The sequence below is a fragment of the Janthinobacterium sp. SUN120 genome, assembly GCF_030397735.1.
In the GTDB taxonomy this organism is placed as follows: domain Bacteria; phylum Pseudomonadota; class Gammaproteobacteria; order Burkholderiales; family Burkholderiaceae_D; genus Janthinobacterium; species Janthinobacterium kumbetense.
In genome coordinates this window covers 173015-230442 of the sequence record NZ_JAPUBW010000008.1, presented here as the reverse complement: position 1 = coordinate 230442, position 57428 = coordinate 173015, and the positions used below count along the sequence as shown (strand labels likewise).

The following is a 57428-nucleotide window of genomic DNA, read 5'->3' as shown; positions in this document are numbered from 1 at the left end:
AGGCCCTCGCCCTGGTAATTGCCCTCCACCTGGATGCGGTGCAGATTGCGCTGCTTTTTCAGGAATTCCATCGGTTCGGGCACGCGGTAGACGACGATGTCGGCGCCCGAATACGCTTCCAGGTTCATGCGCCCCATGTCGCGCCCCGGCACCTCGAGCCGCACGCGCGCTTCATCAAGACTGCCGTAACTGGCATCCGACAGCAGGAAGAAGGGTTCGCCCTTGAAGGTGGCGTAGTTGCTCGGTTCGCGTTCCTGCGCCGAGGCGCCGCCAATGAGGACCAACGCCAGCAGGCTGGCAAATAACAGCTTCATGAGAAGCTTCATGACAGGAACGCCAGCCGGAACACACCGGCGAAATTCGGATTGTTGACCACAGGTTGCCACCGCGTGTCCTTCCAGCTCGTAAGTTCTTTGATATCGACGGTCCGCAGACCATTGTCGTCGGGGGTGACGGTGCCGGTGTGGTAGGCGATGCGCGCCCCCATCCAGACCATCAGGTGCTGTTCGTCGCCCTGGTCGAAAAACAGCAGGTCGCCGGGCAGCGCCTGGCTGATTTCGCGGGCGATGAAACGGCTGTTGCGCTGAACCAGCGCCAGCGCCGTGACGAAGTGGCCGACCGTGCCATCCGTCTGCACCCAGTGGTTGCGCAGGGCCGCCTGGGCCGCGCTCAATTCCAGCTCGGGCGGCAGGCGCCGGTCGCTGGCGATGCCGTTCGCGCGCAGCCATTTCGCATCATGCACGGTGAGCGCCTCATTGACGGCAAAGCGCACGAGGCCCGCGCAATCGCGGTGCGTCCAGCGCGGCGACGGCCCCCGTTCGATCTGCACATTGACAATGCGCAACATCCAGGCCTGGAAGGCGCGGCTCTGGGCTTGCGACAGCTGCACTTGCGGTTCGGTAGCCGCGCGCAGGGCCCACGCCCGGGGCATTGCCACGGTGGCGGCGCAAGCCGCGAACCAGCGCAAGGCAGCGCGGCGCGCGTGCCGCACCGTCATCGCGCAGTCTCCTGCCATTCCAGCGCTTCCCATGCGGTGCCGCTGGCTGGCTGCCGCTTGAGCACCATGCGCAGCGGCGGATATTTTTTCAAGGCGTTCAGGCGCGGCACCAGGTGTTCGTTGGCGGCCGCGCGCAGGACCGGTTCGTTATTCGCCGGCAGAGTATCGAAGGCTTCCAGCTGGATCAGCCGGGCCAGCGACGCGGGCGCGATCAGGCCGATGGTGTGCGCGCCATCGGGCAGCAGGTCGCTGGCGGCCGGCGCCTGCTTGCGGCGCACGGCCAGCACCTGGTCCACCAGCTTGCCGTCGGCCGAGAAGACAACCGTATTGCCGGCCACGGCCAGCGCCGGCGTGGACTGGCCCAGTGCCGTGGCGACGCTGCGCTCCCAGCGTACGAACTCACCTTTACTATCCTTGCCGGTCGTCCTGCGCACGGGGTCCTTGCCGCCGATGGCCGCCTCGAACAGGCTGCCATATGCAGCGTCATCCCCGGCCTGCGCGCTGCGCGTGGCGACAAACACCGGCGTATGCAGGCGCGAAGTGCCGTACCAGCAGGCGGCGGCCGGCCCTTGCAAGTGCCCGGCCAGCGGCACCACCGGCTCGGAAGTCTTGCTCCCCAGGCGCTTGAGCACGGGCTGCAGCGCGGCCCAGTCCACCGGCACGCTGAAGCAGGCGCTGGGACTGTGCGGCAGCACGGGCCACAGGGCGCTGCTGTCATAGCCGCCGTTTTTCAGCTTGTCCGCATTGAGCAGCACCTTGGACTGCCAGGCGCCCTGTTGAAAATCGAAGCGCAGCGCTTCGAGCGCGCCGAAGAAGGGCTGGTAGCCGAACGACAGGAAGTCTGCCTTGACGGCGATGCTGTGGCCCTCGGGCGCGGCGCCGTCGAGATGGAATTGCGCATGAAAGACGTTCTGTTTGGCAGCCTCCGGCGCCAGCAGGCTGGCCACGGTTTTCTCGGCCGTGCCATCGCCGCTCTTGCCGTCGCTGCCGCCATACAGCATGCCGGGATGGGACAGGATGACCAGGCGCTGGCCGTGCGCGGCAAACAGCAAGGTGCGCTGGTAGGCGTAATTGAGCGCATACACGGGCACCTGGCCGCCATCGACGCGCAAACTGCCGGCCACGCGCATCTGCGTATCCTTCAAGGCGATCTTGCCCGCTTCCTCGAGCAGGCGCGTCAGCTGGTTGCGCGATACGGCAATGGCAAAATGCTTGAGCGAGCCGTCGGCGTCGCGCCACAGGGCCACTTCCGCAGGCTGGTCCAGCACCATGCGCAGCAGCTGGTCGCCCCATCCCAGTTCATGTTCGTAGGCGATGCGGCGCAAACTGCCCTTGAGCCCCAGCCGGTCTTCGCTCTGCTCGTAATAGAACAGGAAATCCTCGCGCAGCACGTCGCGCGCCAGCGGCACCGTCAGCAAGTCGCGCGGCAAGGTCGACAGGCTTTTCGTGCGGACCAGCGCGTCGGGCCTGGACAAGTCCAGCTTCAAGCCGTTGACCGGTCCCATCGCGCCCCAGCCGAAGACCCGGTAACCGACCAGCGCGGCCGCCACCACGGCCACGCCAGCCAGCGCCCCGAGCAGAACTTTCTTATTGAGTACTTTTTTCGCCAGCACCGTATATCCCTTTTTACCTGCCGTAGCATTGACAAGTTAGTAATTATTGACAAATGGTAACATGGCATTTGTGGCCGCAGCGCACAGCTGACGCGACAGCGTAAAATAGCGGTTTCGCCGTTTCAATCGCCTCCCATGACCATCCTGCTCTCCACCCTGAACGCCCGCTACACCCACGCCTCGCTGGGATTGCGCTATTTGCTGGCCAATATGGGGCCGCTGCAAGCGCAGACGCGGCTGCAGGAATTCGTCATCGGCACGAAAACCACGGAACTGGTCGAGCGCATCCTGCAAAACAAGCCCCGCATCATCGGTTTTGGCGTGTATATATGGAACGTCGAGGAAACGACGAAGCTGGTGGCCATGCTCAAGCGCGTGGCGCCTGAAGTCATCATCGTGCTGGGCGGGCCGGAAGTGTCGCATGAGGCGGGCGAGCAAGAGATCGTCAAGCTGGCCGACTACCTGATCACGGGCTGGGGCGACGTCACCTTCCCCAAGCTGTGCGGCGAGATCCTCCACGGGCCGAAGCCGCTGATGAAGATCCACGCGGGCGTGCAAGCCCCGCTGGCGGAACTGCAGCTGCCCTACTCCTTGTATACGGACGACGATATCCGCCACCGCACGATCTACGTGGAAGCGTCGCGCGGCTGCCCGTTCAAGTGCGAATTCTGCCTGTCGGCGCTGGACAAGACGGCCTGGCCCTTCGCACTGGAGAACTTCCTGGCCGAGATGGAGTCCCTGCATGCGCGCGGCGCGCGCCTGTTCAAGTTCGTCGACCGTACCTTCAACCTGAACATCAAGACCAGCCTGAAGATCATGCAATTCTTTCTGGACAAGATCGAGGCGAATCCGGACGATCCGATCTACGCCCACTTCGAGCTGGTGCCCGACCACTTGCCCGACGCCTTGAAAGAAGGCATCAGCAAGTTCCCGCCCGGCGCGCTGCAATTTGAAATTGGCATCCAGAGTTTCAATCCGGACGTGCAATCGCTGGTCAGCCGCAAGCAGGACAATCAAAAGGCGGCCGACAACATCCGCTGGCTGTGCGAAGAATCGAACGCCCACTTGCACGTGGACTTGATCGCCGGCTTGCCGGGCGAGGATGAAGCGAGCTTCGCGGCCGGCTTCAACAAGCTGGTGGCCTTGAAACCGCATGAAATCCAGTTCGGCATATTAAAACGGCTGCGCGGCACGCCCATCATCCGCCATACGGAAAACTATGGCATGGTGTTCGACCCGCACCCGCCGTACACCATCCTGGCGAACAAGCAGCTCGATTTCATGAGCATGCAGCGCCTCGTGCGCTTCGCCCGCTACTGGGACCTGGTGGCCAACTCGGGCCGCTTCGCCAATACGGTGCAATGGATGCTGGGCGATGCGCCGTTTGAAAACTTCATGGACTTTTCGAACTGGCTTTACGCCCATACGGACGCCACCCACCGCATCGCCATGGAGCGCCTGGCCAAGCTGGTGGCGCAATGGCTGCAGACGCGCGGCATGAGCGCGCTTGAAGCCAATGCCCTCGTGGCCAGCGACTATGCGGGCGGCGCGCAGACGGCTGCGCACGCCAAGCCAGCCGAAGTGAGTACTAGCAATGCCAAGGTGCGCCCGGACGTCGCCCTGCCGCAGCGGCAGGCGCGCCACCTGGCGTCCTGAGGGGCCGGCGATTGAACAGCGGTGGCGGTCTGCGCCATTCTCCCTTAAACTGGCACGATGCCGACTGTACAATCGCCGAAACTGACCCTCTCCCAGACCAGCTCCCAACAGGGAGCCCTTGTCACTGCCAGCGGCACCTGGCAGGTGCACGCGCTGGCGCATGACAATGCGATCAAAGCCATCGATGCCCAGCTCAAGCCCTTGCAGGGCGATGCGAAGGCGCAATGGGACCTGTCGGCCATCGACAGCATGGACCATATCGGCGCCCAGCTGTTCTGGAATGCCTGGGGCAAGCGGCGTCCCGCGCAACTGACCCTGGCGCCGTCGCAGGAAGAGTTTTTCCGGCGCATCGAGGAAACGGGGCCGCTGGAAACGCCGCCCTCGCGCGCCAACCGCCTCACGCCCGTGATGAAGCTGGGCATGGCTATTTTGCTGTTTTTCCAACATTTAAAGGGTTTTATCGCCCTCGTGGGCCAGGTCACGCAGGATATCGGCCGCTTCGCGCGCCATCCCATGCGCGGGCCGTGGCGCGAAATTTCCGCCAATATCTTCCATGCGGGCTTCCAGGCGCTGGGCATCACGGCCCTCGTCGGCTTCCTGATCGGTGTCGTGCTGTCCTATCTGTCCGCGCAGCAACTGCGCGCCTTTGGCGGCGACATTTACCTGGTCAACCTGCTGGGCATGAGCGTCATCCGCGAACTGGGGCCATTGTTGGCCGCCATCCTCGTTGCCGGCCGCTCCGGTTCGTCCATCACGGCCCAGCTGGGCGTCATGCGCGTCACGGAAGAGCTCGACGCCATGCTGGTGATGGGCATTTCGCACGGTTTCCGCCTGATCATGCCGAAAGTGCTGGCCCTGGCCATTTCCATGCCTCTGCTCGTCATCTGGACGGATACGGCCGCGCTGATCGGCGGCATGGTGGCGGCCAAGGTGGAACTGAATCTGTCGGCGCGCTACTTCATCCAGAAGCTGCCGGATGCCGTGCCGCTGGCCAACTACATGATCGGCCTGGGCAAGGGCGTGATTTTCGGCATGCTGATCGCGCTCGTCTCGTGCCATTTCGGCCTGCGCATCAAGGCCAACACGGAAAGCCTGGGGCGCGGCACCACCACCGCCGTCGTCACGGCCATCACCGTGGTGATCCTGGCCGACGCCGTGTTCGCCATCGTCTTCAATGGAGTGGGCTACTGATGGCGGACGACACCAATATCGCCTGTGGCACGGGCAAGGAAGGCCAGTTCAACCTGCATGGCGACGCGCCCGTGGTGGACATCACCAATCTGTGGACCAAGTTCGGCCGCACCGTCGTGCACCAGGACTTGAACCTGGAAATCGAACGGGGCGAGATCCTTTCCATCGTGGGCGGCTCCGGCACAGGCAAGACGGTGCTGCTGCGCCAGATGCTGGGCCTGGAACATCCGGCGCGCGGATGCGTCAAAGTCTTTGGCGAAGATATCAACCAGGCAAGTTCCGACCAGTTGCAGCAATTGCGCAACCACTGGGGCATGCTGTTCCAGCAAGGCGCCCTGTATTCGGCCCTGACTGTGTTCGACAACGTGGCCCAGCCGATGCGCGAATTGCGCGTGCTGCCCGAGGCGCTGGTGCACGACGCGGTACTATTGAAGATGAATATGGTGGGCCTGGGCCCGGAACATGCGCTGAAAATGCCGTCGGACTTGTCGGGCGGCATGATCAAGCGCGTGGCCCTGGCCCGCGCCCTGGCGCTGGAACCGAAGCTGCTGTTCCTCGACGAGCCGACGGCCGGCCTGGACCCGGACCTGTCGGAAAGTTTCGTGTCCCTGATCCAGTCGCTGCACCGCGAACTGGGCTTGACGGTGGTGATGGTCACGCATGACCTCGACACTTTGTTCGCCCTGTCCACGCGCATCGCCGTGCTGGCGGAAAAACACGTGATCGCCATCGGCCCCACGCGCGAGGTGATCGAAGTCGACCACCCGTTCATCAAGCAATTTTTCCTCGGCGACCGCGGCAAGCGCGCGCTGGCCGTCCTCGACGAGAAACAGGCGGCCGGCAAGGCGGCGCAGCCGGGCGACGACGCCGGCACAGACAAGAAAGCGGAGAAGTAATGGAAAACAGATCACATGCCCTGATGACGGGATTTTTTACACTCACCCTGCTGGTGGCCGCCATCCTGTTCGGCGTCTGGTTCAACCGCGACCGCGTGGAACGGGTGCCGTACCTGCTCGCCACCACCCTGTCCGTGCCGGGCCTCAATCCGCAGGCGACCGTGCGCTACCGGGGCCTGGAAGTGGGCAAGGTGGACGCCATCGACTTCGACACGCAAAAAGCGGGGCAAATCCTCGTGCACATCAGCGTGGCGCCGGACACCCCCGTCACGAATACCACCTTTGCCACCCTGGGCTACCAGGGCGTGACGGGTATCGCCTACATCCAGCTCGACGACGAGCACGTGGGCTCGACACTGCTGGGCACCAGCAAGGACAAGCCCTCGCTGATCCCCCTGCGCGCGGGCTTGCTCGACCAGCTGGAAAAGCGCGGCAAGCGCATCCTCGACCAGGCCGAACAGATCACCAACAAGGTGAATAACCTGCTCAGCCCCGACAACCAGGCGGCCATGCTGGGCGCCTTCAACGAAGTGGGCAAGGCGGCCAAGGCCTTCGGCGCCATTCCGCAGCAGCTGGAGCCGACCCTGACGCAATTGCCGCAACTGACGGAACAAACGCGCCAAACCTTGACGGCCGTCAGTACGGCCAGCAAGAACGTGTCGGACTTGACAGCCACGTGGAAAAAGCTGGGCAACGATATCCAGGCGCCCGGCGGCGTGCTCGAGAAGGTCAATGGCACGGTCGACCGGGTCGGCAATTCCGTGGAAACGGTGGCCAATGGCGTATCGCTGGAAGTCTTGCCGCAGGTAATCGAGCTGAGCGGCGAGGCGCGTTCCTCGATGCGCGCCTTGAAAACCACCATGAGCACGCTCAATGAACAGCCGCAGAGCATCTTGTTCGGCGCCCCAGACATTCCGCCCGGCCCGGGCGAGCCCGGTTTTTCGGCGCCGGGCAAATAAGGAGATTGCACGATGAACTTCCCCCGCTTTTCCCCTGTCAGCGTGCTGACCCTGGCCACGGCATTGTTGCTCGGCGGCTGCGCCAGCCGCGGCCCCGTCCCCACTTTCTATGACTTCGGCCCGCCGGCGCCGCAGGCGGCGGCAGTACAACCGGCCGCGCCAGCCGTGCCCGTGCTGGTGATCGCCGACGCCAACGGCCCATCCTGGCTGGACAGCCAGCGCATGTATTACCGATTGCTGTACGCCGACGCGCAGCAATCGCGGCCGTACGCCTACAACCGCTGGAACACGCCGCCGCTGCAACTATTAAGCCAGCGCCTGAAGACGCGCGTGGCGCAAAGCGGCGTGAAAGTGCTGTCGACCACGGACGCGGCCGCCGGCATGCCCCTGCTGCGCATCGACGTCGATGATTTTTCGCAAAACTTCGATACGCAGACGCAGAGCAGCGGCCACGTGTCGCTGCGCGCCTCGCTGTTCCGCGGCCACCGCCTGATCGACCAGAAAACCTTCAGCCGCAGCGGCCCGGCAAGCAGCCCCGACGCGCAAGGGGGCGCGCAGGCGCTGGCGGCGGCCTCGGACGCCATCGCCGCCGACCTGCTGACCTGGCTGGGCACGCTGACCATCCCGAAAGAATGACGGCGCCAGCTTCCCCCGCCAGTCCGGCGGCACCACTGCCGCCCGCCCGCTCCTCGCCCGTGTCGCGCGCGACCCTGCTCGCCTACGTCTTCCTGATCGTGTACGCCAGCTGGTTTCCATTCACGGGCTGGCACAGCAATGGCTTGTCGCCGCTGACGTTCCTGGAAAACACGCGCATGCCCCGTTACTGGACGGGCTTTGACGTGGGCATCAACGTCGTCGGCTACATCCCGCTGGGCGCCTTGATCGTGTATTCGCTGTTTCCAAGGATCACGGGTTTCTTTGCCGTCATCGTCGCCAGCCTGTGCGGCGTGCTGATTTCCGGCAGCATGGAAGCCGTGCAAACCTATCTGCCCAGCCGCGTTTCGTCGAACCTGGACTTTTATACGAACTCGGCCGGCTGCTTCATCGGTTCCCTCATCGGCGCCTTGACGGCGCGCAAGCTGCTCGACCATAGCCATTTGTACCGGTTGCGCCAGCGCTGGTTTGCCCAGCACGCCAGCCAGGGCCTGGTGCTGGTGGCCCTGTGGCCGCTGGCGCAAATCTATCCGCAAGGCTATCTGTTCGGCCTGGGCCAACTGCTGCCCATCCTGTCGGACTGGCTGTCGCGCCTGGCGGGCATGGAGATCGACCTGGCCACGTATCTGCGGCCCGACGTGATCTTAACTGTCGAGCAATATTGGCTTTCAGAAACCATTATCACGGCCTGCGGCATGACGGGCGCCGTGCTCACCTTGCTATGCCTGCTGCGCCGCGCCGCGCCCCGCGCCGTGCTGATGCTGATCCTCATCGCCGCCGCCCTGACCGTGCGCTCGATGGCCAGCGCGCTGCTGTTTTCGCCGGAAAACGCCTTCGTCTGGATCACGCCGGGCGCCCAGGGCGGTTTCCTGATCGGCCTGATCATGCTGGGCGGCCTGGCGTTCGCGCCCCACGTGGCGCAACGCCGCATCGCGGCCGCCACCTTGCTGTTGAGCCTGGTAATGGTGAATACGACGCCGATCAACCCGTATTTCATGTCGACCTTGCAAGGTTGGGTGCAAGGCAAGTTCCTCAACTTCAATGGCGCGGCGCAATTCCTCGCCTTGCTGTGGCCCTTCATGGCCCTGTGGTTCCTGTGCCTGCCCTCGCACCGCCTGAACCGGCAGGAAGACGCGCAGCGCCAGCGTCGCGAAGACCACCCATAAGCGTTATCATGGCGCATTGATGAATCAGCAGGAGAATAGTATGAGCGACGCACCGTATTTTGAACGCCACGTTTTTTTCTGCATGAATAAACGTGAAGACGGCCGCAACAGCTGCGGCGACCATGGCGCGGAAGCGGCGCAAAAGCATTGCAAGCGCCGCATCAAGGAGCTCGACATGAATGGCGCAGGCAAGATCCGCATCAACCAGGCCGGCTGCATGGACCGCTGCGAAGAAGGCCCGCTGCTGGTGATCTACCCGGAAGCGACCTGGTACACCTATGTCGACACCAGCGATATCGATGAAATCATCGATACGCACCTGGTGGGCGGCAAAATTGTCGAACGCCTCAAGATTTAATGCCAATTTAAGAGATACCCACCAGTATGAGCATCATGAACAGAAACTCGGAAAAATTTACCCTCGCCGGCCATGCAGGCAGCATGGAAGGCTTGCTCGATTTCCCGGCAGACACTCCGCGCGGCATCGCCCTCGTTGCCCACCCGCACCCGCTGTACGGCGGCACGATGGATAACAAGGTCACGCAAACCCTGGCGCGCGCGTTTGTCGCGCTCGGTTACGTGGTGGCGCGCATCAACTTCCGCGGCGTCGGCGCGTCCGAAGGCGTGCACGACCATGGCGTGGGCGAGACGGACGACATGCAATTGCTGTATGAACACATGCGCAGCCTGTATCCGGGCTTGCCCGTGGCCTTGTCCGGTTTCTCGTTCGGCACCTTCGTGCAATCGAAACTGCAGGAACGCCTGGCCGCCGCCGGCACGCCCGCCGAGCGCCTGGCGCTGATCGGCAGCGCGGCCGGCAAGTGGGCCATGGCGGACATTCCCGCCGACACCATCCTGATCCACGGCGAACTGGACGACACGATTCCCCTGTCCGCCGTCTTCGACTGGGCCCGTCCACAAGACATTCCCGTGATCGTGATCCCCGGCGCCGACCATTTTTTCCACCGCAAGCTCAATCACATCAAGAACCTCGTGATTGCCCTGTGGCATGGTGACAAACCCGCAATAGCAGCAGATGATCATTGAAGTGTGGGCTTACTAGCGCCTCCACGGCTATAATTGATCCGTTTTTTCCACGCGGCCATGCAGGTAGCAACAGCATGGCCCTCAGCCTTCATCTTTTTCTCGCAGACCAGCCCCATGAAAAAACTTTTAGCGGCACTGGCCTCCAGTGTATTGTTCTTTTCCGCCGCCTACGCCCAGAGCGTTCCAGCCCCGACCATCGCCGCCAAGTCCTGGCTGTTGCTTGACGCCACCAGCGGCCAGATCATTGCTTCGCAAGATCCGGACGCGCGCATCGAGCCGGCTTCGTTGACCAAGATCATGACGGCTTACCTGACGTTTGCCGCCATCCGCGAAAAGAAACTGGCGCTGGACCAAAAAGTGAATGTGTCCGTGCGTGCCTGGAAAGTCGATTCGAGCAGCTCGAAGATGTTCATCGACCCGGCCACGCCCGTGTCGATCGACGACTTGCTGCATGGCCTGATGATTCAATCGGGTAACGATGCCGCCGTGGCCCTGGCTGAAGCCGTGGCCGGCGATGAAGGCACCTTCGTCGTGCTGATGAACCGCGAAGCGCAACGCATGGGTCTGAAAAACACGCGTTTTGCCAATCCGCATGGCTTGCCTAGCCCAGATAACTATTCCACAGCACAAGACCTGTCCGTGCTGGCCAAGCGCGTGATCGCCGACTACCCGGAATTCTACAAAATCGATTCCGTGAAAAGCTTTACGTACAACAAGATCACCCAGCCTAACCGCAACCGCCTGCTGTGGCTGGACCCAACCGTGGACGGCATGAAGACGGGCCATACGGAAGCGGCCGGCTATTGCATGATCGCCTCGGCCCGCCGTCCAGGCGGCACGGGCGAGCGCCGCCTGATCTCCGTGGTGCTGGGCACCACGTCGGACCAGGCCCGCACGCAGGAAAGCCAGAAGCTGCTGAACTGGGGCTTCCAGAACTTCGATACGGTCAAGCTGTACTCGAAAGGCCAGGCCGTGGCCACGCCGGAAGTGTGGAAGGGCTCGAAAGGCACCGTGAAAATCGGTTTCGCCCGCGATGTGCTCGTCACCGTACCAAAAGGCACGGCTGCCAAGATGAAACCTGTGCTGGAACGCAAGGACCCGCTGGTCGCGCCACTGGCTGAAAACGCGCCTGTCGGCAAACTGAAAATGATGGTCGACGACAAGGTCCTGCTGGAACTGCCGGTCGTTGCACTGGAAACCATCAACCAGGCCACGATCTTCGGCCGCGCCTGGGATTCGATGCGCCTGTGGTTGAAATAAGCAGTTAGCGTTCCCCATAAAAAATGCCCGCAGATGCTGCGGGCATTTTTTTCGTCTTGCGTTACGTCAATTACTTCGCCGGCAAATCCTTCAAGTGCGGCTGGCGCGCCACGGGCGGGAAGGTGCCGTGGCGGCCTGCCGCAAACGTCGCTTCCGTCTGCGATGGCTCCACCGGCACGGACACCTTGCGCACCTTGGCCACCTGCGCCGCCGTCACGGGCGTGCCGCGGTTGCCCCAGCTGGTCTGGATGAAGGTCACCACCTGGGCGGTCTGCTCATCGTTGAAGATGTCGGCATACGGCGCCATCGTCAGCGCCGACGGCGCCGTGCGCGTGGCGGGCACGGCGCCGCCCGACAGCACGATGTTGATGGCAGACGTAGGATCGTTCGTCTGCAGCACGGCATTGCCGGCCAGCGCAGGGAAAGCCTTGTCGTAGCCCTTGCCGTCGGAACGGTGGCAACCGGCGCAACGGTCCAGGTACAACTGCGCACCCGTGGAATTGACGATGCCGCTGAACAATTGTTTGCCCAGCTTGTCGTCCGCCACGAAGGCGGGCGTGGCCGGGTTCGATGGCGGCAGGGATTTCAGGTATTTCGCCATCGCCGCCAGGTCGCCATCCGTCATGTGCTGCATGGAATGGGCCACCACGTCGTTCATGGCGCCGAACGAGGCCGTATGGCTGTTGCGGCCCGTTTTGAGGAATTCGGCGATCTCCGCCGCGCTCCAGCGCGCCAAACCGCCGCCGTGTTCATTGCGCAGCGAGGGCACGGACCAGCCGTCGATCACGCCGCCGCCTGCCAGGAAGGTGGTATTGCCCTCATCCGTCAGCGATTTTTCCTGCATGCCCACGCCGCGCGCCGTATGGCAGGCGCCGCAGTGGCCCAGGCCCTGCACCAGGTAGGCGCCGCGCAGCAATTGCGCGTCGCCCGTGACCGGCGTTTTATACGGCTGCGGCGTGGGAGCGAAGGCCCAGCGCCAGATGGTCAAGGGGAAACGCATCGACAATGGCCACGGGATGTCGGCCGCCTTGTTCGGCGTCGGGTCCGCCTTCACGCCATGCATGAAGTAGGCGTACAACGCCTGCATGTCCGCCTCGCTCAGGCGCGAGTACGACGGATACGGCATGGCCGGATACACGGTATAGCCGTGCTTGGTCACGCCAGTGCGCATCAGCTTGTCGAAATCGGCAAAGCTCCAGTCGCCGATGCCGGCCTTCTTGTCCGGCGTGATGTTGGTGGAATACACCTTGCCGATCGGCGTTTCCATGCCCAGGCCGCCCGCGAACGGATGGCCTTTCGTGCCGGCCGTATGACAGGCGATGCAGTCGCCCGCGCGGGCCAGGTATTCGCCCTGGCGTATCAGCTGGGCGTTCGGAGTGGTGGCAGCGGCCGTGGTGGCGGACCAGACGGTGCCGGAGGCGAGCGCCAGCAGCAGCGCGCCCACGGTATGGGTGAATGTGTTGTTCATCTTCTTGTTCTTTATCAAGCGACCAGGGGACGGGGATCTTTCAGGTATTGCTCGCGGATGGCCTTGGCCGACCAGTAGGTCAGCGCGCAAGCGAGACCCGTCGGGTTGTAGCCGATGCCGACCGGGAACACGCTGGAACCGACGGCAAACACGTTGTGCACGTCCCAGCTCTGCAGGTAGCGGTTGACAACGCTGGTCTTGCGGTCCGCGCCCATGGCCGTGCCGCCCGCCCAGTGGGTGGTCTGGTAGTTGCGCAAGTCGAGGTGGTCGCCCACGTTCTTGACGGACACCTTGATAGCTTCCGGATTCATGGCCTCGGCCACCTTCATCATCTTGTCCGTGACGAAACGGCTCATCTTGATGTCGTTTTCCTTCCAGTCGAAGGTAAAGCGCAGCAATTGCTGGCCATACTTGTCCGTATAGGTGGGGTCGAGGTCGACATAGCAGTCGCGATACGTCATGTTGGCGCCGTGGCAGTCGAAGGAGACCGTGTTCAGGTAGCTCTTCTTGACGGCCTTTTTCCAGGCCGAACCCCAGGCGGGCGTGCCGTCCGGCGTGGCGATGCCGGAAATTGGCTTGGAGCCGGCCGGGTTGCACCAGGCGGGCGAGCCGCCGACAAAGCCCAGCGGGCCATGGTCGAAGTTGTCGCCATTCCAGTCGTCGAGCGCGACGCCGGTGCCGCCGGCGCCGATGAAGGGGTTCGTGTTCGTGTCTTCCTTGAAGAAGGTCTGGATGGTGGACATCATCTGGTAGGCGATGTTGCGTCCCACCACGCCTTCATTGCTGACGGGGTCATACGGCTTGCCGATGCCCGACAACAGGAACAGGTGCGCATTGTTGTAGGCAAAGGCGCTGGCGATGACCAGGTCGGCCGGCTGCTCGACGGCCTTGCCATCCGCATTGATGTAGGTCACGCCCGTCGCGCGTTTTTTGCTGCCATCGAGGTTGATGCGCACGACGTTGCAGTTGGCGCGCAATTCGAAGTTGGCCACCATGCGCAGGGCCGGCATGATGTTGACGTTGGGCGAAGCCTTGGAATAGTTGTAGCAGGCGTAGCCGGAGCAGAAGCCGCAGAAGTTGCACGGTCCCATCTGGCAGCCGTACGGGTTCGTGTACGGGCCGGACGCGTTCGACGAAGCGTTGACGAACGGGTGGTAGCCGACGGCCTTGGCCGCACGGCGGAACAGTTCGGCCGTGTACGGCACTTTTTGCGGCGCCAGCGCGTAATTGTCGGAGCGGTCGCCCTCGAACACATTGCCGTCGCCGACGACGATGCCGTTGACCTTATACGCCTGGCCCGAGGTGCCGAAGACTTTTTCCACAAAATCGAAGTGCGGCTCCAGCTCGGCGTAGGTCACGCCAAAGTCCTGGATCGTCATGCCTTCGGGGATGAATTTCTTGCCGTAGCGGCGTTCGTAATGGCTGCGGATTTGCAGCTCTTCCGGCAAGACGCGCCAGTGCATGCCCGACCAGTGCAAGCCCGCGCCGCCCACGCCTGTACCGGGCTTGAAGGCGCCGATCTGGCGGTAGGGCACGGCCACGCCCGTGATGCTGTGGCGGAAGGTGAACGTGCTTTTCGACATGTCCTGGAACAGCTTGCTGCGCTGGATGTAGGTCAGCTCGTCGAGGGTCTTCGGATAGGCGCCGTCGGGATAGGTGTCGCGGTACTCGCCGCGTTCCAGCGCGACCACGTTCAGGCCCGCTTCCGTCAATTCCTTGGCCATGATGGCGCCGGTCCAGCCGAAGCCGACAATCACGGCATCGACAGGCTTCATTTTTACATCTGGTTTGATATCACTCATGATGGTTTTTCTTTTTCTTTGATCTGCTACAAAAAGTCTTATGCGATAGAAACAGGGGGCAGCGGGTATTTCTTGCCATACTGCTCGACCCAATCCATGTAGTCGGCGCGCGCGCCGGGGAAACCGACCATCTTCCAGGCCAGCATGTCCTTGTTGCCGCCGTGCACGGGATCGCAAAAGTAACCTTCGCGCGTGTTTTGCAGCAACTGGTTGAAAAAAACTTTGGACGGCACTTCGCCGATGTCCAACGTCCCCTTTTGCAATTGCGTGATGACGGCGTCGCGCTCGGCCCCGTTCAGCTGCACGAAAGGCTTGCCCGACTGTTTATGGACGGCTGCGTTGACGCCGGCCAGAGCGCTCTTGTACAGCTCACGCGGCGCCATGTGGAACTGGTAGCCGAACTGTTCGATCGACGGCACGAACGGCCCTTGCATGTACCACAGCGCGCCATACGCGTAGGGCGTGTTCATCTGCGCATCGATGAATTCATGCGCGCCCGATTCCAGCGCACCCGGCCCTTCGCCGTCGGCGGGGATCAGGCGGTCGACCAGCGCCGTCAGGGTGGCCCATTCGGTGGCGTCGAAAAAGCGCGGTTTGTAGGCAGGCTGGTCCTTGGAGACGGCCATGGCCAGGCCGCCGCCGGCGCCGGCCAGCAAGGCCACGGCAGGCGCGGCGCCGACGGCCTTGCGCAGGAAGTTACGCCGATGGGGCGATATCCCGATGATTTTCATAGGTTTTCCTCAGGCGGCACGAGCCGCCACAGTGATGGATGTGGGAGTCAGAAAGAAAATGCGGACACGCGCCGCGGAGAGTGCAGATTTCACGTAGAGATGACTGGAGTATCGCGGCGCGGCGTACCCACCTGTCGGTTAATTGATCAGGATGATTGACAAGCAGTTGCTTTGCATTTACGGTGCGCATCGTACCATAATTAAAAGAAACATTCAGAGACAGGTTAGACGTGATCAAAAAAGAGGCAGTGGCGCGTGGCCGCCCGCGCAAGGCGGGTGTGGAAGATGCGGTATTGGAAGCGATCGTCATGCTGGTGCGCCTGCATGGGCTCGACGCGGTGACGATACAGATGGTGGCCGACGCTGCCGGCGTGGGGCGCCAGACGATCTACCGGCGCTGGCCGCGCCGCGAAGACATGCTGCTCGACGCGCTCGTCAAGCGCACGGCGGAAAAGCTGCAGCGCGCGCTCGACATGCCGGACGGCCAGGAAATCGAGGCGATCTGCGCGCGCATCTTCGACAACCTGAACGCCGACGGCCGCTTCACCTGCGATTTATTGGTGCTGATCCACAACGATGCGGCGGCGCAGCTGCGCTTTCGCGAGCAGATCGTCGCGCCGTGGATCAGCCTGGTGGTACAGCGCCTGCTCAACATCGGCGTGCGCGCCGACCTCGACCTGCGCCTGTTCGCCTTCATGCTGCAATCGGCGCTCGTGTACCAGATGCAGCTGGGCGGCCAGCTCGATGCGGCCTTGCAGGAGCGGTGTTGCCGCTTTATCCGCAGCATGCTCTAGATTAGCTGGCTATAATCGTGGCGAGTCCCCTCACGCCACCATCAGAAAGCCAGCCCATGAGCCATGTATTTCCCGCCAGCCTGCAAGCGCCGCGCAGCCGTTTGAGCAGCAACGGTCCCGAACTGTCGCGCATCGTCGCCGGCATGTGGCGCATCGGCGAGTGGAATATGTCTGCGCAGCAACGCCTGGCCTTCATCGAGCAATGCCTGGCGCTGGGCGTATCGAGCTTCGACCATGCCGACATCTATGGCGATTACAGCGCCGAAGGCCTGTTCGGCGAAGCGCTGGCCCTGCAGCCGGGCTTGCGCGACAAGATGGAGCTGGTCAGCAAATGCGGCATCAAGCTGCTGTCGCCGCACCGTCCCGGCCATGCCATCCAACATTACGACACGAGCGCGGCGCACATCACCAGTTCCGTGGAACACACCTTGCGCCAGTTGCAGACGGACCGCCTGGACTTGCTGCTGATCCACCGCCCCGACCCGCTGATGGATTTCGACGAAATCGCCGACGCCTTCACGCAATTGAAAGCGGCGGGCAAGGTCTTGCACTTTGGCGTGTCGAATTTCAGCCGCCACCAGTTCGAGTGCCTGCACCGGCGCTTCCCGCTGGTGACGAACCAGGTGGAATTTTCGCCGCTGCACGTGACGCCGCTGTTCGATGAAACCTTCGACGGCTTGCAGGACGTGGGCGTGGCGCCGATGATCTGGTCGCCGCTGGCGGGCGGACGGCTGTTCCAGGGCGGCGATGCGAATGTGGAGAACTTGCGCAATGTCATCAAGCAGATCGCGGATGAACTGCAGCGTCCGTTTGCCAGCGTGGTATTCGCCTGGATCATGCAACTGCCATGCCGCCCCCTGCCGCTGACGGGCACGGGCCGCATCGAAGCCGTCGGCGTGGCCGTGGAAGGCACGCAATTTGCGCTCAGCCGCAGCGACTGGTTCGCCATCCTGCGCGCCGCGCGCGGGCACGAGGTGGCTTAGTCTATCTCGTCCGGGTCATTAAAGACTTGCGGCAACGCAATACCCCGCCAGCCCAGGTGCCACGCCAGGTTGAGCGCCAGGGTGGCGCCGATGTAGACGGCGAAGAACAGCGCGAAGAAGCTGGTCTTCAGCCACACCAGCAGGGCGACGGCGACGATCAGCACCAGCAGCGCGGCCAGGCTTTTCTTTTGCTTGGAGCTGGGGAAGCGCAAGGTCGACACCATCAGGCTGCCCACGCCCACCAGCAATAGCATCAGCAAATAGCTGTGCAACATGGAATCGATGGGCGCCGGCCAGGCCACCACGACGGCCGCCACGCAGGCGGCCCCGGCCGTGATCGGCATGCCGACGAAATACAGGGGGTCCGTCCGTCCCACGTTCACATTGAAGCGCGCCAGGCGCATGGCGCCGCAGGCGACAAAGAAGAAGCTGGCCATGCCGCCAAAGCGCAGCAGCAGCGGATCGTGCACGCCCATCTGCACGAAGCCGTAGCAGTACAGCAATACGGCCGGGGCGCAGCCGAAATTCATCACGTCGGCGATGGAATCGAGCTGCACGCCGAACTGCGAGCTGGTGTTCGTCAGGCGCGCCACGTAGCCGTCGAGCGCGTCGAACACCCCGGCCAGCACCAGCAGCGCGGCCGCCAGCCGGTAATCGGCGGGGTTGCCGACACCGGCGTTATCGACGGAGATGACGATGCTGGCAAAACCGCAGGCTATCGAAAGCAAAGTCACCATGCTGGGCAAGACGTATTTGGCGCGCTGCAGGCGCGACTTGGGCAATGTGTTCAAATTTGTGGGCAATCAAAGTAGCGGAAATGAGGCAACGCAGCGGCAAACGCTGCACTATGCTCATTCTACCCTGCGCAGCTGCGGCACCGTCTGCGCACGAGCACGCGACATATCTTGTCATTGATGCTCTACGGCGCATAAAAATGCCTTAGAATCGTTTCACAGGGCAGCACGCCGGCCTCCACCGCTGCCCGCCTACCTATACAGGAGTCAACTTGATTGTCTCGTCACTGCGTTGGAAGTACTGGATACCCGCCCTGCTGAGTGCAGCCCTGCTGAGCGCCTGCGGCGGCGGCGATAACGGCGGCAAGACGTCGCTGAACACCTCGACCCAGGCCGGGCAGCTGACACAGGAGCCGGGCGCTCCCGTCCTCAGCAACAATATCGCCACCGATGGTTTCAACTGGATCAATTACCGGCGCGGCCAGATCGGCCTGGCGCCGCTGGTGCGCAATAGCCAGATCGACAACGCGGCACTCGGCCACTCCAATTATCTGAACAGCAATAATGTGGTGGTGCACAATCAAGTCAAAGGCAAGCCCGGCTTTACCGGCGAAACACTGTATGACCGCCTGACCGCGTCCGGCTATGGCGTCACTTCCGTCTGGGGCGAAGTCATCGCGGGGGTGTCGACCAATTCCGGTTTCTACATGGCGGAAAACCTGATCACGGCCGTGTATCACCGCTTCCTCATCTTTGAACCGGTCTTCAAGGAAGGCGGCGCCGGCGCGGCCGTCAACAACAGCGGCTATGCGTATTTCACCACCGATCTGGCGGGCAACAGCCGCTACGGTCCCGGCTTGCCGGCCGGCCAGATCGTCAGCTACCCGTTCGACGGACAGACCAAGGTCGCCACCAGTTTCGCCAGCAATGAAGAGGAACCCGATCCCGTGCCCAACCAGGACGTGGTCGGCTACCCGATCAGCGTCCATGCGAATTTCGACGCCACCCTCAGCGTGACGACATTCACCGTGCGCCAGCGTGGCGCCGGCGCGGACCTGACGGTACGCCTGCTCAGCAAGGAAACCGATGCCGTCAATACATCGCGCTCGGTGGCCGCCATCATCCCGCTGGCCCCCCTGCTGGCGGCCACCACCTATGACGTGAGTTTCATCGGCAAAGTCAATGGTGCGAGCGTCACGCGCAGCTGGTCATTCACGACGCGTTAGTCTGGCAGCGTCTGCCAAGCGGACGCAGTAGCGAGGGCAACTGGATGTAAAATAGTGGATATTGCATGAATGCAATTGACAAGTTTTGGGGCCCTCTGCACACCAGGCATGATGAAACCACACGCCACTTGCGATGATGATGCCGCCCTCGCGGCATCCGACATGGTCCGGATTCTCGATGTCGAGAACGGACTGGGCCGCATCATGGGCGACCGCATCCTGTACCTGAAAATCCTGCGCCGCTTCCTGCATGACCACGGCACCACGCCGTGCCAGATCCGCGCCGAATTCGACACGGGCAACTATGCCTCCGCGCGCCTGAAGGCGCATACGCTGAAGGGCGCCGCCGGCATGATCGGCGCGCACCACGTGCACGGCCTGGCGGAAACGCTGGAATCGGCACTGCGCGCGCAGGCGCCCGACCTGGCCCGGCAGATGCTGCAGCTGGAACTGGCGCAAGATCAATTGCTGGGCGCGGTCAGCAGCATGCTGGGCACGCCGGAGGCCACCCATACGGCGGCGCAGGACGTGGCGCCCGATCCGGCCGCGCCCGCCATCCAGCTGCTGCTGGCGCGCCTGGCCAGCCACCTGCGCGAAGGCGACGGCGCAGCCATCGACATCCTGGAAAACTCGGCCAGCCTGCTGGCGGCCAGCCTGGGCGTGCACGTCTACCAGGAAGTAGCGGCTGCCGCGCATGAGTTCGACTACGACGGCGCACTGGCGGCGCTGCTGCGGCGCCGCTAGCCGCCCCCCTCAAGGATGGTATTGCGCCTCTTCCGCGTAAGCCATGCCACAGCTCTTGCCGCAAAAGCGGCGCACGGCGTCGAGCGGCTTGTCGCAGTACCAGCACGCGCCTTTCGGCGGCAAGGTGGCGATCAATTCCGGCATGGCGGGCAATCGTCGCGCCACGACCTCATCCCCGCATTCCACGACATCCGGCTGTTTGCTGTCCATGGCGCTTCCTTTCCTAGCGGCACTTCAAGGCCGCTCAGCAAGATTACGTCAGCACAGTTTGAAGCCCATGACATTTCTCAACGGCGGCCACGCTTGCCCCATCGGCGCCATGAAATTTCCAAACGACAACGTTGTCACTTCACACTACAATCGGTGTTCCGTCCACTTGCGCGCCCGCCATGAAACACATCCCCCTGCTGCTCTCCTGCTTGCTGCTCAGCGCCTGCGCCACGCAGGCGCCCACCGCCTACACCCTCAATTCGGGCGCCGAACGCACGCCGGAACAATTGGCGGTGGTGTTCGAACACGCCGACCTGACCCTGCGCATCGACCCGGCCAGCCGCAGCATCGCCGGCGACGCGCGCCTGACCTTCCTGGCGACGCAGCCGATCTCGCGCTTCGCGCTGGACCTGGACCGCAGCCTGCCCGTCGATGCCATCGAAATCGACGGCAAGGCGCTGCGGCCGCAAGACTACGCCAACCCGGACGGGCGCCTGAGCATGACCTTGCCGGCCACCCTCGCGGCCGGCGCGCGCACCACCATCCGCGTCGTCTACCACGGCGTGCCGCACGTTGCCGTGAAAGCACCGTGGGATGGCGGCATGGTGTGGTCGAGCACGGCCGATGGCGCGCCGTGGATCGCCAGCGCCGTGCAAGGCGAAGGCTGCGACCTGTTCTGGCCCTGCATCGACCACCCGATGGGCAAGGCCCAGCTGATCGACCAGCACATCCAGGTGCCGGCGCCGCTGGTGGCGGCCAGCAACGGCGTCGCGCTTGGCATGGATGAGGCCGACGGCTGGCGCACCTGGCACTGGCGCGCCAAGCACCCGAGCACCTATGGCATCGCCCTCAACGTGGCGCCCTACCGCAGCCTGCAGGGCGAGTATGCCAGCCGCTACGGCAACCGCATCCCCCTGCAATTCTGGTATCTGCCGGAAAGCGAAGCCAAGGCGGGCGCCCTGTTCGCGGAATTGCCGCCCATGCTAGATTTTTTTGAAAGCGTCATCGGCCCCTACCCGTTTGGCGATGAAAAGGTCGGCATCGCCGAAACGCCGCACAAGGGCATGGAACACCAGACCATCAATGCCTATGGCAACAAATTCGCCAAGACCAGCTATGGCTACGACGAGCTGCTGCAGCATGAATTTGCGCACGAATGGTTCGGCAACCAGCTCACCAACAGCAACTGGGACGACATGTGGCTGCACGAAGGTTTCGGCACGTACATGCAACCTCTGTACATGCAATATCTGCGGGGGGAGCAGGAATATTTTGCTGCGTTACAGCAAATGCGTGCCGGCATCGCCAACAAGGCACCCATGGTGTCGGGCAAGCCGAAAAGCGAGGAAGAAGTCTACGACGAGAAAAAAGGAGGGCCCGGCGGCGACATCTATGCCAAAGGCGCGCTGGTGCTGCACACCTTGCGCGGCCTGATCGGCGACGACGCCTTCTTCCGCGCCGTGCGCCTGCTCGTCTACGGCACGGAACAGCCGCAGCCGGGCCAGTTCCAGCCCCGCTATGGCAGCACGCAGGAATTCATGGCCATCGTCAATAAAGTCACGGGCAGCAATTACGACTGGTTCTTCCAGACCTATCTGTACCAGGCCGCGCTGCCGGAGCTGTCCGCCGTGCGGGACGGCGACACCCTACGCCTGCTGTGGAAGACGCCTGCCGACCTCGCCTTCCTGATGCCGGTGGAAGTGCGTATCGGCAAGGAAATCCATACCGTTTCCATGGCGCTGGGCTTTGGCGAACTGCCCCTGCCGGCTGGCGCCACGTACACGCTCGACCCGCGCTCGCGCGTGCTGCGGCGGGCCGAGCATATCGAAGCCTTCCAGACATTCAAGGAAGAGCAAGCCAAGCGCAAGAAGAGCTGAGCTGCCGCAAGCCCGGGCAGCCGTTATTTCCGGAAACTGCGCACCGCGTCATTGGCATTGTCGGCAATGACTTTTTCCAGCTTCGGCTGTCCCGCATACTTGGCGGACAGCCGTTTCCACTGCCGCTGCGCCTGGCCGCAAAAAGCGGCCACGGCTTGCGTGATCTCGCGCTGGCGCGCCTTGTCATTGTCATCCCACTCGCCGGCAAAGTGTTGGCACATTTGCGCATGATCAATGAACTGCACCACGTCGCGCGGCAGCTTTTCCTCTGCCTGAGCCAGCAAGGGCAGGCAGCACAGTGCGGCAGCGATCAACATTTTCATCGTGTGCCCTTACTTGCCGATGCAGAAACGGCTGAAAATCACGCCCAGCAGATCGTCAGGCGAAAACTCGCCCGTGATGCTCGACAGCTGCACTTGCGCCAGGCGCAGTTCTTCCGCAAACAGGTCCAGCGACTGGTCGTCCTGCGCCGCGTGTTCGGCCGCGATGTCCAGGTGCTTGCCGGCCGATTTAAGCGCGATCAAATGGCGTTCGCGCGCCAGGTACAGCGATTCGCCCGTCTGCTGCCAGCCGGCGATGCGCAACAGCTCGGCACGCAGCAAGTCGATGCCGATGTGCTCGTGCGCGGACAGATACACGTGGGTGGCGTCGGGCAGGCTGTCGACGCTGGGCTTGTGGCCCGACAGGTCGATCTTGTTCCACACGCGCACCACCGGCACGCCCTCGGGGAAGGCGGCGACGATGGTTTCATCGGCCAAGGTCGGGCCATGATCTGCGTCAAGCAAGTGCAGGATCACGTCGGCCTTGCCGATCTCGCCCCACGTGCGTTCGATGCCGATGCGCTCGACAGCGTCGATGGTATCGCCCGCGCTGCGGATGCCGGCCGTGTCGATGATGTTGAGCGGAATGCCTTCAATCTGGATCGTTTCGCTGACCTTGTCGCGCGTGGTGCCGGCGATCGGCGTGACGATCGCCACGTCGGCGCCCGCCAGCGCGTTCAGCAGCGATGATTTGCCCACGTTCGGCTGGCCCGCCAGCACGACATTGAGGCCTTCGCGCAGCAGCGCGCCCTGCGCCGCCTGCGCAAACACTTTATGCAAGGCTTCGATGACGGCCTTCAACTGGCCGCGCGCATTCGATTTTTCCAGGAAGTCGATTTCCTCTTCCGGGAAGTCCAGGGTCGCCTCGACCAGCATGCGCAGTCCCGTCACCTGTTCGACCAGCGCGTGGATGGTGTTCGAAAACGCGCCCGACAGCGATTGCGAAGCGGACTTGGCGGCAGCTTCCGTGGAGGCATCGATCAGGTCGGCCACGGCTTCGGCTTGCGCCAGATCAAGCTTGTCATTCAAAAACGCGCGGCGCGTGAATTCGCCCGGCTCGGCCAGGCGCAAGCCGCTGTCCTTACCCGCTTCCAGCACGCGCGCCAGCAGCAACTGCAGCACCACGGGGCCGCCGTGGCCCTGCAATTCCAGCACGTCTTCGCCCGTGTACGAGTGCGGGCCCTTGAAATGGATGGCGATGCCCTGATCGATGATGGCGCCGTCGCTTTCCGTAAATGGCAGGTAGGTGGCGTGGCGCGGTTTCAGCGCCTGCGCGCCGAACAGGGCCGTCATTAACGGAGCGAGGTTTTTGCCGGAGGCGCGTACCACGCCGATGCCGCCGCGCCCGGGAGCGGTGGCGATGGCGGCGATAGGGGAAGAGTCGAGTTTCATGGGGATATTGTAGATTATTCGGGGAAGGCTGCGGGAGCCGCGCTATGTTCAGCGACAAACCGAGTGCACATGAAGGGGGTCAGTGGAAAACCTGCAAAACCCACTTTTTTGACATCGTAGCCACTGGGTAGGATGTCAAAAAAAAGCCCGCGCGAGGCGGGCTTTCTGTTCGCTGGCCGGACTTACTTGACGGCAGGCGCGTATTTCTTGGTGATCACCCATTGCTGGCCGATCGACAGGACGTTGTTGACGACCCAGTAGAGTACCAAGCCCGACGGGAAGAAGAAGAACATCACCGAGAATGCCAGTGGCATGAACAGCATCATCTTCGCTTGCATCGGATCGGCCGGAGCCGGGTTCAGCTTGGTCGTGATGAACATCGAGATCGCGTACAGCACGGGCAGGATGCACCATGGGTCATGCTGGGCCAGGTCGGTGATCCAGCCGATCCATGGCGCGCCGCGGATTTCCACGGACGCGTTCAAGACCCAGTACAGGGCGATAAAAACGGGCATCTGGATCAGGATCGGCAGGCAGCCGCCCAGCGGATTGATCTTTTCCGTCTTGTACAGCTCCATCGTGGCCTGGTTCATCTTTTGCGGATCGCCCTTGAAGCGTTCGCGGATCGCTTGCATCTTCGGCGTGACCAGTTTCATCTTCGCCATGCTGCGGTAGCCGGCGGCCGACAGCGGGAAGAACAGCAGCTTGATCAGGATCGTGAAGGCGATGATGGTCCAGCCCCAGTTGCCCAGCACGCTGTGGATCTGTTCCATGACCCAGAACATCGGCTTGGCGATGATGGTCAGCCAGCCATAATCCTTGACCAGTTCCAGGCCAGGCGAGACGTTTTCCAGCAGGTGCGCGATTTGCGGACCCGAGTACAGCTTGCTGTCCATGCTGGCCGAGGCGCCTGGCGCCAGGGTAGGCAGGGGCAGCACGTTGCCGATGGCGTACAGGTTGGGGCCGACCTTCTTCGTGAAGATGTCGCGCTTAGCGTTCTCAGGCGGAACGAAAGCGGACACGAAGAAGTGTTGCGAAATCGCAAACCAGCCGCCATTCGCCGTCGCCGGGTGCAGGCCCTTCATGGCGTTGTCGTTGCCCTTCTTCTCGTCTTCCAAGGCCGCTTTTTCGATTTTCTCGAACGTCAGCTTCTGGTACTTGTCTTGCGGCGTGTACAGGGTCGGGCCCGTGAAGCTGCTGTTGAAGAAGGAGTCGCCGACCGGCTTGTTGCCGTCATGCGTCAGTTGCAGATACAACTGCGGCGTGACAGGGGCCGCGCCCACGTTGGACACGTCATGGCGCACGTCGATGACGTAGTCGCCTCGCTTGAAGGTAAACGTCTTAGTCAGCTTGACGCCGCCTTCGACCGCTTCCATCACCAGTTGAATTTGCTTGCCATCGGCCAGGGTACGCACGCCAGGCTGCACGGTGAAACCGCTCGCATGGGTAGGGAAGGGACCGCCGACCAGGCCCGATTGCGCCAGGTAAGTGTGGTTCGCGCCTTCGTCGAACAGCACTTCGTTTTGCTTGCCGTCGTCCGGCTGGCATACCTTGAACAGGCCGAAGCAGCCGCCAAACCAGCCCGGATTACCCGCGCCCTTGAATTTCAGCAATTCCAGACGCTTGACCTGGCCGCCCAGGGTGTCGATATCGACCTTGATGACGTCGGTGGTGATGGTAATCACTTCGCGCTTGAACGCGGCGGGATCGACAGCGTCACCCGGCAGGGCAGGCACGCCTGCCGCGGCTGGCAAGGCAGCCGTCTTGGCAGGGGTCGCAGGCGCCTTGGCGGTTTGTTCCGTGTTCGCGGAGAACATCGACGGCTTGCCGTTCGAGATCATCCATTCGTTCCAGAGAATTACCAGCGAGACGGAAAACACGATCCACAGGATGGTACGTTTATTGATATCCATTAGGGTATTTGTCAGGAGTGGTTGCAACCGCAAGCGGTCGTTGAAGATTGTTTGCAATCGGCCGGCGGCACCGGGTCGACGCCCCCTTCATTCCAGGGGTGGCAACGGCACAGGCGCTTGGCAGCCAGCAGGCTGCCCTTGGCAGTACCGTGCACGCGCAGCGCTTCCATCGCGTAATGCGAACAGCTCGGATAGAAACGGCAATTCTGTCCCAGCATGGGGCTGATCAGCAACTGATAAGCGCGCAGCAGGAACAGCAGCAGGGTTTTCATGGCGCGGATGGTGGTGGCGCAGCAACAGAACGGGCCTGGGCGGCGATTTGCGCCGCGAACAGGCGGCTCAATTCCTCGCGCAGCTCGGCTTTGAGCTGCGTCGTGGTGGCCGGACCATCCTTGCTGTTGACGGCGCGCGACAAACGCACCACGCAGTCGACCGGCGGCATCGCGCTGTTGCGAAACAGCTCACGCGTGACGCGCTTGATCGTGTTGCGGGTCGCCGCGCGCGGCGCGAAACGCTTGGCCACAACGACGCCCAGCCGCGCATGCGGCAATTGATTGTGTCGGGTGTACAGCACAAAATGCGCTGTTTTTTGCGAAGGGCGCAAACGAAAAACGGATGAAAATTCATCCGTTTTAACGATACGCCGAACGCGCGCGAAGTCGTGTGAACCTTCGCGTTGATTGCCGACTGGAGTACAGCTAGCCACGCGATCAGCTGTCAACGACAAGCCTAGACGGCCAGACGTTTGCGGCCCTTTGCGCGACGTGCGTTGAGCACATCACGGCCACCACGGGTAGCCATACGAGCGCGGAAGCCGTGCGTACGCTTGCGGCGAACGACGGAAGGTTGGTAAGTACGTTTCATGTTGGTCTCGCTAAAAACAAAAAAAATGCAAAATCGGGTCTGACGTCCCGTCAGTTTTTGGTGCCAATGACAATCGCGCACTTATGCCAAGGCACAAGCTGGCCAATCTCATCGCCCGCTTAATCCACGCTTAGTCCATATTGTCGTTCCAAATGAATAAACACGGAATACGGGCGGGGAACCCTGAATTATTCAGCATATGCCCCCCTCTTGTCAAGGATTGCCGTGATCGCCCGGAAATTTGCGCGCCGGCCCCCATCTGCCGGCAAGGCCCCGCCACAGGCCGCGCCAGCACTGCCTGTGACGGGATAACCGGGGGATAAGTCGCCTCTTATGCACACGGCGCCCCACCCCGCCACACAAAAATAACAGCCGTGCCTGTGGATAACTTTCGCAGTCGGGAGTAGAATAGCGCGTTACGTGTGGCGAGCCCTCGCGCGACGCCGGCCTTGCAACACGGTGAACGCAGGGCAGAATCGATACGCCCTCCCACACCTTTTCACATAGACATACATGGATAATTTCTGGCAGGCCTGTTCCGCGCAGTTGGAACTGGAGCTGACACCGCAACAATTCAGTGCGTGGATCAAACCGCTTATCCCTCTCGATTACGAAGAGGGCAAGCTGCGCATTGCTGCGCCCAATCGCTTCAAGCTCGATTGGGTCAAGACCCAGTTCGCCAGCCGCATCACTGCCCTGGCCATTCAGTACTTCGAAGCGCCGACGGAAGTGCAGTTCGTGCTCGACCCGCGCCTGGCCTTGCCGAAGAAACCCGTCACCGCCAGCACCCCGGCCAGCGATCCGAATGGCGGCGCGCCCAGCGCGCGCGCCGCGGAACCGCAGCCGAGCGTGCCGGAACTGAGCATCGGCGCCGCGCCGCGCCGCGAGCAGAGCCGCATCAACACCGACCTGACCTTCGACAGCTTCGTGACGGGTAAGGCCAACCAGCTGGCGCGCGCCGCCGCCATCCAGGTGGCGAACAATCCGGGCGTGTCGTACAACCCGCTGTTCTTCTACGGCGGCGTCGGCCTGGGTAAGACCCACTTGATCCACGCCATCGGCAACCAGGTGATGGCCGACAATCCGGGCGCGAAGATCCGCTACATCCACGCAGAACAGTACGTTCGCGACGTAGTGACCGCTTACCAGCGCAAGGGTTTCGACGACTTCAAGCATTACTATCACTCGCTCGACATGCTGCTGATCGATGATATCCAGTTCTTTGGCGGCAAGAGCCGCACGCAGGAAGAGTTCTTCTATGCATTCGAGGCATTAATTGCCGCAAAGAAACAGATCATCATCACCTCGGATACGTATCCGAAGGAAATCACGGGCATGGACGACCGTCTGATCTCGCGCTTCGACTCGGGCCTGACGGTGGCCATCGAACCGCCGGAACTGGAAATGCGCGTGGCGATTCTGTTGAAAAAAGCCAAACAGGAAGGCGTGACCTTCTCCGACGACGTGGCGTTCTTTGTCGCCAAGCACTTGCGTTCGAACGTGCGCGAGCTGGAAGGCGCGCTGCGCAAGATCCTCGCGTATTCGCGTTTCCATGGCAAAGATATCACCATCGATATCGTCAAGGAAGCGCTGAAGGACTTGCTGTCGGTGCAGAATCGCCAGATTTCCGTGGAAAACATCCAGAAAACGGTGGCCGACTTCTTCAATATCAAGGTTGCCGACATGTATTCGAAGCGCCGCCCCGCGAATATCGCCCGGCCGCGCCAGATCGCCATGTACCTGGCCAAGGAATTGACACAGAAGAGCCTGCCGGAAATCGGCGAGCTGTTCGGCGGCCGCGACCACACCACGGTGCTGCATGCCGTGCGCAAGATCGCGCTGGACCGCACCAAGAACCCGGAATGCAACCATGAATTGCATGTGCTGGAACAAACGTTAAAAGGCTAAGCGCCGCTTGGGCAAGGCTGGCTCAAAACGTGCTTTACCCTTATTATCTGGGAGAGCGCCGCAGCCGGCCTGCCGGGGCTCCCCTTGCAATGATTGTTAAATTACTACGTTAAACTTCATACCTATACATTGAGGATAAATATGCAATTGGTCAAAACCACCCGAGATACCCTTCTCCGGCCACTGCAGATCGTGAGCGGTATTGTCGAGCGTCGGCACACTATGCCGATTCTGGCCAATATCCTCATCCGCAAAGACGGTGAAAATGTCTCCTTCCTGTCGACCGACACCGAAGTGCAGATCACCACGCACGCGGAAATCGGTTCCGGCGCGGACGTCACCGGCACCACCGTGGCCGCGCGCAAGCTGCTGGACATCCTGCGCGCCCTGCCCGAATCGGGCGACGTCACGATGACCCTGCTGAACAAGCGCCTGACCGTGCAAACAGGCAAGTCGCGCTTCGCCCTGCAAACGCTGGCGGCGGAAGAGTTTCCAACCGTGCAACAAGCGGAAAGCTACAACGCGTCCGTCACCCTGCCCCAGAAAACCTTGAAGCACCTGTTCAACATGGTGCATTTCTCGATGGCGCAGCAAGACATCCGCTATTACCTGAACGGCTTGCTGCTGGTTCTGGATGGCAATAATGTCATCGCCGTGGCCACCGACGGCCACCGCCTGGCGTTTTGCCAGGTCGCCACCGAGCAGACGTTTGCGCGCCAGGAAGTGATTATTCCGCGCAAGACCATCATCGAACTGCAGCGCCTGCTGGAAGAGAACGATGAGCCGGTGCAGCTGGACATCGCCGCCAACCAGGTGAAACTGACCTTTGCCGACATCGAGCTGATCTCGAAGCTGGTGGAAGGCAAGTTCCCCGATTACACGCGCGTGATTCCTAAAGGCTACAAAAACGACTTCACCATCGGCCGCGATGAACTGCTGCGCTCGCTGCAACGTGCCGCCATCATGACCAGCGACAAGTTCAAGGGCGTGCGCTGCATCATCACCCCGGGCAGCATGAAGATCAGCTCGACCAATGCGGACCAGGAAGAAGCCGTCGAAGAGCTGGAAATCGACTACGGCGGCGATTCCGTCGACATCGGCTTCAACGTGACGTATCTGCTGGACGTGCTGAACAACCTGAAATGCGAATACGTCAACATCGCGCTGGGCGACTCGAACTCGTCCGCCCTGATCTCCATCCCTGACAATGCGGACTTCAAGTACGTTGTCATGCCGATGCGCATTTAAGCGTAACCCAATGCAAAACTGGGGTCTGATCCGACAGGGTCAGGCCCCGCAATCAGCAATCGTTATTTGAGAAAGCAGTCCATGTCCGAGAATCCACAAGACACCCCGATCCAGGCCAAAACGGAAGAATACGGCGCCGCCTCCATCCAGATCCTGGAAGGCCTGGAAGCCGTACGCAAACGCCCGGGCATGTACATTGGCGACACCTCGGACGGCACCGGCTTGCACCATCTGGTATTCGAAGTGCTGGACAACTCGATCGATGAATCGCTGGCCGGCCACTGCACGGAAATCCACGTCACCATCCACAGCGACAATTCCATCTCGATCACCGACAATGGCCGCGGCGTGCCGACCGGCCTGAAAATGGACGACAAGCACGATCCGAAGCGTTCGGCGGCGGAAATCGTCATGACCGAACTGCACGCGGGCGGCAAGTTCGACCAGAACTCGTACAAAGTATCAGGCGGTTTGCATGGCGTGGGTGTGTCCTGCGTCAATGGTCTGTCGAAATTGCTGAAACTGACCATCCGCCGCGATGGCAAAGTGCATCACATGGAATTCGTGCGCGGCGTGCCGCAAGACCGCCAGATCGTCATGGTCGGCGACATCGCCACCTCGCCGATCAAGGTCATCGGCGAAACGGACAAGCGCGGCACCGACGTGCATTTCTGGGCCGACGAGGAAATCTTCACGCACGTGGAATTCCACTACGAAATCCTGGCCAAGCGCATCCGCGAACTGTCCTTCCTGAACAATGGCGTCAACATCAAGTTGTCGGACCAGCGCACGGGCAAGGAAGAAGTCTTCGCCTTCGAAGGCGGCACGCGCGGCTTCGTCGAGTACATCAACAAGGCCAAGTCGGTCTTGCACCCGACCATTTTCCAGGCCACGGGCGAGCGCATGTCCGACCAGAACACGAATATCTCGGTCGACGTGTCGATGCAGTGGAACGATGCCTACAATGAACAGGTGCTGTGCTTCACGAATAACATCCCGCAACGCGACGGCGGTACCCACCTGACGGGCTTGCGCGCGGCGATGACGCGCGTGATCAACAAATACATCGATGAACACGAGTTCGCCAAGAAGGCGAAAGTGGAAATCAACGGCGACGACATGCGCGAAGGCTTGACCTGCGTCCTGTCCGTGAAAGTGCCGGAACCAAAATTCTCGTCGCAGACGAAAGACAAGCTGGTGTCGTCGGAAGTGCGCGGCCCGGTCGAAGAAATCGTCGCCAAGACCCTGGCTGATTACCTGCAAGAAAAACCGAACGACGCCAAGATCATTTGCGGCAAGATCGTCGAAGCGGCGCGCGCCCGCGAAGCGGCCCGCAAGGCCCGCGACTTGACGCGCCGCAAAGGCATCATGGATGGCCTGGGCCTGTCGGCCAAGCTGGCCGACTGCCAGGAAAAAGACCCCGCCCTGTGCGAACTGTACATCGTCGAGGGTGACTCGGCAGGTGGCTCGGCAAAACAAGGGCGCGACCGCAAGTTCCAGGCGATCCTGCCGCTGCGCGGTAAAGTCTTGAACGTGGAAAAAGCCCGTTTCGAGAAAATGCTGTCGTCGGAGCAGATCACCACCCTGATCGCCACGCTCGGCACCTCGATCGGACCGGACGAATTCAACGTCGAGAAACTGCGCTACCACCGCATCATCATCATGACCGATGCGGACGTCGACGGCGCCCACATCCGTACCCTGCTGCTGACCCTGTTCTACCGCCAGATGCCGCAACTGGTCGAGCGCGGCCACATCTACATCGCGCAACCGCCGCTGTACAAGGTGAAGGCGGGCCGCGACGAGCGCTACCTTAAAGATGACGCCGAGGAAGCGAGCTACATGATGACCGTGGCGCTGAACACGGCCGTGCTGGTGCCGCGCGAAGGCGCGGAAGGCATTTCCGGCGAAACGCTGACCGAACTGGTGCGCAAGTTCAACCTGTCGAACACCATCATGACGCGTTTGACGCGCGTCATCGACCGCGCCGCCCTGACGGCCATCATGACCGGCGTGCAGCTGGACCTGTCGACCCTGGACCTGGCGGAAACCTCCGCCCTGGCCCTGCAGACGGCCATCAACGACAGCGCCGTGCGCGTGCATGTGCGTTCCGACGACTTGTCGGAAAAACACAAGCTGCACATCGAGCGCATGTACCACGGTAACGTCAAAGTGACGGCCATCGACGCCGACTTCGTGCAAGGTCCGGACTACGCCGTGCTGAGCAGCGGCGCCGCCACCTTCGAAGGCTTGATCGGCGAAGGCGCGTTTGTCCGCCGCGGCGAAGGCGAGCGCATCAAGGAAATCGCCGTGGTCGACTTCCACCAGGCCATGCAATGGCTGCGCGACGAAGCCGAACGCACCGTCTCGAAACAGCGCTACAAAGGTCTGGGCGAAATGAACCCGGATCAACTGTGGGAAACGACGATGGACCCGACCGTGCGCCGCTTGTTGAAAGTACAGATCGAAGACGCCATTGCGGCGGATCAAATCTTCACGACCTTGATGGGCGACGACGTGGAACCACGTCGCGCCTTCATCGAAAACAACGCGCTGCGCGCAGGCAATATCGACGTGTAAGCCAGCTTCCCTGGTTTGCGTGACTGCCAAGGCGGCCCTCTTCAGGGCCGCTTTTTTTATGCCTGCCAGAATCCTGCCGCCCTATTGACATACTTGCTTTAAGCAAGCAATAATCTGCCACAAGCAAGTAAATGGAGGTGTCACATGCAGGCGGATCAACTCGGCGAACGCACGGAGATCGTGCGTCGTTTCAACCGTTTCTATACGCGCCAGATTGGCGTGCTGCATGAGCACTTGCTGGATAGCGCATTTTCTCTGACGGAAGTGCGCATCCTGTATGAATTGGCGCATCGGGAGCAGCTGACCAGCGCGGACCTGTGCCGCGAGCTGGGCTTGAATGCGGGCTATCTGAGCCGGGTCATTGCCGGGTTCGAAAAGCAGGGGCTGATCGCCAAGACGCGCTCGCCCACGGATGCGCGCGCGGCCCGATTGCAGCTGACCGGGCAGGGACAGCGCACCCTCGCGCCCCTGGTCGACGCCTCGCGGCGCGAAGTGGCCGCCATGCTGGAACGTTTGCCGCCGACGGCGCAGCAGGAGCTGGTCGCTGCCATGGAGCAAATCCAGGGTTTGCTGGGGGAACCATCGCCCAGCTATCTCCTGCGTAATCCGCAGCCGGGCGACATGGGCTGGATCATCCACCGGCAAGCGGTGCTGTATGCGCAGGAATATGGCTGGAACAATGAATACGAGGCGCTCGTTGCCGACATCCTCGCCAAGTTCGTGCGGGAATTCGACCCGGCCCGCGAGCGCTGCTGGATCGCCGAGAAGGACGGCAAGGTGATCGGTTCGGTCTTCATCGTGCGCCAGGACGACACGACGGCCAAGCTGCGCCTGCTGTATGTCGATCCCTGCGCGCGCGGCCTGGGCATCGGCAGCCGCCTGGTCGACGAGTGCCTGCGCTTCAGCCGCCAGGTCGGCTATACGAAAATGGTATTGTGGACCAACAGCATCCTCACCGATGCGCGCCGCATCTACGACAAGGCCGGCTTCCAGCTGGTCGAGGAAGAGGCGCATCACAGCTTTGGCAAGGACTTGATCGGCCAGGTGCTGGCGCGCGACCTGTGACGACCCGCGCGCTGCCGCCGCCATATGCCACTGTGGCGGCGGCAGGACAGTGTCAGCCGTTTTCCTCGCCACTCTCCCCACGGCCCCCAAGAAACCAGTACACTAGTTCCTGAGCGCAACTAATTTTGTGCGCGCGCCATGCCGCCTGCCGTTGCCGGGAGGCGTCCCTGCCGCAAGGCGTGTTGTCTGCCTGGACAAATGCAATGTTCACTTCGCGCAGCCTGTCTCCTGCCTTCTATTACCTGTTCTTTTCAGGAGAACGGGAGCAGCAGCAGCGCTTTTTCAAGGAACTGCATTTCATTTCGATAGCCATCCTGACGTTTGGCCTGGCTTGCTGGCTGGTCACGTTCAGCCTGACCTTGCCGCGCGCTTCGCTCGATCATGCGCAGGCGGCGCTGGGCTTGACAGGCATGCTGGTCGGGCTGCTGCTGACCGTGTATGCGAAGTCCTTGCAAGCCATCATCGCCAGCGGCACCATCAGCGTGCTGTTCATCGCTTTCAGCTTTCGCGTGCTGATGCTGGGCACGGAAGATCCCGCTTTCTGGGTCTTGCCGCTGGGCGTGATGATCACCCTGACGACGGCGCCCATCTTCAGCGGCATCGCGTATTACCTGGGCGTATCGCTGTGCGTGTGGGCCATCCTGGGGCTGGGGCAATTTCCCGTGCATGCGGGCCAGGCCGACCAGCATTGGCCCGTGCTGGCCGTCACCATCAGCGTGATCATCGGCCTGGCGTTGAATATCTATTTTCTCGTCTTGCGCATCAACAACTATCGCGCCCAGCGCGAACTGGCGACCATGGCCTACAAGGATGGCTTGACCGGGCTCAACAACCGGCGCATGTTCACGCAAAGCGCCCGCACCTTGCAGCGCACGGCGCATACGCCCGCGTATTTCCTGATGATCGACATCGACGACTTCAAGCAAATCAACGACGTGTACGGCCATGACGTGGGCGATGAGGTGCTGAAAAAGATCGCCGAGGTGATCGGTGAACTGTCGGGCGAGCACCTGTGCGGCCGCCTGGGCGGCGAGGAGTTCGCCGTCATTTACCTGGGTGAAAAGAACGCCGCCTGCGCCTTTGCCGCGCAGCTGGTCGACAGCGTCGAAGCGGCTTTCGTGCCGGAACGCAAGGTGTCCGTCAGCATCGGCATGGCAGAACTGATCAAGGAAGCGGACTTGTCGCACAGCTACCGGCGCGCCGATGAATCCTTGTACCAGGCCAAGAAAAGCGGCAAGAACCGCTACGTGCTCAACGCCGCCTGAACGCCACCGTCCGGCGCCGCATCGAGCAGCGCCAGCAAGGTTTGCGGCGCAATCTTCCAGGGATCGCGCCGCTCGGGGTCCACCTCATACCAGCTATCTTGAGCTCCGATCTTGAGGATGGTCAAGGGGATATCCTTGCTCTCGAAGAAGGCCAGCATGCGGTGGATCAAACGGCTCACCTTTGCGTGCTCGTCCGTATACAAGGAGCCGGTATAGAAACAGCCCTTCTCGCCCATGCGCAACATCCTGGCCGTGCCGATGCGCGAGCGGCCCAGGTATTTGTGCAGGAACTCGGTCACTGCCGCATCGTCGACGGGAATACTGCAGGAAATAGTGATCTGGGCCATGACAACGGGGGACAGTGATTCAATAGCCAAGCTTAGCAGAAAGAGATTCATTCCTGAAATGCTAAGATCGCGGCCCGCGCATGCCGGCAAGCCCTCCGGCATGGCGTCTCGACAAGGATAGTCATTGAATACCCCAGGAAAAATCACTGTTCGCATGCTGTCGCTGTGCGCCGCCTTGTGCCTGCCGCTTGCCAGCATGGCACAAGCCACTCCTGCCGAGGATGCCGCCTTCGTGGCCGCCACCGTGCCCGTGCCGTCGCCGCCGTTGCGCCTGAGCGCGCATCCCGAAATCCGCGCCGACGTCTTGAAACTGCTCGGCTACGCGCGCGGCAGCTATACGCAAGGCAACACCCTGATCGCGCGTCAGGTGCTCGACAGCATGCAGTCGCTCGACGACATCACGCGCACCATGCTGCCCGACGGGCGCTCCGTGCTGGCCTCCATCGATGCCAGCACGCACGGTGCATGGCGCGCCGCCATGCTGTTCGACCCGCAACGCAAGCTGCTGGCCCTGGGCCTCGTCAACGGCCATTGCCGGGCCGCCATCGGCGACGCCGCTCCCGCCTGCCTGCCGTCCACGCACGCCGTGCTGACGGTGTTCCTGCCGCCGGGCGCAGAGGACGAGATGGCCGCGCCGCTGCTCGTGTGGGCGCGGCAACTGCCGGCCATGCTGGCACAGGCAGCGCCGGAACGGCGGCAAAGCATTGCTGCGGTGGAATACATCACCACCCGCCCCGGCCAGCCCGGCTGGGAGGCGCGCGACGTGCCGCCCGGCTTTCCCGCCAGCTTGCGGCACCTGCTGCTGCCGAATGCGGAATTGAGCAGCAGTTCCAGCGGCGGCAAACTCATCGCGCCGGAGGGCCTGGCGGGCTTACCCATGCGCACACAAGCGGCCGAGGCGGGAGACGAGCCCCTGCCCGATGCCGACATCACCCTGCGCAGCTATGCCGATTTCCACTGGGTGCTCAACACCTACGCCACGCTGGCCAAAGGGGCGCAAGTAAAAGGCCATGACGACAAGGTCGTGTTCACGGGCAACGATGCGAGCGGCCGCTATACGGTGACCTTGCGCGAGCCCGACAAGGACGATGGCGTCTTCATCACCGTCGCCAGCTGGCGGGAAAAATAGGCCTGAGGGGAGTCCAGACAGGGGAAAGCATTGCCATTACGCACAAGAGCATGGCATTTTGGCATTTTGCGGTATGATTTCCGGCCGTGCGGCGCGGCCCGATCCCTGCCTTGCCCACCCTGCCTTTCAAGCCAGTCACGCTTGCGTCGCATCCTGCCCTAAGGAATTCATATGTTCGGTTTTAACTTGCGCGTTGCCAAGATGGTGTGGACGGCTTTCCTCATCGCCTTCCTGCTCTTTCTTACCTACAAGGTCTCGTCGACCCTGATCGTCGTGGTCTTTGCCATTTTCTTCAGCTACCTCGTGTATCCGCTGATCGGCCTGCTGGAGCGCCATGGCCCGAAGCGCTTGCCGCGCACGGCTGCCATCGGCATCGTCTTCCTCGTGGTGATCTTGCTGGTGGCGATACTGGGCTCCATCTTCGGCGCCCGCATCGAGGAAGAAGCCAGCAAACTCAGCGCGCAATTGCCGACCCTGCTCAAGGGCAATAATTTCGCCGAGCGGATTCCTTTGCCGGAATTCATGGAACCGTTGCGCGCGCGCCTGCTGTCGTTCATGCAGACGCAGCTGAGCAGCGGTACGGGACAAGCCATGCCGCTGGCGAAGGAACTGGGCTTGACCGTCATGCATGCGGCCAGCAACCTGATCTATCTGGTGCTGGTGCCCGTGCTGAGCTTTTTGCTGATCAAGGAAGGCCCGGACATGCGCGACGGCTTGCTGTCCCTGCTGAACCGTCCCAACAAGAAGCTGTGGGGCGCCATCATCGACGACCTCGACATCCTGCTGTCGCGCTATGTGCGCGCCCTGCTGCTGTTGTCGATCGCCACGTTTGTATCCTACAGCATCGCCTTTTCCCTGATGGGCGTGCCGTACAGCCTGCTGCTGGCCGGCGCGGCCGCCTTGCTGGAATTCATCCCGTTTGCCGGCCCGCTGGCGGCCGCCGTCATCGCCGTGGTCGTGGCCGGTTTCAGCGGTTTCGAGCACGTGTTCTGGCTGATCGGCTTTATCGCCGCCTACCGCTTGTTCCAGGATTACGTGGTCAACCCGTACTTGATGAGCGAAGGCGTGGAAGTGAGCCCGCTGATGGTGATCGTCGGCTTGCTGGCCGGCGACCAGCTGGGGGGCGTGGTGGGCATCTTCCTGTCCGTGCCCGTGATGGCGGCCATCAAGATCGTCTTCGTGCGCGCCCGGGCGGCGCTGCAAGCGCGCCATGATGCACTGGAGAAAGCGGAACAGGCGGCAGAGGAAGCGCGTGCCCAAGCCTTGGCCGAGGCGGCGCGCTTGCAGGAACAGGGCAGCAAAGTTGCCCTGGAAGCGCAGTAACGCAAGCAGTAACTTAGAACTCTTCCCACTCGCCGCTGTTGTCCGCGGCAGGCTTGGCCGGACGCGGTTTGGCGGCGGCGGCAGGGGCAGCAGCGGCACCGGCCGGCGCCAGGCGCAGCGCCGGGCGTTTCAAGGCCGTGCTGGCAGCGGCCACGACAGGCTTGCGCAAGGCAGGCTTGGCCGCTGCCGGACCGCTATGGTTGGCGTCGAGCTTGAAAATGCTGACCATTTCGGCCAGCGCCGCCGCCTGCTCCTGCATCGATTCCGAGGCCGCCGCCGCTTCTTCCACCAACGCCGCATTCTGTTGCGTCACGGTATCCATTTCCGCCACGGCTTGATTGATCTGGCCAATGCCCAGTTCCTGCTCGCGGCCGGCGGCGCTGATTTCGCCCATGATGTCCGTCACGCGGCGGATGCTGGAGACGATTTCATCCATCGTCGTGCCCGTCTGGCTGACGAGCGCGCTGCCGGCGCCCACGTTCTGCACCGACGCTTCGATAAGCACTTTAATATCCTTGGCGGCGCTGGCCGAGCGGTGCGCCAGGTTGCGCACTTCCGTGGCGACGACGGCAAAGCCACGGCCTTGCTCGCCGGCACGGGCCGCTTCCACGGCCGCGTTCAAGGCCAGGATATTCGTCTGGAAAGCGATGCCATCGATCACGCCGATGATGTCGGCGATCTTTTTCGACGATTCGCTGATGGTGCCCATGGTATCGACCACTTGCGCCACCAGTGCGCCACCCTTGACGGCCACGTCCGATGCGGAGACGGCCAGCTGGTTCGCCTGGCGCGCATTGTCGGAATTCTGCTTGACGGTCGAAGTCAGCTCTTCCAGCGAGGACGCCGTTTCTTCCAGGCTCGACGCTTGCTGCTCCGTGCGGCTCGACAAATCCAGGTTGCCCGAGGCGATTTCATTGCTGGCCGTGGCGATGGCGCCGCTGCCGTCGCGCACGCCGCGCACGGTGCTCGACAGGCGTTCCTGCATTTTCTGCAAGCCCGTCAGCAAGGCGCCCATCTCGTCGTGGCGCGTGATGACGATGTCGTTGGCCAGGTTACCGTCGGAAATGGCGCCGAAATGGCGCAGGGCCTGGTCCAGCGGGCCAAAGATGGCGCGCAGCAGCAAGATGCTGGAAATGATGGTCAGCAAGGCGCCGATGATCATGCCGCCGATGGCCATGGTCACCTGCGTGTGGTAGCTGGACTGGCTTTCCGCATACATCGCGGCGGCCGAAGTGGCTTGGTATTGCGTCAATGTTTCGGCAGCCTGGTCCAGGGTACGATACAGCGGCGTCAGCCCCTTCATCATCATGCCGTCGGCTTGCTCGATGTTACCCTCACGCAAAGCCTTGCTCATGGCCAGCACGCCATTGTTCATGTAGTCGCTGCGCTTCTTGTCCATATCGTCGGACAGGCGCTTTTCATCCGCGCTTTGCGGCAAGCCCAGGTACACCTTCCAGGCCTTGTTGGACGCTTCCAGGAATTGTTCGGCGCGGGCCAGGGTCTCCTTGGCATCCGGCGCATCCGGGTGCACCATCACGCGGTCCATCGTGAAACGGGCGCGGCCCAGGGCAATTTGCGATTCGCCGATCGCTTGCGTCGATGCCAGCTGATTGCTGTAGACCTCGTTGAGGCTGTTGTTGGCCGATTTCAGGCTGATGATACTCATGACGCCCAGTACGGCGATCAGCAAGCCCAGCACACTCATGGTGGCGATCAGGCGCATTTTTATTGTTATGTTCGACAACATGCAGTTTCCTTGGTAAGGGCGCAACCATGCCTGCGTATGCCGGACGAGATAGCGGCAAACGCCAGATGGGCGGGTCACGTGAATTGTTCAGGACAGGTCGATACGGCGTGTGCGGCAGCAGGGGGGAAGGCGGCCCGCGCATATCGTCAGGAGTGCAATACAGGGCAACGAGGTTGAGGTTTCCCGTACTTTTAATTTCCTGACTGCAAGATACAGGGAAAGATTACCAGTAGCAACATCCAGCATGGATTTTCACGATTTGTAACAAGTGGATGATGTTTTTTGCGCAGAACTGGCATTCCGCTGTCGTGCGCGGTCGCGGCGGAATGCCATTTATGCTAGTCAGCAAGTTAATACATGGTTTCTTCAATCAGCTGGCCATCGTCGCGGAAATACTGGAAGCGGCCCGTTTTCCTGCCCATGTCGTAGGCGCCGATCTGCTTCGGTTTTCCGTTCTGGAAATTCTCGAGGTTGACGCCATGCAACACGCCCTGGTGCCAATTGCGGTGAAATTGCGGCAATTCGCCATCGGGATAAAACAGGGTTTCTGCGCCATCGCGCTCGCCGTCGACAAACGAACCCTGGTAGCGTCGCTTGCCATCCGGATAAAAACTCTCCATCGGCCCTTCCAGCTTGCCCAGGCGGTAATGTTCGACCAGTTCCAGCTGGCCATTGGCCCCGTATTGTTCCAGCTTGCCTTCCGGTTTGCCATCGAGCATGGTCAGCACTTGCCAGCCGCCGTCCGGCGTCGCCTTCTTCCACGGCCCCTGCTTGACGTCGTCGACATAACGGCCGCCACCGCCAGGTTCCACCCACTGGCCCTGCTTCTTGCCGTTCACATAGTTGCCCTGCCATTGCACCACACCATCGATGCGGCGCTCGCTGGGGCCATCCAGGCGATCTTTCACGAAATGGTCGTAACCGGTGAAGCTGTGCATGTCCGCTTCGCGCCATTCGGCCACGCCAGGGCTCACTTCCCAACGGCCCGTGCGCTGGCCCTTGAGCATCTGTCCCGTCGTCGTTTCATCGCCGCTTTCATACGTCCATGGTCCTTCCGCTTTGTCGTCGACAAAGGCGCCAGACGAGCGGATGGTGTTCGGCTCTTCGTAGTGCCATACGCCGATACGCTTGCCATGCGCATACTGACCGCGGGCAAACACGCTGCCCACGCAGCAATTCACGTCATATTCGATAAACAGTCCATCCTGGCTGGCGGCAAAATGCTGCGGCTGCGTTTCCCAGGTGATCCACTTGGCGTGATAACTGGGCGCGCGCCCCCCTTGCCAGCCCTTGCCCAGCAGATAGGTGACCGTGAGGAAATGACCATCCTTTTCCTGGAAAGTTTTTTTATAGGCAAACGCGGGCTTATCGGCCGGCTTGCCTGGCAATAACTCGCCATCGATATTGAAATAGCCGACCAGGGTGCCATGGCCATGCTCGATGGCGTCGAACTCGGCCACGCCCGTGGGCGCGTAATCGATGCTGTAGTCGATCAACTGCAAACGGCCCAGCGCGGCGCGCACCCGCGCTTCATCCATGACCTTGGCGCCGCGCACGAGGGCGTCCAGGGTGGGCTGCAGGGCGGCGACCTTGAACATCTTGCCGCCGCTGGATTCGTAGCGGTAAGCATGCAAACCATACGCCGTGCCACTGCCAGCGCTGCGGCTAAGCACGAACGTCGTTTCGCCTTCGCTGTCGAGGTCGACCTGGAACACGGCCGCGATGCTGGCCTTGCCATACTTGTCCAGGTTCATGCGCTTGTCGCTGATGCCGTTGCACTGGCAATAGTAGCCGTTGACTTCGCCGTTTTCCCGCAGGAAAGCCAGCACCACGCCGCCGTCGCGGCGCTCGACAACCTTGGCGGTGGCCATGGGGACGCCTTCATAGAAACGCGCCGCCTGCGCCGACGCCGCATTTCCCAGCGCCAGCAGCGCCGCCATCGTGCTCATCCAAAATGTTTGCCGCATGTCAACTCCACTGCCGAAAAACCGCCATTATGCATGGCCATTCAGGCAAGACCGGACACGCGAGGACGCTGGCGCCACAGGGGCCGCTGCACCGTCTGCGCCAGCAACACGCCCAGCAGCGAAATCCCGCCGCCGACCAGGTGGTACACATGCATGCTTTCGTGCAACCAGACGATGGCAAGCAAGGCCGTCAGCAAAGGCAGCAGGTTGACGTAAATGCTGCAGCGGTTCGGCCCCAGCAGTTTTACCCCTTCGATCCACAGGTAGGACAGCACGATGGACGAACCGATGCCCGCATAGCCGATCAGCGGCAAGGTGGTGGCGTCCAGCCTGGCGCTGCCGGGCGGCAACAGCAGGAACAGCGGCAGCATGCAGGCCAGCGCCGCCAGGGCCTGGCAATAAATGGATTGCCAGGCAGGAATGGATAAACGCCAGCGGCGCAGCAGCACGCCGTACAAAGCAAAGACCAAGCAAGCCAGCAGCATCAGCGCATCGCCCGCATGTACGCCCTGCTGCAGTAAGGCCAGCACGTCGCCGCGCCCCACCAGGTACAGCAAGCCGCCAAACGACAGCACGCCGCCGGCCGCCATGCCCAGCGTCAGGCGTTCGCCCAGCAGCAGCACGCTGAGCAGGGCCGTCATCAGGGGCGCCAGCGCCGTGACGATGGCCATATTCGTCGCCGTCGTCGATTCGGCGGCGCGGTAGGACAGGCTCTGGAACAGGGCCATCGACATCACGCCGCACAGGGCCAGCTGCCACCACTGGCGGCGCAGGGCGGCGCGGTTGCGCCACAGGGGACGGGCGATAAACGGCGTCATCACCAGCAAGACCAGCACCAGGCGGTAAAAAGTGATGGCCGTGGGGGCGATGCTGGACGCGGCCAGTTTCGAGACGACGACATTGCCGGCCCACAGCAGCATGGCCAGGAACGGGTACAGATAGGCGCGCACAGGCATGTGTTACTCCGGGAATAGTTGCGGGGGAACCATCATGCCGCAGGCGCGCGGCGCCTTCTCGCGCTAAGATGTCCATACCTATCGCAAAACTGACCTTCATATGGATTGTTCCTCGCCCGCCTTTCAGGAATTGCTGCCCGTCACGGCGCGCGCCATGGCGCTGGCCGTCGACTATGCGCATGGCCACGTGATTTCCGTGCACCGCCACACGCATGCGCAATTGCTGTACGCCATCGAAGGCGTGATGACCATCGAAGCGCAGGGCGGACGCTGGGTGGTGCCGCCCACGCGCGGCGTGTGGCTGCAGCCCGGCATCGCGCATCAGGTGCGCATGAGCGGCGCCGTGAAAATGCGCACCGTCTTCATCGATTGCGCCAGCTCGCCATTGCTGCCGCGCCACAGTTGCGTGCTCGACATCAGCCCCCTGCTGCGGCAACTGATCGTGGCGGCCGTCGACATCGCGCCCGATTTCACGGAAGGCAGCCGCGACTGGCATCTGCTGCAATTGCTGTTGCACGAGCTCGACAGCCTGCCCGTGCTGCCCCTGTATCTGCCGCTGCCCATCGATGCGCGCCTGCGCGGCATTTGCGCGCGGCTGATGGAGCAGCCGGGCGAACAGCAGACGGTGGCGCACTGGGCGCAGGAATTGGCGATCACCGAGCGCAGCCTGCACCGCTTGTTCCAGAAACAGACGGGCATGCGCTTTGGCCAGTGGCGCCAGCAGGCGCGCTTGCTGCGGGCGCTGGAACAATTGGCGCACGGCAGCAAGGTCATCGACGTGGCCATGGACAATGGCTACACGAGCCAAAGTGCGTTCACCGCCATGTTCAGGAAGCACTTCGGCACCACGCCCACCGCGTTTTACCAGGCAAAAGTCATCGCTGCGTAAAAAAAATGCTGCTATGCATCAATAATCATGGGCGATAGCCGCCGCTCTTGTTATCATCGCAAGCCTTATCGCACCGCGCCCATCCTGGCAGCGGTGTTGACCTCAATCACACCACCATGACACAGAATTTCTTCCAGACTTTTATCCTGCTCTTGCTCGTCACCGATCCGTTCGGCAACGTTTCCCTGTTCGTCAATGCCCTCAAGCGTGTGCCGGTCGAGCGGCGCTGGAAAGTCGTGGTGCGCGAGTGCATGATCGCCTTCGGCATCTTGCTGCTGTTTATGTTCTTCGGCCGCCATTTCCTGAATGCCTTGCAGTTGTCGGAAGTCGCCCTGCGCATCGGCGGCGGCGTGATCCTGTTCCTGATCGCCATGCGCATGGTGTTTCCGCAGCCCAACGCCGGCAATAGCGACCACGAGATGGGCGGCGAACCGTTCATCGTGCCGCTGGCCATCCCCGCGCTGGCCGGCCCGTCGGCCCTGGCGACCGTCTTGCTGTTTTCCTCGCATGAAATGAACGACGTCATCGCCCACGTGGCGGGCTTGACGGCCGTGGCCGCCGTCTGGCTGGCCGTCTTCCTGTGCGCGGAACGCTTGCAGCGGGCGCTCGGTCCAAGGGTCATGACGGCGTTTGAACGCCTGATGGGCTTGATCCTGACGGCGATGGCCATTGAAATGTTGCTCGCCGGCATACGGGCGTTCCTGAAATCCGTTTAACATAGTCACTCATCCACTGAAGGAGTCCAGCATGAGCCGTTGCGCCCACCTTTGCCTGATGGCCGATTACAACCAGTGGATGAATGCCAAGGTCTACGCGGCGGCGGCCAGCCTGCCGCCCGAAGAGCTGCAACGCGAGCGGGGCGCCTTCTTCGGTTCCCTGCTGGCCACCCTGAACCACGTGATGGTGGGCGACACCCTGTGGCTGCAGCGCTATGCGAAGCACCCGGCCGGCTTCCCCCTGCTCGACCCCATCCGCGCCATCACGCCGCCCGCGTCGCTCACGCACCCGCTGTTCGCGGCCGAGGATTTTGCCGCCATGCATGCGCACCGGCAATGGCTGGACCGGCTCATCGTCGACTGGGCCGCCTCCATCCGGGAAGAAGACCTGGACCACCTGCTCGATTACCGCAACAGCAAGGGGCCGAACCGGCGCGAATTTTTCAGCCTGCTCATGCATTTCTTCAATCACCAGACCCATCACCGGGGCCAGGCCAGCACCCTGCTGTCGCAGGCGGGCGTGGACATCGGCGACACGGATCTACTGTTTCGCATCCCCAACCATATTCAAGACTGACGATGGGCGGTAGCGCCACGCCTTGAGCAAGATCAAGGCCAGCGCCAGCGCACCGAACAGCCCGCCGCAAACCAGCGCCCCCTGCATGCCGTAGCGGGCGATGGCCATGCCGCCCGCCAGCGCGCCCACCGTCACGCCCAGGTTGATGGCGGCGATATACACGCCGATGGCAAACGCGGGCGCCTCGCGCGCTTCGCTGCTGAGCCATACTTGCGTGACGATCAGCCCGCTCGTGTGCGCCGCGCCCCAGAACAGCAGCAAGAAGGCCAGCGGCGCCCAGCCGAGACCAGTTCCCGCATGGCGGTACAGCAGCCAGTACGCCAGCCCCAGCAGCAGTGGCTGCAGCACGACCGTGCGCAGCACATGCGTGCCCAGCTGGCGCCCCGCGTACAGATTGCCCGCCACGCCGCCCACGCCAAACACCACCAGCGCCAGCCCCGTCTGGCGCGCCGACAAGCCCGCCACCTGCTGCAGGTAAGCGGCCGCATACGCATACACGGCAAACATGGCGGAAAACACCAGCACGGCGGCGGCAATGGTGAACCACAAGGCGGGTTTGCGCAGCACGGCCAGCTGGCGGCCATACGCCATCGGCGCTTCGCGCGGCGTGTCCGGCAAGAACAGGCACAGCCCCAGCGCGGCCAGGGCGTTGACGAGGGCGCAGGCAAGAAACGATGCCTCGTAACCATATTGCGCAGCGATCCAGGTGGTGAGCGGAATCCCCAGCACCATGCCCATGCTGGTGCCCGTGAACGCATGCGCGCCGGCCCGCGCCGCCTCGCGTGGCGGATACAGGGCGGCGGCCGCCACCATGGCCAGCGAGAAATACACGGGATGGAACAGGGCCGGCACGATGCGCAGCGCCAGCAGCAGTTCGAAGCGGGGCGCATAGACGGACGCCGCGCTGGCCAGCGCGAACACGAGCAGGGAAACGATCAGCACGCGCTTGCGGCGCCAGCGTGTGGCCAGCAGCACAAGGAAGGGGCCGCCCACGGCGATCACCAGGGCGAACAGGCTCACCAGCGAGCCCGCCTGCGCGGCCGTCACGGCATAGCGCTGCATGATCATCGGCAAGATACCCACCACGCCAAACTCGATGCAATACACGCCGAACAAGCCCAGCGCGAGGAAGACGATGGGATGCGGGCGGGTCATTGCCCCTGCTCCACGCCATACACTGCCTGGCACAGCTCCGTCACGAACGGCCCCGCCATGCCCTCCAATGCCGTATTCGTGAACGCCACCACGGACAATTCTTGCGCAGGGTCAACAAACCACGAATGGCCATACGTGCCGCCCATGCGCCAGCTGCCAGCCGACTCGGGCGTAGCGGCCAGTTGCGGGTCCGTCAGCACGGTAAAACCCAGGCCGAAGCCGCGGCCGGGCCAGAACGGCAAGTCGAAATCACCCGTCTGGCTTTCGCCCATCTGGCGCGCCAGCGCCGGCGGCAACAGCGGTGCGCCGCCCAGCCGCAAGGTTTCCAGCAGGCGCATGAAGTCGGGGGCGGAACCGACCATGCCGGCGCCGCCGGACGGGTAGGCGTGCGCATCGCGGGCGCGCGCCGGCGACAAGGTAAAACCTGCCATGCCATCGAGAAACGGCAAGCGGTCTTCCCCCGCATCCAGCAAACGGCGCGGCCGGGATTCTCCCGCTGCGCGGTCCGCATAGGCGACGGCCAGGCGCGCCGGATCCATCGCCAGGAAACCCGTGCCGCGCATGGCCAGCGGCGCCGTTACCAACTGTGCCACGGCGTGCGCCAGCGGCAAGCCCGTCACCGCTTCGATCACGGCGCCCAGCACGTCGGTGGCGATCGAATACCCCCAGCGCTCGCCCGGCGCATACGCGAGCGGCACGGTGGCCAGGCGGCGCAGGTTGTCTGCCAGGGTCATGCGGGAGGCATCCATGCCGTCCGACACCCCGGCCTGCGCATACGCGCCGCCCGGCGGCTGGAAAAAGCCGTAATCGAGGCCGGCCGTGTGCGTGAGCAAGTGGCGCACGGTCATCGCCGCCACGGCGCCGTCCGGCTGGCGCGGCGCAAAATACGGCAGCCAGCGCGCCACCAGGTCGTCCAGGCCCAGGCGCTGCTGCCCTACCAGCGCCAGCGCGGCCGTCGAGACGATGGGTTTGCTGACGGACGCCAGGCGAAAGACGGCGTCCTCAACCATGGGCGTGCCCGCCTCGCGGTCCAGGTGGCCGGCCGCGCGGCGATACACGTCCTGGCCACGGTGGCGCACGAGCACCACGGCGCCCGCCAGGCGCTGCTGCTGCAAAACAAGGTCCAGCAAGGCATCGATGCGGCCGGACAAGGCCGCAGGAGAGAAGTTGTACGTCATGGCTGAGCCTTTCAAATGATCAGGCTGCCAAGGTAAGCCAGGCGCGATCAAAGAAAAACAGGCTATAGTTTCTTTCTGTGCGGACGCTGGCATCCGCAATCAACGGTGATGAAACGGGGACAACATGGATAACCTGGCGGGATTCACGGCCTTCGTGCAGGCGGCCGAAACGCGCAGTTTCGTGGCGGCGGGCCGGGTGCTCGGCATTTCCGCCTCGGCCGTGGGCAAGAGCATCGCGCGGCTGGAACAGCGCCTGGACGTGCGCCTGTTTCAGCGCAGCACGCGCAGTATCGCGCTGACGAGCGAAGGCACCGTGTTCCTCGAACGCTGCCGGCGTATCCTGGGCGAGATCGAGGCGGCCGAGCTGGAGTTGTCGAACAGCAAGAGCTCACCCCGAGGCCGGCTACGCGTCAGCCTGCCGCAAGTGGGCAGCCTGCTCAATCCCGTGCTGGCGGCCTTTGCGCGCGCCTATCCGCTGGTGGAGCTCGACCTCGATTTCAGCGACCGCCGGGTCGACGTCATCGAGGAAGGCTACGACGCCGTCGTACGCGCGGGCGAAAGCGCCGACAGCCGGTTGATGAGCCGCCAGCTGGGCCAGTTCCAGCTGCAGCTGGTGGCCGCGCCCGCCTATCTGGCGCGCAACGGCACGCCGGAGCTTCCTACCGACCTGGCGCAGCACACTTGTTTGCTGTACAAGTTTCCAAGCAGCGGCAAGGTCGAGGCCTGGCCTTTGGCCGAATGGCCCGCCTTGCACGCGGCGGGTTTGCCGGCGCTACTGAACTGCAACAATGTCGAAACCCTGCTGCACTTTGCCGAAAGCGGCCTGGGCATCGCCGCCCTGCCCGACTTTGCCGTGCGCGCGGCGCTCGCTAGCGGCCGCTTGCAGCCGGTGCTGGACGCGCACCGCCGGCACGACGGGACCTTTCGCATCCTGTGGCCCAGCAGCCGCCACCTGACGCCGAAACTGCGCGCCTTCATCGACTTCCTGGCCACGCACGTGTTTCCGGAAAGCTGAGTCCGCATCCGGCGCCGCGCTCGTTGTTTCCACACGACAACTTATTTAATTTGCTACCAATTTTTAAACTTTTCGGGGACTTGATACAAGTTTTTGTATTGCAGTGCGGAATTTTGAGGAACAATTACAGGCTGGTCGCCCTTACGTATAAACCCGTAGCCCTGGCCTGTCGACGTTTTCCTTCACTTCCGCAACACGAAAGCAATCATGTCACTCACACAATTCAAAATCGGCACCCGGCTCGGGATCGGGTTTGCTGTCGTCCTCGGCCTGCTGGTGGCCGTCTTGCTCGTCGGCCTGTATTCCATGGGGCAACTGAGCGCGCGCACGCACGACATCGTGGCCGACAAGAACGTCAAGATGGCGGCCGCCAATACCATGAGCGACAACGTGCGCAACATTACCCTGGCGATCACGAGCATTGTGGTGGCGCCGACGGAAGCGCTGGTGCAGGCGGAACTGGCGAAGATCGGCGAAGCGCGCAAGAAATACGGCGCCGCCAAGGAAACCTTGCAAAAGAAGATTTCGACGGACAAGGAAACGGCGCTGATGGCCGAACTGGACGCGGCCCTGAAATCGGGCGCGCCGCTGAACAACAAGGTCATCGAGCTGCGCAATGCGGGCCAGACGGAAGAAGCGATCGCCTTTTTGACGCAGCAGGCGGCACCGAGCCTGAAGATCGTGCTGGGCGCGCTCGACAGCCTGGTCGCGTATGAAGCGCAGCAGGCGGCGCAGGCGGCGACGGACGCCGAAACGCTGAGCACGAGCGCGCGCGCCTCCATGATAGCCCTGGGCAGCGTGGCCGTGCTGCTGGGCGCCTTCGTTGCCTGGATCATCACGCGCTCGATCACCCAGCCCATCAATGCGGCCGTCAGCGTGGCCGAAACCGTGGCCTCGGGCGACTTGTCGTCGCACATCGTCGTCAATTCCAGCGATGAAACGGGCCGCCTGCTGGGCGCCCTGAAAGCCATGAACACGAGCTTGCTGGGCGTGGTGGCGCAAGTGCGCCACGGCACGGAGGCGATTTCCACGGCGTCGAGCGAAATTGCCGCAGGCAACCTCGATCTGTCGTCACGCACGGAAGAGCAAGCCAGTTCGCTGGAAGAAACGGCGTCGGCCATGGAAGAGCTGACCTCGACCGTGAAACAGAACGCGGACAATGCGCGCCAGGCGAACCAGCTGGCGAAAAGCGCATCGGAAGTGGCCGTGCGCGGCGGCAGCATCGTTTCGCAAGTGGTCGACACCATGGGCACCATCAATGCATCGTCGCGCAAGATCGTCGACATCATCGGCGTCATCGACGGCATCGCCTTCCAGACCAACATCCTGGCCTTGAACGCGGCCGTGGAAGCGGCACGCGCGGGCGAACAGGGCCGTGGCTTCGCCGTCGTGGCCACGGAAGTGCGCAACCTGGCCCACCGTTCGGCCTCGGCCGCCAAGGAAATCAAGGAACTGATCGCCGCGTCCGTCGCCAACGTGGACACGGGTTCGCGCCTCGTCAATGAAGCAGGCCAAACCATGGGCGACATCGTCGACAGCATCGTGCGCGTGACCGACATCATGGGAGAGATTACCTCCGCCACGCACGAGCAAACCATCGGCATCGAACAGATCAACATGGCCATTGCCCAGATGGATGAAGTGACGCAGCAAAACGCGGCCCTCGTGGAAGAAGCGGCCGCCGCTTCGCAAAGCATGCAGGAACAGGCGGGCGAGCTGGCCCACGTCGTGGGTTTCTTTAAAACCGGCAACCATGTCGCCAGCGCACCCAGGCTGACGCCGGTGCGTACTGCAGCGGCACCCGCGGCGGCGAAAGTCGCGCCTCCCGCAACCCGGCCCGCGCCCGCGCGCAAGGCCGTGGCGGCCGCGCCGGCACGCCGCAGCAATGCCGGCGCCGAGAGCGAATGGGAAGAGTTTTAACCAATAGCAACATCCTCACCACGGGAAAGCCAGGCAGGAAGTTGCTGCCTGGCTTTTTTTCGTCCGCAATCATCACTTTTTTTGCGGCAAAGCCCGCGCAATAGACAAAAGTGCAAAACGTGCACCGCGCATACGCTTTACAATCCTCGCTCGCTTTACAAAATATTGGTCATCATGAATCAGGCAGAACAGCAGCGCCTCCTGGCTATCCTGGAGTATTGGCACAAGATCGAATTCTTTATCCCGTTTGACCTGAATCAAATCACGGACGTTGAAGACCCGTCCACCGTGCGCCTCCTGCAGCGCGAACAGCTGGCGCAATTGCCGCCACAGTTCGCCACGCAATGGCAAGTGCCGTCCGACCGCGAGATCGACGGCTTCAGCCTGTTCCTCGGCGTGTTCGACAAGGCCGAAATCAACAAGGCTTGTCCGCCGGCCAACGGCCCGGAAAACATTGCCGAAACAGAAAAAACAGAACTGCTGGGACGCTCGTGCTTTGCCCGCCTGAACCTCAATGCGCTGGGCGAGCCACAGTTCGATCCCGTCTCCGTGTCGACCTTGCCGTGGGCCCTGGGCCGCGCCCGCACGCCGGACTGGTCCGGCCTGAGCCTGGACGCCTTCAGCGACAGCCAGCTGGCGCTGCAAGACAGCCTGCGCAACTTCGCGGCAAGCCGCACCCCGCAGCCAGTGACGGACGAGGCGGGCAATGTCTCGTCGCCCCTGTCCGGCATGGAAATCGCCGCGCTGGCCGACCTGCTGATGGACTGGGCCGGTTTCCGCCCGTCCGCCGGCCAGCCGCTGGCCGTGCTGGAATTGCGCACGCGCAAGAAACGTGTGGCCGCGACGGACGCCGATACGCTGGAGGCCAGCCAGAACCGCACGCTGGACTTCGGCGACGCGGTGGAACCCTCGATCGATATCCTCAACAGTTTTTACCTGGATGACCTGGAACAGATCATCCGCGCCTTGCGTGGCGGCAAGCTGCCCGCGACGGTCGCCGCCTACCTGACGCCGCTGGAGCAGGATGAACGCATCGACCTGTACAGCCCGGCAGGACGCCAGGCGCTGGCCGCCATGCTCAATCCGGCCAACATGAACCGGGGACACTGGCTGGAAGACGCCAGCTACGCCATGAGCCTGATGCAGCAGTTCGCCATCCATGGCGCGCGCACGGGCTTGCACGAACGGGGCATCTTTTCCGTCAACGGCCCGCCCGGCACGGGCAAGACGACCTTGTTGCGTGAATTGTTCGCTGACAACATCGTGCGCCGCGCCGCCGTGCTGTCTTGCCTGGACCGCGCCGGCGACGCCTTCATCGGCAAGGTAGCCGTCGCCTTCGAAGGCGTGCGCGACCCCATCACGATTGCCCGCTTGCGCCCGGAACTGACGGGCTTTGAAATGGTCGTCGCCTCGTCGAACAATGCGGCCGTGGAAAACATTTCCGGCGATTTACCCAAGCCCAAGCAGCTGGGCAAGGAATGGGCGCGCACGCGCTATTTCGAAAGCGTGGCGCGCCGGGTCGTGGCGGACGGCAATGGCGCCAACCGCGCCCTGGGCGAGGCGGAAGCGCCCTGGGGCTTGATGTCTTGTGCGCTGGGCAACAGCGCGAACCGCCGCCGCTTCGTCAGCAATTTCTATGACGACGACTGGGACAAGAGCACGGCGCGCAAGACGCCGAACGCGCAGAATATCCGCCAGTGGCTGGCCAGCTACCAGGGCGTGAGCTTCGCCCAGGCCGCGCGCGAATTTCGCGAGACGGAACACGTGGTGGAAAAGGCCCTTGCCGAGCACGCCCAATACGCGGCCCTGTGGCAAGCCGTGGGCACGTGCACGGAAGCCGATTTCATCGAGGCCAGCCAGCATGCGCTGATTGCCGCGGAACAAGAAATGGATGCGGCCAACGGCGCCCTGTCCGGCGCGCTGGCGCAGCAGGATACCTTGCTCGCCAGCAAGAAGGATTTGCTGGAAGAGGAACGCCTGGTAGCGCTGACGCAGCCCGGCTTCTTTGCCCGCCTGTTCCGCACGGCCCCGGCGCGTGCCTACAAGGATGCCGTCGTGGCCAATGCCGAAGCGCAACGCCAGGCCGCGCGCGACGTGTCCGCCATCAAGCTGCTGCTGAAGGGCGAACTGGAGCCGCGCTGCGAGCGCGCCCGCAACAGCTTGCACATCGCCCTGCGCACGGCGCAATCGCGCCAGCGCGAATGGGATGACAGCACGGAACTGCTGCGCCGCGCGCGCATGCGCTTCCCCACCATCCTCGCGCCGGCGACCCTGGACGAGCTGGACAGCGACGCCCTGCAAATTGGCGGCCTGTGGCATGAACCGGCCCTGGCCCGCCTGCGCTCGCGCCTGTTCGCCAAGGCCCTGGCCCTGCATGAAGCGTGGCTGGCCGAGGTGGCGAAGAAGGGTGGGCCCGGCTTTGGCGGCAACTTGCTGGCCGTCTCCAAATTGCTGAAAAACAAGCGCGCCTACGACCAGTCGCATATCGCCATGGTGTGGCACAGCCTGTTCATGGTGGTGCCCGTCGTGTCGACCACGTTTGCCTCGTTCGCGCGCCAGTTCCAGGGCATGGGTCCCGAATCGCTGGGCTGGCTGTTCATCGATGAAGCGGGCCAGGCCGTGCCGCAAGCGGCGCTGGGCAGCCTGTGGCGCGCCAAGCGCGCCGTCGTCGTGGGCGACCCGCTGCAGATCGAACCCGTGTTCACGGTGCCGGGCCGCCTCGTGCAAACGTTATCCGCCCTGTCGCCGCACACGCGCGATGGCAGCTACGCGCCGACCAGCGTTTCCGTGCAGACCCTGGCCGACAAGGCCAACCGCTATGGCGCCATCGTCGGCGCCGGCAGCGCACAGCCGCTGTGGATAGGCAGCCCCCTGCGCGTGCACCGCCGCTGCGTGGAACCGATGTTTTCGCTGGCCAACAGCATCGCCTACGAAGACAAGATGGTCTACGGGCTGGCCGAGCGCACGCCGCCGGCCGGCGCGCGGGGCCTGACGCGTGGCCCCAGCTGCTGGATCGACGCCGTCGGCCCCGTCAGCTACAAGCAGGTGGTGCCCGTGCAGCTCGATTTCGTGCTGGAAGTGCTGTTGAAGCTGTATCGCCGCGACGGCAAGCTGCCGGACATGTATGTGATCACGCCGTTCAAGGCCGTGCGCAACGAATTGCGTTCGCGCATCGTCGATATGGACTGGGACCGCCGCCTCGGCTATGGCAAGGCGCCGACGGCGCGCGAATTGCGCCAGTGGAGCAGCCAGATGGTGGGCACCGTGCACACATTCCAGGGCAAGGAACAAAGCGTGGTGATGCTGGTCCTCGGCGCCGACGACAGCACGGCCGGCGCCGCGCAATGGGCGGCGGCCACGCCGAACCTGCTCAACGTGGCCCTGACGCGCGCGCAGCATTACGTGTACATCGTCGGCAACCCGCTGCTGTGGGGGCAGTTGCCGCACTTTGCGCCGGCGTGTGCGCAATTGCCGCATACGGGCATGCATGAGTTTTTGGTGGAAATGGGGTAAAACACCTGAGCAAACCTGCTGCGCGTCGCGGTTTGCCGCCTCCGATGCTCACTGCCTAGGCGGCCCCGTGCCTGCGCACATTTCCGCCTCTCGACACAACGGGGGCGCCGAACCTCTCTTGCGCTCGCTACGGTTTTATCAGGCGTTCTCAACGGGGAAAACAAGGGTAAACGTCGTGGCGGCCGCGTCGGACGCCACGCTCGCGCTGCCGCCATGCAACTGCATGATGGCCGTGACGATGGCCAATCCTAAGCCTGTGGAAGCGGCCGAATCGCTGCGGGCCGGGTCGGCGCGGTAGAAGCGCTCGAACAGGTGCGGCAGGTGGCGCGCGGGGATGGCGGGACCGAGGTTGCTCACGCTCAATTCCACACCCTCGTTCGTCGCGTGCGAACGCAGCAGTATCGTGCTGCCGGGCGCCGCGTGGCGGATGGCGTTCGACAGCAAATTGCCCAGCGCGCGGCGCAGCAGTTGCGGCTCGGCCGTCACCGCGCCGCTGCCGTGGCAAGCCAGCGCCAGCTCGCGCTCTTCGGCCAAGCCTTCGAAGAAATCGGCCAGCCTTAAAAACTCGTCCTGCACGGGCAAGACTTGCTTGACGAGCACCATTTCATCCTGCTGCGCCCGCGCCAGGAACAGCATGCTGTCGATCATGCGCGACAGCCGCTCCAGCTCTTCCACATTCGACGACACCAGCTGTTCATACTCGTGCGCGCTGCGGGGGCGGGCCAGCATCACCTGGCTTTGCCCCAGCAGATTGGTGACGGGCGTGCGGAATTCATGCGCGAGATCGGCGGAAAACTGCGACAGCCGCGCATAGCCTTCCTGCAGCCGCGCCAACATGGCGTTCAGCGCCTGGATCAAGGGCAAGAGCTCCGTCGGTGCCCCGCGCGCATCGAGTTGCTGCTCCAGCTTTCCCGGCCGCACAAGAGCCGCATGCGCGGCGATATTGCGCAATGGCCGCAATCCCCGCAACAACATCACGCTGGCCAGCAAGGCCGCCACCAGCGCGCTGACGGCCACCGATACGACGATCTGCCAGCGGTAGGCGGCAAACATGGCCGTGCGGTCGCCATAGACCCGGGCAACGGAAATGTCGGCCATCTGCGCGGGATCGCCGATGCGCGCGCTGGCCGCCACGACCCTGGCCGGATAACCGTCGCGGCTGGTCCAGCTGACGATGTCGCCCGCCGTCACGGGCACATCGACGGCCACGGGAACAGCATGCGCCACTGTCTCGCCGTGCGGATTGACATCGATCAAACGCGTGCCATCGGCGCGCACGATGCGGACCAGGGAATTCTCTTGCCCGCTCATGGTGTCGCGGAAATACTGGGGCCGTTCGCGGATGATGTCCAGGGTGCCCGCATTGCCCAGCAGTTGCTGGATTTGCCGCAGTTTTCCCAGCAATAAAATATCGTCGCGGCGCTCGATTTCCGCCACAAATGAACGGTACAGATGCATGCCCAGCCCGGCCGACACGAGCGCCACGATCAGCACGAACACGAGCGTGACGCGCAGGGTCAGCGAGCGGCGCAGTTGCGAGAATTTCATGCGCCGGCGCCGCTGTCGGGTACGGTCGGCGCGCGCAATTCGCAGACATAGCCCATGCCCCGCAAGGTGTGGATCAGCTTGGGTTCGAACGGGTCGTCGAGCTTGCTGCGCAGGCGGCGGATGGCCGCGTCGATGACGTTGGTGTCGCTCTCGAAATTGATGTCCCACACTTGCGAGGCGATGATGGAGCGCGACAGCACTTCGCCCTGGCGCCGCGCCAGCAGATGCAGCAAGCCGAATTCCTTGGCCGTCAGGGTGATGCGCTGGCCTTGCCGGCTGACCTTGCGTTTCATCACATCGATTTCCATGTCGCCGATGCGGATGACGTCGTCTTCACGCGGCGGCCCGCGCCGCAACAGGGTGCGGATGCGCGCCACCAGTTCGGCAAAGGCAAACGGTTTCACCAGGTAATCGTCGGCGCCCAGTTCCAGCCCCTTGACCCGGTCCTGCACCTCGTCGCGCGCCGTGAGAAAAATCACGGGCACGTCGGCGCCGCCCTCCTGCAGCCGCAGTGCGCGCAAGACTTGCCAGCCATCCATGATGGGCAGCATGACGTCGAGCACGATCAGATCGGGCGCCTCGCTGCCGGCCATGTGCAGACCGTCGCGGCCGTTGCGCGCCAGGCTCACCGTGAAACCGGACTCGGCCAGGCCGCGCAACAGGTAGTCGCCCGTCTTCGGTTCGTCTTCAATGACCAGGATGCGCATGGCGGCTTTCTAATGGGAATATGAAACCATTTTACGCCGCACGCACGCCGCCGCGGATGATAAAAATGTCATGCGGCGATCATCTTCGCGTAGGGCAACACTGGCCATACTGGAGCCATCTTGTTTCCTGGACGCCACATGAAAACCCTGTTATCCGGCAGTACCCTGCTGTGCCTGCTGGCCAGTCCCGTCCACGCGCAATTGCGCAATATCAATGACCTGCCGCTGGCGGCGGCCAACAAGCTGGCCAGCGCGGCCATGGCCGCGTGCCAGGCGCAGGGCCGGCATATCGTCGTCACCATACTGGACCATGGCGGCAATATCGTCGCCGTGCAGCGCGCCGATGGCGTCGGGCCGCACAACACGGAAGCCAGCCGGCGCAAGGCGTACACGGCCTTGTCCACCAAGAGCGATACCTATGCGCTGGCCGTGGCGGCCCGCAACAATCCGGACATGAACAATTTGACCACCGTGCCGGAACTGTTGCTGCTGGGCGGCGGCTTGCCGTTGATGGCACAGGGGCAGGTGGTTGGCGCCATCGGCGTCGCCGCTGGCGGTGGCGCCCTGCAAGACCGTGCCTGCGCCCAAGCGGCGCTGGCCGCCCTCCCTGAACTCGATTCCACCCCACCTTGAAAGCAACAACGATGACCTGTCTGAAAAAAATCACCGCCGCCCTGGCCTTCGCCAGCCTGTCCAGCACGGCCCTGGCCGCCGCCAATCCCTTGAGCGTGCACATCCTCGACTTGCAAAGCGGCCAGCCGACGGCGGGCGTGACGGTGACCCTGGAGCACAAGAAGGGAGATGACTGGAAGCAATTGAGCAGCGCCGTGACGAATGCGCAGGGGCGCATCGCGGCCATGTATCCGGCCGATACGCCCTTGCAGGCGGGCGATTACCGCATCGTGTTTAAAACAGGCGAGCACTATGCGCGCCTGAAACAGGAAACTTTTTTCCCGGAAATCCCCGTGCAATTTCACGTGGAAAAGACCGACCAGCACTATCACATTCCCTTGCTGCTCAGTCCTTTCGGTTTTTCCACTTACCGGGGAAACTGACCGTCGATCACGCCACCGTCTTCGCCGTCTGTCCGAACAGCACGCTTTTCGCGTCGCCGCTGACGGTCGGCTGCACATTGATTTCGGCCGCCCGCGCATACGCGCGCACGGTGGCGGGACGGGCGGCAATGGCCGCGAACCAGCGCGCCAAGTGCGGGAAATCTTCCAGCTTCTGGCGTTGGCGGGCGTGCGGCACGATCCACGGGTAGATCGCCATGTCGGCGATGGAATAGCTGTCGCCGGCCACGAATGCACGGTCCGCCAGGCGCTTGTTCAGCACGCCATACAGCCGGTTCGTTTCATTCACGTAGCGCGTGATGGCGTACTCGATGGGTTCCGGCGCATATTGCACGAAATGGTGGTTTTGCCCGGCCATGGGACCCAGGCCACCCATTTGCCAGAACAGCCACTGCATGACTTCGGCGCGTCCGCGCACGTCGTCCGGCAGGAATTGCCCGCTTTTCTCGGCCAGGTATTGCAAAATGGCGCCCGACTCGAACAGGGACAGCGGCGCGCCGCCATCTGCCGGCGCCTGGTCGACGATGGCGGGGATGCGGTTGTTCGGCGCGATGGCGAGAAACTCGGGCTTGAACTGTTCGCCCTTGCCGATATGCACGGGAATGAGCTTGTAGGGGATGCCCGCTTCTTCCAGGAACATCGTCACTTTGTGCCCGTTGGGCGTAGTCCAGTAATACAGGTCGATCATCGTGGTCTTTCCAGGTAGATAAGTAGGGCAGGCGGCCTCCGCATCACTATTGTCGCGCCGCAACTGATATGCATGGATATAATGCCACGTAAGCGAAAAACAAGACGGCGCCCAAGCGAGGCAAGCGCCCACTCGCGCCGTCACGCAGGCATCCCGACATTCCAGAGCACAAACAAAGAAAGCCGACCATGCGCAAACTCCTGATCGTCACGCTGTCCGTCCTGCTGTCAGGCTGTGTCCAGGACTTCGCCATCTATATGTTCGATGGGCAAGACCATTCCCTGACCGTGCGCCGCCAGCAACGTTATTTTTGGCAAGATACCGTGGAAGTGCAGCTGATGGCGACCAATTTGCCGCAATGCCAGCGCCTGCATACCTTGTCGACGGATGCGCCGGCCGACATCACCGTCGAGCTGT

General features: G+C 62.8%; 53 protein-coding genes (2 of these 53 running past the window's edge). 30 read left to right on the top strand and 23 right to left on the bottom strand.

Annotated elements, in window-relative coordinates:
- The 3 genes in view from O0879_RS28315 to O0879_RS28305 are tightly spaced (at most 8 nt apart) and all read right to left on the bottom strand, a layout consistent with a single transcriptional unit that may run on beyond the window.
- Positions 1-314 carry the beginning of an alpha-2-macroglobulin gene (locus O0879_RS28315; RefSeq protein WP_289919976.1) on the bottom strand. Its footprint begins 4222 nt before the window's first position, so the window shows 314 of its 4536 coding nt (coding positions 1-314); it begins with the start codon at positions 312-314; its stop codon lies beyond the left edge, outside the window.
- Positions 315-322: 8 nt separating this feature from the next.
- Positions 323-997 carry a DUF1175 family protein gene (locus O0879_RS28310; protein WP_289919975.1) on the bottom strand — a complete coding sequence of 225 codons (675 nt, stop codon included), beginning with the start codon at positions 995-997 and terminating at the stop codon, positions 323-325.
- Positions 994-2610 carry a DUF2138 family protein gene (locus tag O0879_RS28305; RefSeq protein WP_289919973.1) on the bottom strand — a complete coding sequence of 539 codons (1617 nt, stop codon included), beginning with the start codon at positions 2608-2610 and terminating at the stop codon, positions 994-996. Before O0879_RS28305 ends, O0879_RS28310 begins: the two co-directional genes overlap by 4 nt.
- Positions 2611-2745: 135 nt before the next feature.
- Between O0879_RS28305 and O0879_RS28300 the strand changes: the two genes are divergently transcribed.
- The 9 genes from O0879_RS28300 to O0879_RS28260 all read left to right on the top strand — a co-directional run bounded on the left by O0879_RS28300 (position 2746) and on the right by O0879_RS28260 (position 11439).
- Entirely contained in the window at positions 2746-4266 is a 1521-nt protein-coding gene (locus O0879_RS28300) for a radical SAM protein (RefSeq protein WP_289919971.1), read from the top strand.
- Positions 4267-4323: 57 nt separating this feature from the next.
- Positions 4324-5457, top strand: a complete 1134-nt coding sequence (locus O0879_RS28295; RefSeq protein ID WP_289900480.1) for an ABC transporter permease — start codon at positions 4324-4326, stop codon at positions 5455-5457.
- Positions 5457-6353 (top strand): ATP-binding cassette domain-containing protein, encoded by an 897-nt coding sequence (locus O0879_RS28290; RefSeq protein ID WP_289919968.1) that lies wholly within the window; start codon positions 5457-5459, stop codon positions 6351-6353. Before O0879_RS28295 ends, O0879_RS28290 begins: the two co-directional genes overlap by 1 nt.
- A complete protein-coding gene (locus O0879_RS28285) occupies positions 6353-7312 on the top strand; it encodes an MlaD family protein (protein ID WP_099666176.1) in 960 nt (319 codons plus the stop codon). The genes O0879_RS28290 and O0879_RS28285 overlap by 1 nt, the downstream gene beginning before the upstream one ends.
- 12 nt (positions 7313-7324) lie before the next feature.
- Positions 7325-7948 (top strand): ABC-type transport auxiliary lipoprotein family protein, encoded by a 624-nt coding sequence (locus O0879_RS28280; protein ID WP_289919966.1) that lies wholly within the window; start codon positions 7325-7327, stop codon positions 7946-7948.
- Positions 7945-9132, top strand: a complete 1188-nt coding sequence (locus O0879_RS28275; RefSeq protein WP_099666174.1) for a VanZ family protein — start codon at positions 7945-7947, stop codon at positions 9130-9132. The genes O0879_RS28280 and O0879_RS28275 overlap by 4 nt, the downstream gene beginning before the upstream one ends.
- A gap of 40 nt (positions 9133-9172) precedes the next feature.
- Positions 9173-9490, top strand: a complete 318-nt coding sequence (locus tag O0879_RS28270) for a ferredoxin (RefSeq protein WP_034781335.1) — start codon at positions 9173-9175, stop codon at positions 9488-9490.
- 35 nt (positions 9491-9525) lie between these two features.
- Entirely contained in the window at positions 9526-10179 is a 654-nt protein-coding gene (locus tag O0879_RS28265; RefSeq protein ID WP_289906930.1) for an alpha/beta hydrolase, read from the top strand.
- Positions 10180-10293: 114 nt separating this feature from the next.
- Positions 10294-11439 (top strand): D-alanyl-D-alanine carboxypeptidase family protein, encoded by a 1146-nt coding sequence (locus O0879_RS28260; RefSeq protein ID WP_099668326.1) that lies wholly within the window; start codon positions 10294-10296, stop codon positions 11437-11439.
- 70 nt (positions 11440-11509) lie between these two features.
- On the opposite strand, the gene O0879_RS28255 is transcribed toward O0879_RS28260, so the two are convergent.
- Genes O0879_RS28255 through O0879_RS28245 form a run of 3 tightly spaced genes read right to left on the bottom strand, consistent with a single transcriptional unit; the run spans position 11510 to position 15440 of the window.
- Entirely contained in the window at positions 11510-12907 is a 1398-nt protein-coding gene (locus O0879_RS28255) for a cytochrome c (RefSeq protein ID WP_289919965.1), read from the bottom strand.
- Positions 12908-12921: 14 nt separating this feature from the next.
- A complete protein-coding gene (locus O0879_RS28250) occupies positions 12922-14709 on the bottom strand; it encodes a GMC family oxidoreductase (protein ID WP_257218818.1) in 1788 nt (595 codons plus the stop codon).
- A gap of 38 nt (positions 14710-14747) precedes the next feature.
- The gene (locus O0879_RS28245; protein WP_289919962.1) at positions 14748-15440 is read right to left on the bottom strand and encodes a gluconate 2-dehydrogenase subunit 3 family protein; all 693 of its coding nucleotides are present in this window, start codon (positions 15438-15440) and stop codon (positions 14748-14750) included.
- A gap of 230 nt (positions 15441-15670) precedes the next feature.
- Here O0879_RS28245 and O0879_RS28240 point away from each other — a divergent pair, with 230 nt between their 5' ends.
- Together O0879_RS28240 and O0879_RS28235 are read left to right on the top strand one after the other, a co-directional pair.
- Positions 15671-16234, top strand: a complete 564-nt coding sequence (locus O0879_RS28240; RefSeq protein ID WP_218965297.1) for a TetR/AcrR family transcriptional regulator — start codon at positions 15671-15673, stop codon at positions 16232-16234.
- 56 nt (positions 16235-16290) lie between these two features.
- The gene (locus O0879_RS28235; RefSeq protein ID WP_289919958.1) at positions 16291-17217 is read left to right on the top strand and encodes an aldo/keto reductase; all 927 of its coding nucleotides are present in this window, start codon (positions 16291-16293) and stop codon (positions 17215-17217) included.
- Here O0879_RS28235 and pssA read toward each other — a convergent pair.
- Positions 17214-17954, bottom strand: a complete 741-nt coding sequence (gene pssA, locus O0879_RS28230; RefSeq protein ID WP_289907057.1) for a CDP-diacylglycerol--serine O-phosphatidyltransferase — start codon at positions 17952-17954, stop codon at positions 17214-17216. The genes O0879_RS28235 and pssA overlap by 4 nt on opposite strands.
- Positions 17955-18223: 269 nt before the next feature.
- On the opposite strand from pssA, the gene O0879_RS28225 reads away from it, so the two are divergent.
- Together O0879_RS28225 and O0879_RS28220 are read left to right on the top strand one after the other, a co-directional pair.
- Positions 18224-19177 carry a CAP domain-containing protein gene (locus tag O0879_RS28225; protein ID WP_354670201.1) on the top strand — a complete coding sequence of 318 codons (954 nt, stop codon included), beginning with the start codon at positions 18224-18226 and terminating at the stop codon, positions 19175-19177.
- A 108-nt stretch (positions 19178-19285) separates the two neighbouring features.
- Positions 19286-19921: an Hpt domain-containing protein gene (locus O0879_RS28220; RefSeq protein ID WP_099666169.1), complete on the top strand. Its 636-nt coding sequence runs from the start codon at positions 19286-19288 to the stop codon at positions 19919-19921.
- 9 nt (positions 19922-19930) lie between these two features.
- Here the strand turns inward: O0879_RS28220 and O0879_RS28215 are convergent, their stop codons facing one another.
- On the bottom strand, positions 19931-20131 hold the full coding sequence (locus O0879_RS28215; protein ID WP_077408887.1) for a hypothetical protein: 201 nt from the start codon (positions 20129-20131) through the stop codon (positions 19931-19933).
- A 179-nt stretch (positions 20132-20310) separates the two neighbouring features.
- On the opposite strand from O0879_RS28215, the gene O0879_RS28210 reads away from it, so the two are divergent.
- Positions 20311-22008, top strand: coding sequence for a M1 family metallopeptidase (locus O0879_RS28210; protein ID WP_289919956.1), 1698 nt, complete (start codon positions 20311-20313; stop codon positions 22006-22008).
- Between the two features lie 23 nt (positions 22009-22031).
- Here the strand turns inward: O0879_RS28210 and O0879_RS28205 are convergent, their stop codons facing one another.
- From O0879_RS28205 to rpmH, 6 genes are all read right to left on the bottom strand, one after another.
- A complete protein-coding gene (locus tag O0879_RS28205; protein WP_289919955.1) occupies positions 22032-22331 on the bottom strand; it encodes a hypothetical protein in 300 nt (99 codons plus the stop codon).
- Between the two features lie 9 nt (positions 22332-22340).
- Positions 22341-23720, bottom strand: a complete 1380-nt coding sequence (gene mnmE, locus O0879_RS28200; protein ID WP_289919953.1) for a tRNA uridine-5-carboxymethylaminomethyl(34) synthesis GTPase MnmE — start codon at positions 23718-23720, stop codon at positions 22341-22343.
- Positions 23721-23902: 182 nt separating this feature from the next.
- Positions 23903-25633 (bottom strand): membrane protein insertase YidC, encoded by a 1731-nt coding sequence (gene yidC, locus O0879_RS28195; protein ID WP_077408891.1) that lies wholly within the window; start codon positions 25631-25633, stop codon positions 23903-23905.
- Between the two features lie 11 nt (positions 25634-25644).
- Complete coding sequence (gene yidD, locus O0879_RS28190; RefSeq protein ID WP_010401993.1) at positions 25645-25905, bottom strand: membrane protein insertion efficiency factor YidD; 261 nt, start codon at positions 25903-25905, stop codon at positions 25645-25647.
- A complete protein-coding gene (gene rnpA / locus O0879_RS28185; protein WP_099380766.1) occupies positions 25902-26339 on the bottom strand; it encodes a ribonuclease P protein component in 438 nt (145 codons plus the stop codon). Before rnpA ends, yidD begins: the two co-directional genes overlap by 4 nt.
- A 23-nt stretch (positions 26340-26362) precedes the next feature.
- Positions 26363-26497, bottom strand: coding sequence for a 50S ribosomal protein L34 (gene rpmH / locus O0879_RS28180; protein ID WP_010401996.1), 135 nt, complete (start codon positions 26495-26497; stop codon positions 26363-26365).
- 513 nt (positions 26498-27010) lie between these two features.
- On the opposite strand from rpmH, the gene dnaA reads away from it, so the two are divergent.
- From dnaA to O0879_RS28155, 5 genes are all read left to right on the top strand, one after another.
- Positions 27011-28405, top strand: coding sequence for a chromosomal replication initiator protein DnaA (dnaA, locus tag O0879_RS28175; RefSeq protein ID WP_034781304.1), 1395 nt, complete (start codon positions 27011-27013; stop codon positions 28403-28405).
- A gap of 141 nt (positions 28406-28546) precedes the next feature.
- A complete protein-coding gene (dnaN, locus tag O0879_RS28170) occupies positions 28547-29653 on the top strand; it encodes a DNA polymerase III subunit beta (protein WP_034754341.1) in 1107 nt (368 codons plus the stop codon).
- An 81-nt stretch (positions 29654-29734) separates the two neighbouring features.
- Entirely contained in the window at positions 29735-32233 is a 2499-nt protein-coding gene (gyrB, locus tag O0879_RS28165; RefSeq protein ID WP_099666165.1) for a DNA topoisomerase (ATP-hydrolyzing) subunit B, read from the top strand.
- Positions 32234-32377: 144 nt separating this feature from the next.
- Positions 32378-33298, top strand: a complete 921-nt coding sequence (locus O0879_RS28160) for a bifunctional helix-turn-helix transcriptional regulator/GNAT family N-acetyltransferase (RefSeq protein WP_289919951.1) — start codon at positions 32378-32380, stop codon at positions 33296-33298.
- Positions 33299-33501: 203 nt separating this feature from the next.
- Positions 33502-34563, top strand: a complete 1062-nt coding sequence (locus tag O0879_RS28155; protein ID WP_099666155.1) for a GGDEF domain-containing protein — start codon at positions 33502-33504, stop codon at positions 34561-34563.
- Here O0879_RS28155 and O0879_RS28150 read toward each other — a convergent pair.
- Positions 34542-34910 (bottom strand): hypothetical protein, encoded by a 369-nt coding sequence (locus O0879_RS28150; RefSeq protein WP_289919950.1) that lies wholly within the window; start codon positions 34908-34910, stop codon positions 34542-34544. The two genes, O0879_RS28155 and O0879_RS28150, sit on opposite strands and share 22 nt — an antisense overlap.
- Before the next feature lie 124 nt (positions 34911-35034).
- Between O0879_RS28150 and O0879_RS28145 the strand changes: the two genes are divergently transcribed.
- A complete protein-coding gene (locus tag O0879_RS28145) occupies positions 35035-36039 on the top strand; it encodes a hypothetical protein (RefSeq protein ID WP_289919949.1) in 1005 nt (334 codons plus the stop codon).
- Positions 36040-36210: 171 nt separating this feature from the next.
- Positions 36211-37362 (top strand): AI-2E family transporter, encoded by a 1152-nt coding sequence (locus tag O0879_RS28140; protein ID WP_289919947.1) that lies wholly within the window; start codon positions 36211-36213, stop codon positions 37360-37362.
- 13 nt (positions 37363-37375) lie between these two features.
- Here O0879_RS28140 and O0879_RS28135 read toward each other — a convergent pair whose 3' ends face one another.
- The 3 genes from O0879_RS28135 to O0879_RS28125 all read right to left on the bottom strand — a co-directional run bounded on the left by O0879_RS28135 (position 37376) and on the right by O0879_RS28125 (position 42032).
- A complete protein-coding gene (locus O0879_RS28135) occupies positions 37376-39109 on the bottom strand; it encodes a methyl-accepting chemotaxis protein (protein WP_289913988.1) in 1734 nt (577 codons plus the stop codon).
- A gap of 350 nt (positions 39110-39459) precedes the next feature.
- A complete protein-coding gene (locus O0879_RS28130) occupies positions 39460-41076 on the bottom strand; it encodes a hypothetical protein (RefSeq protein WP_289919946.1) in 1617 nt (538 codons plus the stop codon).
- A 41-nt stretch (positions 41077-41117) separates the two neighbouring features.
- Complete coding sequence (locus tag O0879_RS28125) at positions 41118-42032, bottom strand: DMT family transporter (RefSeq protein ID WP_289919942.1); 915 nt, start codon at positions 42030-42032, stop codon at positions 41118-41120.
- Between the two features lie 100 nt (positions 42033-42132).
- Between O0879_RS28125 and O0879_RS28120 the strand changes: the two genes are divergently transcribed.
- The 3 genes from O0879_RS28120 (at position 42133) to O0879_RS28110 (ending at position 44214) form a co-directional block, all read left to right on the top strand.
- Complete coding sequence (locus O0879_RS28120) at positions 42133-42921, top strand: helix-turn-helix transcriptional regulator (RefSeq protein ID WP_289919941.1); 789 nt, start codon at positions 42133-42135, stop codon at positions 42919-42921.
- 116 nt (positions 42922-43037) lie between these two features.
- Complete coding sequence (locus O0879_RS28115) at positions 43038-43637, top strand: MarC family protein (RefSeq protein ID WP_077398149.1); 600 nt, start codon at positions 43038-43040, stop codon at positions 43635-43637.
- 31 nt (positions 43638-43668) lie between these two features.
- Positions 43669-44214 carry a DinB family protein gene (locus O0879_RS28110; RefSeq protein WP_289900498.1) on the top strand — a complete coding sequence of 182 codons (546 nt, stop codon included), beginning with the start codon at positions 43669-43671 and terminating at the stop codon, positions 44212-44214.
- On the opposite strand, the gene O0879_RS28105 is transcribed toward O0879_RS28110, so the two are convergent.
- Together O0879_RS28105 and O0879_RS28100 are read right to left on the bottom strand one after the other, a co-directional pair.
- Positions 44179-45369 carry an MFS transporter gene (locus tag O0879_RS28105; protein WP_289919939.1) on the bottom strand — a complete coding sequence of 397 codons (1191 nt, stop codon included), beginning with the start codon at positions 45367-45369 and terminating at the stop codon, positions 44179-44181. The two genes, O0879_RS28110 and O0879_RS28105, sit on opposite strands and share 36 nt — an antisense overlap.
- Entirely contained in the window at positions 45366-46547 is a 1182-nt protein-coding gene (locus O0879_RS28100; RefSeq protein ID WP_289919938.1) for a serine hydrolase domain-containing protein, read from the bottom strand. The genes O0879_RS28105 and O0879_RS28100 overlap by 4 nt, the downstream gene beginning before the upstream one ends.
- A gap of 124 nt (positions 46548-46671) precedes the next feature.
- On the opposite strand from O0879_RS28100, the gene O0879_RS28095 reads away from it, so the two are divergent.
- From O0879_RS28095 to O0879_RS28085, 3 genes are all read left to right on the top strand, one after another.
- Entirely contained in the window at positions 46672-47562 is an 891-nt protein-coding gene (locus tag O0879_RS28095) for a LysR family transcriptional regulator (RefSeq protein ID WP_289919935.1), read from the top strand.
- A gap of 207 nt (positions 47563-47769) precedes the next feature.
- Positions 47770-49482 (top strand): methyl-accepting chemotaxis protein, encoded by a 1713-nt coding sequence (locus tag O0879_RS28090; RefSeq protein WP_289919933.1) that lies wholly within the window; start codon positions 47770-47772, stop codon positions 49480-49482.
- A 174-nt stretch (positions 49483-49656) separates the two neighbouring features.
- Positions 49657-52995, top strand: a complete 3339-nt coding sequence (locus O0879_RS28085; protein WP_289919932.1) for an AAA domain-containing protein — start codon at positions 49657-49659, stop codon at positions 52993-52995.
- A gap of 138 nt (positions 52996-53133) precedes the next feature.
- On the opposite strand, the gene O0879_RS28080 is transcribed toward O0879_RS28085, so the two are convergent.
- Positions 53134-54543: a heavy metal sensor histidine kinase gene (locus tag O0879_RS28080; RefSeq protein WP_289919931.1), complete on the bottom strand. Its 1410-nt coding sequence runs from the start codon at positions 54541-54543 to the stop codon at positions 53134-53136.
- Positions 54540-55250 carry a heavy metal response regulator transcription factor gene (locus O0879_RS28075; RefSeq protein ID WP_289919929.1) on the bottom strand — a complete coding sequence of 237 codons (711 nt, stop codon included), beginning with the start codon at positions 55248-55250 and terminating at the stop codon, positions 54540-54542. Before O0879_RS28075 ends, O0879_RS28080 begins: the two co-directional genes overlap by 4 nt.
- A 138-nt stretch (positions 55251-55388) precedes the next feature.
- Between O0879_RS28075 and O0879_RS28070 the strand changes: the two genes are divergently transcribed.
- Both O0879_RS28070 and uraH read left to right on the top strand, forming a co-directional pair.
- Entirely contained in the window at positions 55389-55883 is a 495-nt protein-coding gene (locus tag O0879_RS28070; RefSeq protein WP_289919927.1) for a heme-binding protein, read from the top strand.
- An 11-nt stretch (positions 55884-55894) separates the two neighbouring features.
- Positions 55895-56305 carry a hydroxyisourate hydrolase gene (gene uraH / locus O0879_RS28065; RefSeq protein WP_289919925.1) on the top strand — a complete coding sequence of 137 codons (411 nt, stop codon included), beginning with the start codon at positions 55895-55897 and terminating at the stop codon, positions 56303-56305.
- 7 nt (positions 56306-56312) lie between these two features.
- On the opposite strand, the gene O0879_RS28060 is transcribed toward uraH, so the two are convergent.
- On the bottom strand, positions 56313-57011 hold the full coding sequence (locus O0879_RS28060) for a glutathione binding-like protein (RefSeq protein WP_289919923.1): 699 nt from the start codon (positions 57009-57011) through the stop codon (positions 56313-56315).
- Between the two features lie 188 nt (positions 57012-57199).
- Between O0879_RS28060 and O0879_RS28055 the strand changes: the two genes are divergently transcribed.
- Positions 57200-57428, top strand: partial view of a hypothetical protein gene (locus O0879_RS28055; protein WP_251351680.1) — the 5' portion only. It continues 197 nt past the right edge of the window; the window shows 229 of its 426 coding nt (coding positions 1-229); the start codon lies at positions 57200-57202; its stop codon lies beyond the right edge, outside the window.

Coding starts and splice junctions, on each gene's coding strand:
- O0879_RS28060 (WP_289919923.1), bottom strand. CDS start 57,011: ATGATCGACCTGTATTACTGGACTACGCCCAACGGGCACAAAGTGACG.
- O0879_RS28085 (WP_289919932.1), top strand. CDS start 49,657: ATGAATCAGGCAGAACAGCAGCGCCTCCTGGCTATCCTGGAGTATTGG.
- O0879_RS28100 (WP_289919938.1), bottom strand. CDS start 46,547: ATGACGTACAACTTCTCTCCTGCGGCCTTGTCCGGCCGCATCGATGCC.
- O0879_RS28155 (WP_099666155.1), top strand. CDS start 33,502: ATGTTCACTTCGCGCAGCCTGTCTCCTGCCTTCTATTACCTGTTCTTT.
- O0879_RS28070 (WP_289919927.1), top strand. CDS start 55,389: ATGAAAACCCTGTTATCCGGCAGTACCCTGCTGTGCCTGCTGGCCAGT.
- O0879_RS28270 (WP_034781335.1), top strand. CDS start 9,173: ATGAGCGACGCACCGTATTTTGAACGCCACGTTTTTTTCTGCATGAAT.
- yidD (WP_010401993.1), bottom strand. CDS start 25,905: ATGAAAACCCTGCTGCTGTTCCTGCTGCGCGCTTATCAGTTGCTGATC.
- uraH (WP_289919925.1), top strand. CDS start 55,895: ATGACCTGTCTGAAAAAAATCACCGCCGCCCTGGCCTTCGCCAGCCTG.
- O0879_RS28295 (WP_289900480.1), top strand. CDS start 4,324: ATGCCGACTGTACAATCGCCGAAACTGACCCTCTCCCAGACCAGCTCC.
- O0879_RS28130 (WP_289919946.1), bottom strand. CDS start 41,076: ATGCGGCAAACATTTTGGATGAGCACGATGGCGGCGCTGCTGGCGCTG.
- O0879_RS28075 (WP_289919929.1), bottom strand. CDS start 55,250: ATGCGCATCCTGGTCATTGAAGACGAACCGAAGACGGGCGACTACCTG.
- O0879_RS28110 (WP_289900498.1), top strand. CDS start 43,669: ATGAGCCGTTGCGCCCACCTTTGCCTGATGGCCGATTACAACCAGTGG.
- O0879_RS28115 (WP_077398149.1), top strand. CDS start 43,038: ATGACACAGAATTTCTTCCAGACTTTTATCCTGCTCTTGCTCGTCACC.
- rpmH (WP_010401996.1), bottom strand. CDS start 26,497: ATGAAACGTACTTACCAACCTTCCGTCGTTCGCCGCAAGCGTACGCAC.
- O0879_RS28105 (WP_289919939.1), bottom strand. CDS start 45,369: ATGACCCGCCCGCATCCCATCGTCTTCCTCGCGCTGGGCTTGTTCGGC.
- O0879_RS28095 (WP_289919935.1), top strand. CDS start 46,672: ATGGATAACCTGGCGGGATTCACGGCCTTCGTGCAGGCGGCCGAAACG.
- O0879_RS28150 (WP_289919950.1), bottom strand. CDS start 34,910: ATGGCCCAGATCACTATTTCCTGCAGTATTCCCGTCGACGATGCGGCA.
- O0879_RS28205 (WP_289919955.1), bottom strand. CDS start 22,331: ATGAAAATGTTGATCGCTGCCGCACTGTGCTGCCTGCCCTTGCTGGCT.
- O0879_RS28280 (WP_289919966.1), top strand. CDS start 7,325: ATGAACTTCCCCCGCTTTTCCCCTGTCAGCGTGCTGACCCTGGCCACG.
- O0879_RS28300 (WP_289919971.1), top strand. CDS start 2,746: ATGACCATCCTGCTCTCCACCCTGAACGCCCGCTACACCCACGCCTCG.
- dnaA (WP_034781304.1), top strand. CDS start 27,011: ATGGATAATTTCTGGCAGGCCTGTTCCGCGCAGTTGGAACTGGAGCTG.
- O0879_RS28125 (WP_289919942.1), bottom strand. CDS start 42,032: ATGCCTGTGCGCGCCTATCTGTACCCGTTCCTGGCCATGCTGCTGTGG.
- O0879_RS28260 (WP_099668326.1), top strand. CDS start 10,294: ATGAAAAAACTTTTAGCGGCACTGGCCTCCAGTGTATTGTTCTTTTCC.
- O0879_RS28275 (WP_099666174.1), top strand. CDS start 7,945: ATGACGGCGCCAGCTTCCCCCGCCAGTCCGGCGGCACCACTGCCGCCC.
- O0879_RS28135 (WP_289913988.1), bottom strand. CDS start 39,109: ATGTTGTCGAACATAACAATAAAAATGCGCCTGATCGCCACCATGAGT.
- O0879_RS28255 (WP_289919965.1), bottom strand. CDS start 12,907: ATGAACAACACATTCACCCATACCGTGGGCGCGCTGCTGCTGGCGCTC.
- O0879_RS28310 (WP_289919975.1), bottom strand. CDS start 997: ATGACGGTGCGGCACGCGCGCCGCGCTGCCTTGCGCTGGTTCGCGGCT.
- O0879_RS28265 (WP_289906930.1), top strand. CDS start 9,526: ATGAACAGAAACTCGGAAAAATTTACCCTCGCCGGCCATGCAGGCAGC.
- O0879_RS28220 (WP_099666169.1), top strand. CDS start 19,286: ATGATGAAACCACACGCCACTTGCGATGATGATGCCGCCCTCGCGGCA.
- O0879_RS28290 (WP_289919968.1), top strand. CDS start 5,457: ATGGCGGACGACACCAATATCGCCTGTGGCACGGGCAAGGAAGGCCAG.
- mnmE (WP_289919953.1), bottom strand. CDS start 23,720: ATGAAACTCGACTCTTCCCCTATCGCCGCCATCGCCACCGCTCCCGGG.
- O0879_RS28210 (WP_289919956.1), top strand. CDS start 20,311: ATGAAACACATCCCCCTGCTGCTCTCCTGCTTGCTGCTCAGCGCCTGC.
- O0879_RS28245 (WP_289919962.1), bottom strand. CDS start 15,440: ATGAAAATCATCGGGATATCGCCCCATCGGCGTAACTTCCTGCGCAAG.
- gyrB (WP_099666165.1), top strand. CDS start 29,735: ATGTCCGAGAATCCACAAGACACCCCGATCCAGGCCAAAACGGAAGAA.
- dnaN (WP_034754341.1), top strand. CDS start 28,547: ATGCAATTGGTCAAAACCACCCGAGATACCCTTCTCCGGCCACTGCAG.
- O0879_RS28120 (WP_289919941.1), top strand. CDS start 42,133: ATGGATTGTTCCTCGCCCGCCTTTCAGGAATTGCTGCCCGTCACGGCG.
- O0879_RS28090 (WP_289919933.1), top strand. CDS start 47,770: ATGTCACTCACACAATTCAAAATCGGCACCCGGCTCGGGATCGGGTTT.
- O0879_RS28235 (WP_289919958.1), top strand. CDS start 16,291: ATGAGCCATGTATTTCCCGCCAGCCTGCAAGCGCCGCGCAGCCGTTTG.
- O0879_RS28250 (WP_257218818.1), bottom strand. CDS start 14,709: ATGAGTGATATCAAACCAGATGTAAAAATGAAGCCTGTCGATGCCGTG.
- O0879_RS28215 (WP_077408887.1), bottom strand. CDS start 20,131: ATGGACAGCAAACAGCCGGATGTCGTGGAATGCGGGGATGAGGTCGTG.
- O0879_RS28285 (WP_099666176.1), top strand. CDS start 6,353: ATGGAAAACAGATCACATGCCCTGATGACGGGATTTTTTACACTCACC.
- O0879_RS28140 (WP_289919947.1), top strand. CDS start 36,211: ATGTTCGGTTTTAACTTGCGCGTTGCCAAGATGGTGTGGACGGCTTTC.
- O0879_RS28160 (WP_289919951.1), top strand. CDS start 32,378: ATGCAGGCGGATCAACTCGGCGAACGCACGGAGATCGTGCGTCGTTTC.
- O0879_RS28080 (WP_289919931.1), bottom strand. CDS start 54,543: ATGAAATTCTCGCAACTGCGCCGCTCGCTGACCCTGCGCGTCACGCTC.
- yidC (WP_077408891.1), bottom strand. CDS start 25,633: ATGGATATCAATAAACGTACCATCCTGTGGATCGTGTTTTCCGTCTCG.
- pssA (WP_289907057.1), bottom strand. CDS start 17,954: ATGGTGACTTTGCTTTCGATAGCCTGCGGTTTTGCCAGCATCGTCATC.